The organism is Bacillus sp. 5mfcol3.1, from assembly GCF_900114335.1.
Taxonomy (GTDB): domain Bacteria; phylum Bacillota; class Bacilli; order Bacillales; family Bacillaceae_G; genus Bacillus_A; species Bacillus_A thuringiensis_S.
The window spans coordinates 29,951-87,621 of the sequence record NZ_FOST01000004.1; the positions used below are offsets into that span (position 1 = coordinate 29,951).

The following is a 57,671-nucleotide window of genomic DNA, read 5'->3' on the forward strand; positions in this document are numbered from 1 at the left end:
TCCTTCGGTTCTTTCGGATCCTCTGGTTTCACTTCTGGCTCCTTCGGTTCTTTCGGATCCTCCGGTTTCACTTCTGGTTCTTTCGGATCTTCCGGTATCTTAAAATCTTCTTTTGTTTTCGGTAAAATTGTAACTGTAGGCTCAAGTGGTGTATTTATTCTATCGTCCACTATCGCTCTATTTGTTATCCCTTTACTTGGTGCTGCTTTTACCTTCGCTTTAAAAATAATACTACGTTCTTTCGTATCTGTAATTTCTAGATACTTCGCTATTACTTTTCCAAACTCCATTTTTAACTCTACTGGATTTGGTTCAGCCCCTTCAAATCGAATACTATCTTGCACGTACTCTAAACCGGCTGGAATTTCATCTTCTATCTTTACCTCAGCTAATTTTCCGTTTTCTACCGTATTTTCAAAGCTAATTCGGTATTCGATTTCTTCTCCTAGCTTCGGTTCTTTATTACTTACTGTCTTCGTTGCTTTTACCTTACCATCTTTATATTCTGGCTTTATTGTCGCTGTCGGTTCCATAACTGGATGATTTGGATCATCTACGTGAATAATCGCTTTATTTGTTATTTCCTCTCCAACTTTTACTGATTCTTTTACCTTTACTTTAAAGATGATACTTCTTTCTTTCGTATCCGTAATTTCTGGATACTTTACTGTTACTTTTCCATTCTCAACTTTAAGTTCTGTTGGTACAGGCTTATCACCTACAGCCTTCAGACTATCTTTCACATACTCTAAACCAGACGGAATTTCATCTTCAATCTTTACATCAACTAACTTCCCGCCATCTACTATGCCGTTAAAAGTAATTCGATATTCGATTTCTTCCCCTAGCTTTGGTTCATGATTACTTACTTCTTTCCTTGCCTCTAGTTTCCCATCTTTATATTGCGGTGTAATTGGTACAAGTGACTCAACCGGTGGATTTGTCGGATTATTATCATCCACAACCGCCTTGTTTATAATTTCTTTTCCTACTTGTACCGTTTCTTGTACTTTCGCTTTAAAGATGATACTTCTTTTTTTCGTATCCGTAATTTCTGGATACTTTGCTGTTACTTTTCCATTCTCAACTTTAAGTTCTACTGGATTTGGTTCCGGCCCATCAGACTTTATACTATCCTGTACGTATTCTAAACCGGCTGGAATTTCATCTTCTACCTTTACCTCAGTTAGTTTTCCGTTCTCTACCGTATTTTCAAAGCTAATTCGATATTCTACTTCTTCTCCTAACTTCGGTTCATGATTACTTACTGTTTTTTCTGCTTGTAATGCACCATCTTTATGTTGAGGCTGTATAGCGACATTCGGTTTCTCTGGTGGGTTTATTGTATCTTCCACAACCGCCGTATTCACAATCGCTTCGCCAATTTTAGCTTTATCTTTCACTTTTACTTTAAAGACGATGCTTCTTTCTTTCATGTCCGTAATTTCTGGATATTCTGCGAGTACTGTGCTGTTTTTCACTTTCACATACAACGGTTTCGGATTCTCTCCCTCGGCTCTTTCACTACCTTCTACAAACTCTAAGCCAGTTGGTAATTCATCCTTAATCTTCACCTTCGCTACTTTTCCGTGCTCAACTACGTTACGGAACGTAATTCGATACTCTACTTCTTCTCCTAATTTTGGAGCTGGGTTATTTACTGTTTTCTCAGCTTTTAGTTTTCCGTCCTTATACTCCGGTGTAATAATCGCTTCTGGTTTTTGCGGAGGATTCTTCGGATTATCATCATCCACAATTGCCGTATTCACGATTTTCTTCCCGACTTTTACTGCTTCTGTTACTTTTACCTTAAAGATAATGCTACGCTCAGCTGTATCAGTAATATTTTCATACTTCGCTGTGATTTTTCCAGCTTCTTCTTTTAGCTCTACTGGATTTGGTTCATTACCTTCTGCTTTTAAACTATCCTTCACATACTCTAATCCATTTGGTAGTTGATCCTCAATTTTCACTTCTGCTAGTTTTCCGTTTTCTACCGTATTATTAAAACTAATTCGGTACTCTACTTCTTCTCCTAGCTTTGGATCTTTTTTACTTACCTTTTTATTAGCTTTAAATTTACCATCTTTATGCTGCGGTGTAATATCTACTTCCGGTCGCTCTGGTGGATTTTTTGTATCATCAATAATTGCTTTATTTACAATTGCCTTGTCCACTTCAACGGAATCTTTCACCTTCACTTTAAAGATAATACTTCTTTCTTTCATGTCAGTGATATTTTCATACTTCGCACTAACCTTACCAGCTTCTTCTTTCAACTCTACTGGGGCTGGCTTATCACCTTCTGCTTTTAGACTATTTTTCACATACTCTAAACCAGACGGAATTTCATCCTCAATTTTCACTTCTGCCAGCTGTCCATCTTTCACCGTATTATTAAATGAAATTCGGTATTCGATTTCCTCACCTAGCTTCGGTTTATGATTATTCACCTTTTTATGAGCAGCAATTTTACCGTCTTTATATTGCGGTGTAATTTTCGCTGTCGGTTCAGTTATAGGATGGTTCGGATCATCAACGTGGATAATCGCTTTATTTGTAATGTCCTTACCTATTGTAACCGAATCTTTCACCTTCACTTTAAAGACGATACTTCTTTCTTTCGTATCCATAATCTCTGAATACTTTGCCATTACCTTACCATTTTCTACTTTCAACTCCACTGGTTTTGGCTCTTCACCTTCAGCCTTTTCGCTTCCTTCTACAAACTCTAATCCAGCTGGAATTTTATCTTCTATCTTTACCTCTACTAGTTTTCCATCTTTCACCGTATTATTAAAAATAATTCGATATTCGATTTCCTCACCTAACTTCGGTTCACGATTACTTACTTCTTTTCTTGCCTCAATTTTTCCATCTTTATATTGTGGTGTAATCGGTACATAAGGCTCTTCTGGTAGATTCTTTGTATCATCTACAATTGCCTCATTTACGATTTCTTCTCCCACTTTTGCGCTTTCTTTTACCTTCGCTTTAAAGACAATACTTCTTTCCTCTGTATCTGTAATTTCTGGATACTTTGCCATTACTTTATTATTTTTCACCTGTAGCTCTACTGGTTTCGGTTTAGAACCTTCTGCTGTGATGCTGCCTTCTACATACTCTAAACCATTTGGTAAGGCATCCTTTATATTTACCTCTGCTAGTTTCCCGTTTTCTATCGTATTTTTAAAACTAATTCGATATTCTACTTCTTCTCCTAGTTTCGGTTTATGATTATTGGCTACTTTCTGCGCAGCAATTTTACCATCTTTATATTGCGGAGTAATTTCCACACGAGGCTCTTCTGGCTCATTTTTTGTATCTACTACGATTGCTTTATTAACAATCTCCTTGCCTATTTCTGCCTCTTCTTTTACTTTCACTTTAAAAATAATACTTCTTTCTTTTGTATCCGCAATTTCTAGATACTTTGCCATTACCTTGCCGTTTTCAAATTTTAATTCTACCGGACTAGGCTTAAATCCTTCTGCTTGTAAACTGTTCTCTACAAACTCTAATCCAGCTGGAATTTCATCTTCTACTTTAACCTCTACTAGTTTTCCGTTTTCTACCGTGTTTTTAAAACTAATTCGGTATTCTACTTCTTCTCCTAATTTCGGTTTTTTATTGTTTACAAATTTCTCTGCTTTAAGCTTACCGTCTTTATATTCTGGCGTAATTGTTACTTCTGAAGTTGTTGGATCTTTTGTATCATCAACAACTACTTTATTGACAATGCCTTCACCAACCTTAAATTCTTCTTTTACTTTCGCTTTAAAGACGATACTTCTTTCTTCTGTATCCGTAATTTCTGGATATTTTGCGATTACTTTTCCATCTTTCACTTTCAGTTCTACCGGATCTGGCTTAGAACCTTCTGCTCGTAAACTATCTTTCACATACTCTAATCCATTTGGTAAATCGTCTTCTATTTTTAACTCTGCTAGCTTTCCGTTTTCTACCGTATTTTTAAAGCTAATTCGGTATTCCACTTCTTCTCCTAACTTCGGCGTTTCATTATTTACCGTCTTCTTCGCTTCCACTTTTCCGTCTTTATGCTGTGGAGTAATTTCTGCCGTCGGTGTTTCTGGCTCATTTTTCGTATCATCAATAATTGCTTTATTGACGATTTTTTTACCGACTTTCACTTCTTCTTTTATTTTCACTTTAAAAGTGATACTTCTTTCTTCTGTATCCGTAATCTCTGGATACTTCGCCATTACCTTACCATTTTCCACTTTCAATTCTACTGGATCCGGCTTAGAACCTTCTGCTTTCACACTGTTTTCTACGTACTCTAAACCTTCGGGTAAAGTATCTTCTATTTTCACCTCTGCTAGTTTTCCGTCTTCTACCGTGTTTTTAAAACTAATTCGGTATTCTACTTCTTCTCCTAACTTCGGCGTTTCATTATTTACCGTCTTCTTCGCTTTCACTTTTCCGTCTTTATGTTGCGGAATAATTTCTGCTGTCGGTGTTTCTGGCGGATGTTTCGTATCGCTCACAATCGCTTCATTAACAATCCAATCGCTCACTTTACCTTTTACTTTCACTTTAAAGGTAATACTTCTCTCTTTTGTATCTGTAATCTCAGGATACTTCGCCATTACCTTACCGTTTTCAAATTTCAATTCCACTGGAGCTGGCTTAGCACCTACTGCTTTTACACTATCTTTCACATACTCTAATCCATTTGGTAAATCATCTTCTATCTTTACCTCTGTTAGCTTTCCATGTTCTACCGTATTTTTAAAGCTGATTCGGTATTCCACTTCTTCTCCTAACTTCGGCGTTTCATTATTTACCATCTTTTTCGCTTCAAGTTTTCCATCTTTATACTGAGGAATAATTTCCGCAGTCGGATTAACTGGCTTATTTTGCGAATCATCAATAGTTGCTTTATTAATGATTTTTTTACCGACTGTTACTTCTTCTTTTACTTTCACTTTAAAGGAAATGCTTCGCTCTTTTGTATCCGTAATCTCTGGATATTTTGCGATTACCTTACCATTTTCTACTTTTAACTCTACTGGATTTGGTTCAGCACCTTCAGCTCTCTCACTACCTTGAACAAATTCTAAGTTAGCTGGAATTTCATCTTCTATTGTAACTGCATCTAGTTTTCCGTTTTCCACCGTATTTTTGAAGCTAATTTGATATTCAACTTCTTCTCCTAGCTTCGGCTTTTTATTTGTTGCTTTTTTCTTTGCAGCAATTTTACCGGCCTTATGGTGTGGTGTAATCTTCTCCTCTAAATCCTTTGGTGGATTTGTTTTATCACTAACGGTTGCTTTATTAACAATTTCTTCACCAATTTTTGCAGTTTCTTTTACTTTTGTTTTAAAGACGATACTTCTTTCTTCCATATCCATAATTTCTGGATACTTTGCCATTACTTTGCCATTTTCAAACTTCAGCTCTACTGGCTCTGGTTTTGCACCTTCTGCTTTCAAGCTATCTTTCACGTATTCAAGATTACTTGGTAATTCGTCTTCAATTGTCAATACATCTAGACGTCCATCTTTTGTCTTATTTTTAAATGTAATACGATACTCTACCTCGTCACCTAGCTTCGGTGTTTTATTAGAAGCTATTTTTCTTGCTTCTATTTCTCCCGGAACTTCTTTCGGAAGCGTAACCGTAACATTTGCATCATCTGTAGTTTCATAATTTACCTCGGTACTATCTTTTCCCTTTACAGCAACGATATTTTTTATTGTTGTATCTGATTGTACAGAAGCTTTCACTTTTACTTTGAATGTAATAATGGCACTTTCACCAGGCTTTAAAACACCGCCGTCTTTAGCATTAGCACCTTCACCAACACGGAAATCAATTTGATTATTTACAAACTCCGCTTCATCATCGCTTGCATTATCTGTTTTATTTCCTTTATTACTTCCAGAAATATATTGTATAGATCCCGGAACATACTCTAAACGATCATCTAATTTATCAAAACCTTTTACATTAGATACAGGTGCTTGGTTATTTTTCGTATCATTCTTCACTTCAATTTGATACGTAAACTCTTCACCAGCTTTAATTTCCTTAACTTCTTTACCGGCACTATCTAATGCCTTTTTATCAACTTGTAAGTTTGGAGCATTATGTTCTGTAACGAATGTAGCGTTATTTAATACGTAAATATCACCACCGCCACCATTTGCTCTAAAACGCATTTTTGCTTCTTTTAAATCATTTTTTACTTGAGTAGGTCCTTCAAGATGATACGTATGAATGTCAGTACTGAATGAATTTGTCCAATCCGGGTTATATCCTGGATATTTTTTTGTAACAAACTCGTTAGTACCGTCTACTTGTACTTCTGTCATAGACGAATCATTCGCATCATTGTCTTTACCGTTAATATTTTTTATCTTTATATATCCAGCACCAAAATCATATTCTCCATAATCATATGCATATCCATCTTTCTCAGCTGGGTCACCTTGCGATGAAAAATAACTAAATTTCGCCTTAAAAGCACCTTCTTTTGGTGTGTTTATTTTATTAACACTAATATCTGTCCAGGCTGTACTTTTTTGAGAGACTAGCCCTTCCCAAATCTTCATGTCTTTTACTGTTTCTTTATAGTTTTCATAAACTAATATAAGATTCCAGTTACCCCAGTAATAGCCGCCACCTGTTACATCTTTAATTTGTGGCACATTTGCAACTGTCAACGTTTGTGAAATCCCTTGCTGTGCAATTACATTTGTTACATCTGCATACGCAACATATCCTGCGCCACTACCTGAGTAATTAGAAATATAAGGTAGGTAATCCGCTTTTCGTATGCTATCAGCAGTTACATCTGCATATTCTTTATTTCCCATTTTCATTTTGACTGGTTGCCTTACTTGATCCTCGGTAACCTTTCTATCAGCAATATTTCCTGGTAACCCCATTGCTGCTGTCCAGAATAAGTAAGCCTTTTTCACTTTACTTCCGGCAGGAATGTTAGGAAATGCACCTGTTGACGAATTAAAAGTACTATCATCGTTATCAACGTCCACAGTCATTTTATTCGTTTTATAACCCATACTTTGTCTGCCATAATGATCAGTCGTCAAACCAAGTGTTACATTACCAGTCTGTACTAAATTACCAGCAGTAATTGTAGAATACAGTGGATCTCCAAATCCTTGCTTATCCCCTGTTTGCATTTGAACCTTCGAAGCATTCTCTGATGCAGCTTGTACTTTTGCATCGCTCTGATTTTCCGCTTCTTTTTCTAGTTTCTTCTCATCTTTATCTACTGGCTGCTTCACTAGTTCCGTGTTCGCTGTAGGTTTATTTTTATCTCCTGCAGATACTTTTAATTTTCCATCCACTTCTTTTGATTTAGCATCAGCTGGTGATCCGATTTCTTTCTTACTACTGTCAGCCTCATCATCGGTATTAGCTTCAACCTTGTCTTCAGAAGGAATCCCTTCAACATCTACAGACATGTTTCCTATTTGTAGTTGATCCTTTTGCACACTAATTTTTTGCTTATACTCTTTATTAAAATGTTGTGCACGACGAGCTTTTATTAACACAGTCATTTTTTCATGTGATTTTAAATCTTTAATTTTAAGATTAGAAGAAAGAACCTTTCCTCCCTTATCTTTTTCCTCTACATAGAAATCCGCTACCTTATTTTCAGGTAACTTCTCTCCGTTTACTTTCACAGATTGCGAAGGGAACGTAATTTCATTTTCATTATTTTGTTTAAGCACCAATTCTTGAATTGGTGTAGCTCCCGTATTTTCAATCGTATATTGAAATACGTGCTCCCTCTCCGCTACTTCTCCCTTATATATTTCAGCATTTACTTGCTCTGCCTTAATTTTCACATCATTTCCTTGTAACTCATCCCAGCTTTTTTTATTTATCTCTGTAGCAAAAGCACTGGGTGAAGGCAATATGATGGATAGGAGAAGTGTGATCATCGTTACGACATTAAAACACTTCAATACTTGCTTCATATTTTCTACCTTTCTCCTTTCTATATACTTGCTATCCGTCTACTTAATTTCGTAGCCGTATACATAGCAATATATATCCACTCGCAACAATCCGACCTATGAAAATGTATCGTTGAAATCCCAATTTCAACAATATAAATCTCATAGAATATTACTATTTTAATTTATCAAAAATAGCATATATATCGGACACTTATACAAACCTTTACCATTTTTAATATAGTAAAAACGTTCTACTGCATAGGCTTATATAACAGTTAAAGGATACATAAAAATCTTAACATACTCCCTAACCTATTCATACATACAATAGAATTTTTACCATTTTTTAGTTATTTCAGTTTGTTGTTTATGATTAAAATTTTCAAAAAACAATAACCGTTACATGTAAAAATATGTTATATCATTAAAGAACGTATGTTCTTATTTTAAAGGAGGAATTTGTAATGATAAACGAACCCATTATCGTAAAAAAAGAAGCTTTCCAAGCAATCGGCGTTTCGGTTACGACAACTAATGAAATAGAGGCATCTCCTGAAGGAAAAATCCCCGGGCTTTGGAACAAATACTTTCAAGAACAAATGATGCATCACATCCCAAATCAACAAACGAAAGAAACATTCGCTTTCTACTCCAACTACGAATCAGATGAAACTGGTACATATACATTTACAATCGGTATGCCCGTTTCTTCATTAGAAGATGTTCCTGAAAATATGACAACTTTAACAATACCTGCCGCTACGTATGCGGTATTTACAACGAGAAAGGGACCAGTTGCTGAAGTCGTTTGCGAAGCTTGGGAATATATTTGGAAATGGTCGAAAGAAAATAAACGTGCCTTCACAACAGACTTTGAACTTTACGCCGAAAGAGCATTAGACCCAAATCATGCACAATTGGATATTTATATTGCGTTAGCCTAAAAAAAGATGCCCATTCGGCATCTTTTTTTGTCGTTAAATAGCTACTGGGCAAATCCATTATTATTGTCTACAATGAGAAAGTGCAGTATAGAAATATTAGAAACTGTATAAAGTGAAACTATACTCAGCGGAGGGCATCTCCCATTGAGTATTAGCCCTCACCAATCGGGCGTTTACTGGTTTTTTAGTTTAAATTTGTCACATAGAAAGGAAGCAATATGGAGGAACTACAACAAAATAAAACTGCTTTAGAAGGAAGCGGAAAACCGTTATTAAAAAATACGAATTTCCTTTTTCTTTGGGCAGCTACTCTTTTTTCAAGCTTTGCTTTAGCCTTTTTTACTTTTTCACAAACGTGGTACATAGCAAAAACATTAAACCTTGAAGCTTCACTCGGTGTTGTTTTCGTAGCTCTTAGTGTTCCAAGGCTTATTTTTATGATTATCGGCGGCGCTGTAGCTGATAAATTCCCGAAAAAAAACATTATGTTTTACTCCAATATTATTCGAGCGATTCTTGTCGCAACCATTCTCACATGGTTTATCGTTGGTGATGTAACACTATATACATTTGCTTTATTCGCTTTATTCTTTGGACTTGCTGATGCTTTCTTCTGGTCAGCAGATGGATCTATCTTACCTGAATTGGTAGAAAAAAGCCGGTTAACACAAGCGAATTCACTTACACAAATGACGAACCAAGCATCGGTCATCTTAGGACCTGTACTTGGCGGAATTCTGATCAAATTTACAAACTACGAGACAATATTTTCTATTACAATTTTATTACTGATTGTCGCAGCCATACTCGTTCAAAAAATACAATTTACGATGCCAGAACTAAAAGATACAGATAAAGGTATGTTCACTTCCATTAAAGAAGGAATCTTATATGTAAAGGAATCGCCATTCCTTTCAACTTTCCTTCTTTGTAGCGCCTTTTTAAATTTATTTTTAATTGGTCCGATGCAAGTCGGTTTCCCGCTTTTCGTTAAAAATGTTCTGCACGGTGACTCGCTCCATTTCAGTTACTTAGAAGCATCTGTAGGCGGCGGAATGGCAATAGGCGCTGTCATTGTCGGTTTAAAAAATATTAATCGTAGACGCGGACTATTTTGCATTATCATGATGCTACTGTCTGGTGTATTCTTCTTATCCATCAACTTTAGCACCGTACTTTGGCAAGCATTATTAGCCGGCATGTTTTATGGTATTACAATTGCAATGGCTATCGTTCCGCTTATGGCGATGATTCAATCGACAGTAAAAGAGGAAATGATGGGACGCGTAATGAGCTTACTTATGCTATCATCAATGGGCTTTATCCCGCTCTCTTATGCATTCACATCAATCGCACTTGCAATGGGAATTCCAATCGTAACCGTTATGAAAAGCGGTGCAATTGCTGTTATCGTCTTCGTACTATTTGTAGCGATTCGTGTTCCAGTTGTAAGAAAGTTCGACTAGCTACTTGGAGTCATGTATTATACGCATGGCTCCTTTTTAAATGGATCAAATAACGCTATCCCCTTACTTCTTCTCACAGCTGCTCCCCATTCTAATCCAACCTCTAAAAATAAATCTCGCACTGTACTATATAAAAGTGCCTTCACATTTTTACGGATTTCCCCATATTTATAAGCTCTCACAACACTCTTCACTCGCCAAATGAAATTTCCATACACTTCTTCATCAGCTAATATCTGCTCTAGTAAAACACCTTGCTCTAGTAACCCGCTCTTTTTATACGCAAGCTCGACCTTACTCCAAAATATATTAATTTTCTTCGGATTACTCGTCATCGGTACCAGTGCGTATATAAAAGGCTTCGGTATATCATGACGGCAATACGTCTCATCAAGCTCGTACGTTATTTTTCTTTTCTCTTTTATTTGTGGAATGTTTTTAGAAAGAGTTGTTTCCCTCTCGCTTTTTTGCTCCTTTCCGCTACAGCCAGCTGTATAATCCTCACTTTCACATGCGGACATTTTCATACGGTCATCCATGCGGTCAATTGCAGATATAAGAAAAATATATAAGTTCGCACTATACCCGCCGCGCTTATGTCTTTCTTTTGTTGCAACACGCTTTATAATTCCTAGTTCCTCTAACTTTGCAATTGAACGGCGTACTGTACGAATACTCTTTCCAACATTCTTCGCAATCGTCTCCATTAACGGACAGGCGACTCCTACTGTTTTTTGTTTCTCATTCACCGCATACTTTCCTAAAAAATGAATAATGGTAGCATCCGTTTTATTCAATTGAAATCGATAGCACTTCAAAACTTGTTTTTGATATGCATTAAACTCTTCTTTACTTCGAAATTCACTGTATGGTTTCATTAAATTATATAAGCTTCCCATTTATATCACCTCATTTATAAGTAAGAGGCAGGAAGAGAATCTGGCGTGGAATTTAATATTTTTTTAATGGAGATGAAAATATGATCGTAATTAGCGCTTGTTTAGGTGGTATAGCTTGTCGATATGACGGAAATGACAATCTCGTTTCAAAAATAGAGAAGCTACTACAAAAAGAAGATACAGTCCTCATTTGTCCTGAAGTATTAGGAGGACTGCCAACACCTCGTCCTTCTGCTGAAATTATTGGCGGGAATGGCGACGACGTTTTGGACGGAAAAGCGAAAGTGATGACAAAAGATGGTGAAGATGTCACAGAAGCTTTCGTAAATGGTGCTTATAAAGCATTAGAACAAATTAAAAATTTACATCCAGAATATATTATTTTAAAGGAACGTAGTCCATCTTGTGGCAGTTCTACGATTTACACTGGTGAATTTAATGGCAATAAGCAAACTGGTTACGGGGTAACTACTGCTTTATTTAAAAGACACGGATTTAAAGTCATTTCAGAAGAAGAATTTGAAAGCAAAAAAAGGAATTGACCCTGTTCGTCAATTCCTTTTCTATCTGTCTTATTTCACGCCTAATTTTTCTTTCACTTTCGCTGGAAGCTCGTCTTTCTTCACTTCTTCCCAAGCTGTTACACCTTTTTTATCTGAGTGGTATACGCGTAGGAATGCTTCTTTACGAAGATTTTTTTGAGCTATGAATTCTAATTCTTTCTCTTTACCGTCTTTATCAAAGCCAGTCAGCTTATATTCATAATCTTTAAATTTCTGCCCATCACTAGCTTTACTATCAAATTCTTTTCCATCTACTGTAATTTGAACATAATACTCATCTTTACCCATACGGTTTAAATCACAACCAACTAACAAACTTGCAAATACAACTAAAATACTAAATAGTGCAATGTATCTTTTCATTTCCTTCACCTCATATGTTTTTTCTTATATTCTTATCTTAAAGCCCGGAGCTTAAAGAAGAAATTCAAAAACATGACATGAACATTACACTTTTGTAAGATAATAATTATTTATTCACTTTAGAAATTGTCATTCCATCACCAATTGGAACGAGTACAGATTCTAAATGCGGATGGTTTGCTATCATTTCATTAAACTTCTTCATAACTTCTGTATAACGTTTTTGTTTTGCACTCTCATCAACTACACTACCGCCAATAACGTCTTTCACGCCAATTTCGCCACTTATCACGTAATTTCCTTATACCGTTTATTACGCCTTCTATTATCCCCTCAATTATAATCTCTATTACAAGATATCTCACTAAACTAATAATAGGTTTAATTACGTATCTCCCTATGAATTCAAGAATATCCTCCATCATATTTTCCTCCTTCTTTTAAAAGGAAGCTGCTACTCCTCCGCTTCCTTTTACGTCCAGTTACAATTGCTGCCATACTGCGGTATATACCAACAAGAATAATACGACAACAACATGCACAATAACGCTATTGAATTGGGAAGAAACTTCGGTAAATACTAATACTATAATCAACATGGCTAATAGAATTATTTTTCCACCTATATTCGGGGATGCTCCAAAAACTTTATAAAATCAAAGACAACTTTACTACAACTCTTCCCGTAACTAATTTATTATCGTGGTAAACCGTCTTCCACTACATCCGTAACAGTTCCATTCGGTTCAAAGATTACACGTAATGATCCTTCTCCACCATAACCAGTATAGTCATATACTGAATAAGATTTATATTTCTCAATCACATGTGGCTGTCCAATTGCAGCTTTTACTTGATTCGCAGGCATACCTTTTTTGATTTTCAAATAGTGATTGTAACTTACTGCTGCCGAATTGTTATTTACATCTTTATACCACGGTACACGATCGTTTTTTTCTTCATATTCCTTTACAGGCTCTTCAATACGTTTCGTAGATACCCGATTCTCCTTACCTTTATCTTTATCTGTATCCTTTATAGCAGTACGTTCAATATTCACAACGTAACCATATGTATTTAATTCAACCATAATTTCATATGTACCATCCGTATCTTTTTCAGTATAAAATACGCGTTTTTCATTGTTATTATAATATTTTATGTTCTCACCACCGTAGTCAATCGTATTAAGAATATCCGTATACGTCATACCTTCCTCAATTTTTTGAGATTCATCATGAGAAATATAACGCTTCTGTGATGATGAAGCGTCCTCATTTTTAATACTTTCACGTTTACTCGTAGTCATAGGTGTTTTCTTCTGATCTTTTAGTACGTCACCTTCCGCCTTCGCTGGTTGCTTTGCTCCTACTTTTGTTAATACGTCTGTATCGCTAGAACAAGCTCCCAAAATCGATACTGTAGTCAACGCCATCCCTACTATAAGTACTTTCTTAAATGACTTCACTCTAATCCCCCCGGTATTTTTTAATATTTAGTAATCAACGTATTTAAATTAATACGGAACTATTCAGTTCTATACAATTTGCTATAGCCTTCTCCCTCATGCACCTTTTTTATATAAAATGAAACTTTAATCAGCCCTCACCAATCATCTTCGTTACAAATATTAACATTAAATATAACTAATAAATAGTATATTTCTGCTATTCATTTACATTTCTGTTGCATAATCTTGTCTTAAACGAACAATATGAAAGTCGAATTCACAATAATTATCATATATTCTATATATAATAACATTCAAATTAATTTCTAAAGTAACTTTACATGCATTTTCTGTTTTAACGCCAAAAGAAAAGACCTTTCTAACGATTTTATTCTATCGCTAAAAAGGTCTTTTCTATTTTGGCTAAAAACTTAGCACTCTTCTGGCTTACCAGCATTCGTCGCTGTACGGAAAAATGATCCAAATCTGCATGATGCGATTGCGTTTAGATAATCAATCGTGAATTATGCGTTCAATTTAAAGCAGGTTAAAAAATAATAACTCCTTATTCAATTAACATATGCATTAGTTTAACAACCTAATGCTGCTGTACCAACTGATAGTTTAGTTTTCAATATGTGAAAAGGGATTTCTAAATGATGAATTGAATATATATTTATTGTTTACTCGTTTTTGAGAGGTTCCTTTATGGGAGATAAGCTTTACTATATTCCTGTACTTCGCACAGTTCTATAATAACTAATAGTGATGCTGTGACGTGATTTTCTATTAGTGAGATAAAGTATTTTTCAATTCATTTATTATAAATTGCAACTCTCGTCCTCCAGAATTATTTCTTTTGGGTGAAAGTTTTTTTATGATATAAGTTTCATTCTGTCCTAATTTAAAGGTTTCGAGAGGAGAAATGATATGAACCCTATTTTATTAGATGTTCCGTTACAAATAGAAACAGACAGACTCATTCTTCGAGCACCACTTCAAGCTGGTGAAGGGGATATAGTACAACAAGCTATTAAAGATTCCATTAATGAATTAAAGCAATGGTTGTCTTTATTTCAGTCCATTCCTACTGTTGAAGAAACGGAAATTCTTCTGAGAAATGCACATATAGATTTTTTGAAAAGAGAAAGCTTTCGCTATCTTATCTATCATAAAGAGACGAATGATTTTGTTGGAACAGCTAGCCTTCATCGAATTGATTGGAAGGTTTCTAAATGTGAAATTGGATACTGGATTAACACGCAATTTAGTGGCAGTGGATATATGACAGAAACAGTAAGTGCGTTAACAAACCTTGGATTTCAGTTATTCAAATTTAGAAGGATTGAAATACGATGTGAATGTAATAACACGAAAAGTCGTGCACTCCCTGAAAAACTAGGCTTTGAACTTGAAGGGATATTACGTAATGAAGATTTTTCAGCTGACGGCAAACAACTAACTGATACTTGCATCTATGCAAAAATAAAGTGAAATATTGATTAGCCTTGGTAATCGGGCTTTTACGGCAAAAGAAAAGACCTCCTTAACGATTTTATTCCATCGCTAAAAAGGTCTTTTTCTATTTCGGCTAAAAACTTAGCACTCTTCTGGCTTACCAGCATTCGTCGCTGTACGGAAAGATGATCCGCATCCGCATGATGCGATTGCGTTTGGATTGTCGATTGTGAATCCGCCGCCAAGCATAGATTGTTTATAATCAATTTTTACTCCTTTAACAATTGGAGCACTTTCTGTATCGATAACAAATTCAACACCGAAAAACTCAAGAACTGTGTCGTCTTCTTTTGGTTCTACTTCAAATCCTAAGCCGTAAGAAAGGCCAGTACATCCGCCGCCATGTACAGCAAGGCGCACGTACTTCTCTCCATCTTCAGCATCTTTTAACATATCTTTAATTTGAAAAGCTGCTTGTTCTGTTACTTCAATCATGAAATACACCATCCTTTCTGTTCTCATTCTATTATACATCTTTACGCTTCTATCTTGTACTCATACACTCCGCGGCAAATTACTTCCGCAGGTCCTTTCATTAACACGTTTCCTTCTTCTGTCCACGCAATCATTAAATCGCCGCCAGCTAAATGGACTGTAATTTCTTTACCACGTTCCATCTTGCCATTCAAAATAGCAGCTACAACGGCAGCACATGCCCCTGTTCCGCAAGCTTGCGTTACACCAGAACCACGTTCCCAAACGCGGAAATTCATTTCTTCATCGTTTAAAATCTCGATAAATTCAACATTCACTCGCTCTGGGAACATTTCATGTGTCTCAAGAACTGGACCAAGTGTTGTAAGAGGTGCCTTCTCTACATCCTCAACAAAAATAACCGCGTGCGGGTTCCCCATTGAAACAGCCGTAAATGCATAACGATGATTATTGTATAAGAAGTTTTCACGAATAAATGGTGTTTCACCTTCACCGAGCATCGGTATCTCTTCGCGTGTTAAGCGTGGTGCACCCATATCAATTTTCGCTAATATAACTTTTCCATCTTCTACCGTTACTTCTGCCGTTACAATGCCAGCTAACGTTTCAATTGTGAAAACTGTTTCCTCTACTAGTTTATGCTCATACGCATATTTCGCTACGCAGCGCAAACCATTACCACAGCTCTTTCCTTCTGATCCATCATTATTAAACATACGCATTTTCACCGGAGCTACATCAGACGGACAAATTAAAATCATTCCGTCTGCTCCAATACCAGTATTAATATTTGAAACCTTTTCCGCCACAAGAGCTAAATCTTCTTCAGGAATTTGCTCTTCAAACATATTTACATATATATAACTATTGCCAAGACCATGCATTTTTGTAAAAGAAAATTGGCTCATTTGTATTCACTCCAAAAATAATTTGTTATTTTAAGTATAGAATGCATGCTTTTAGAACACAATATGAATGTCCCCCGTTTCTCATATTTGACAACGTTTGGCGATGAGCCACTCTTACACACATTGTGTAAGAAAAAAGCCCTTCTAAAAAGGGCCTTTTTTTATTTATCTATAGTATTAAACTACCCTCCAAAATAACGTTTTATCTAAAATAAAATGAAAAAGGCGTTGCTCATTCGCAACACCTTAAAACATTGGATTTTCATCCAAATACTCATATACATTATTAACAAGCTCTTCTACTGTTGCACCTTGTACAACTTCACCATTTACAAGTGCAAACGGTCCTTCAAAACAAATACCACAATACCCTAGACAACCATACTCCATTACATCTAAATTTGGATCTTTTTCTAATTTTTCTAGAGCTGCTTGTGAACCACTTGCAAGGTTACCTACACAAAATTCAATTAATGGTTTAATCAAAATTCTCCCCCCTGTACTACAAAACAAATTACCTTCTGACTTCATCTATAAGAAGAAAACTAAGCTGTCTCTTGTTGTTTTCGTTATACATCCTAAACTATTTAGTTACTTCACTATTTCACTTCAAAGTAGATGATTTTATTTTATATAACATGCTACTTGCAATGAAATAGTAACTAAAAAGGCAAAACAGTTTACTTTACTTTTCTTCTTATTGTACAACAGAGTATTCATTCATGCATTGTTATTTGTTCACAAATTCGATATAATTTGATTGAGTAAAGTCAAAATATTTTATTAATATAAAATTTTATGATTAGGGGATATTTCAACAGAAAAGGGGTAATCCATCATGAAACACCTCGTAATACTAGGTGGCGGCTACGGTGGAATGAGAATTCTACAAAGGCTACTTCCAAGCAACCAACTTCCAGATGATGTACAAGTGACATTAATCGACAAAGTACCATATCATTGCTTCAAAACTGAATATTATGCATTAGTTGCGGGTACTATTTCAGAAACGCATATTCGTATACCGTTTCCTGAGCACCCACGCCTCAATATTCAATACGGCACAATAACAAATATTGACCTCGAAGAAAAAGCGGTTCATCTCGATGGCGGCGAAGCAATCCAATATGATGATTTAATTATCGGACTTGGCTGTGAAGATAAATATCATAACGTTCCTGGGGCGAAGGAATATACACATAGTCTACAATCAATTGAACAAACACGTAAAACATATGAACAATTAAATAGTCTAGAACCAAATGCAACAGTAGCTGTCGTTGGTGCTGGCTTAAGTGGTGTGGAAGTTGCAAGTGAACTTCGCGAAAGCCGTTCTGATTTAAAAATCTATTTATTTGATCGAAAAGATAGAATTTTATTCCCGTATCCAGAGAAATTAAGTAGATACGTAGAAGAATGGTTCGTAAAACATAAAGTTAATATTATAAGAAACTCTAACATTACAAAAGTGGAACCAAATATTGTGTATAATCACGATGAACCACTTGAATGTGATGCAATTGTCTGGACAGCTGGTATTCAAGCAAATGAAGTTGTTCGAAACCTTCCAGTTGAACAAGACGGTAGCGGACGGGTTGTCTTAACGAAATATCACAATATTCCAAACAACGAGCACGTTTACGTTGTAGGAGATTGCGCAGCACTTCCACATGCACCATCTGCCCAACTTGCTGAAGGTCAAGGAGAACAAATTGTCCAAATATTATTAAAACGTTGGAATAATGAACCACTCCCTGATGAACTACCTGTTATTAAATTAAAAGGTGTTCTAGGATCTCTTGGTAAGAAGCATGGATTCGGTTTACTCGCAAATCAACCGTTAATGGGACGTGTACCAAGATTATTAAAATCCGGCCTTCTTTGGATGTACAAATATCATAAAGGTTAATACTTTACAGGCTGTCTACTATGTAGGCAGCTTCTTTGCATCAGTTTTTAAAAATTATCAGACACATCTTTCTCAATATGTATAATGATTTATTTTTCATTTTTATATTAAAAACTATTGATAAACAGTGTATGCTATTTGTAAGTTGTTTTATTATTTCCTTGAAGACCGAATTCATTCGGTCTTATTTTTTATGTTATAAATACTTTTGTAGGAGGCATTACATTCCACTTATGAACTTATCGAAACTAAACAATCGAATAGAAGCGAAAAAGAAAGAGTTAATCTATCTCGTTGAACGATACGGATTCACTCATGATAAAGTGATTTCTTTCAGCCAAGAATTAGATCGTTTACTTAACTTATTAATAAAACTCAAGACGCAGAAAAAACGTTGTTCGTTATAACCATTTCCCCCTCTTTTTTGATACGATATAACTAGAATCAGAAAGGAGCGATTTATGTTTATATTAAAAGACGTTATATATAAAGATATACTACACATTCCTTATTTACAGATTCAAAAAGAAAAGATCACTTGCATTATCGGTGAAAGCGGAAGCGGAAAAAGCACATTGCTTCGCATGTTAAACGATTTACAATCTCCAACATCCGGCACAATTGAATATAACGGAAAGTTAATTTCTGATTATCCGCCTATTCAATTACGTCGTGACGTAGTTATGCTTGGGCAAACTCCACCTCTTTTTGATGGAACCGTTAAAGAAAATCTATTAATGGGACTTCGTCTTTCTGAAAAACCATTTCCAAATGATGATGCCCTGCGGAGCGCACTACAAACCGTTAGCTTAGACAAGCAATTAGAAGATAGCGCCTCCTCATTATCCGGCGGTGAAAAACAAAGACTTGCCTTTGCACGTATCGTACTTATGGATCCGCCTGTCTATTTATTAGATGAACCAACTTCAGCATTAGACAGTGATACAGAACGCCGCGTTATGAAACAATTTACTGAACTAGCACGAAAAAAGAAAAAAACAATTATCTTCATCACACACTCACAACAACTTCCAGAAGAAATTGCAGACGATATTATTGAAATTAGCAAAACAAAGGGTGCAACTAGAAAGGAAGTGCTCTCTGTTGAAGGGCGTTATTGAACTCCAAATTTGGCAACTTGCCGCTGCCTATATTTTCATTCTTATTTTAATTGGACTTGTAAAATTAAAAGGAATACCTCGCGAAAAACAAATCGCGCTCGCAACATTCCGTATGACCATTCAGCTCGTACTTGTTGCATATGTCCTTACATACGTATTTGAAAACAGTAATCCATTTTATACAATTGCTCTTATTACTTCTATTACTACCTTTGCAATTTTTAATATTTATAAACGAGTTAACATCCCGATGTCTAAAGAATTAAAACGAGTAGCCGCCCTTTCCATGGTCGCCGGATCAATTGGGCCACTTCTACTATTTATCTTCGTTATTATCGGTCATGACCCTTGGTATGCTCCGCAATATATCGTCCCTATTACAGGAATGTTAGTTGGGAATGCCATGACTGGTGTTTCTCTCGGCGCAAATACGTTCTTAAACAATATGAAGTCGCAAAGAGGTCAAATTGAAGGTGCACTTATGCTCGGAGCAACACCGAAAGAAGCAGCTGCTCCGCTCATTCGAGACGCTTTTGATTCTGCTATTTTACCGACAATCAATTCTATGGTCGGAATGGGGATTATAAGCTTACCAGGCATGATGACTGGTCAAATATTATCCGGTGTATCACCGTTCACAGCCATTCAATATCAAATCGCCATCATACTCGGTATTTCTGGAAGCACTGCCTTTGCTGTCATTATCTTTTTACAGCTTGGATATAAAACGTTCTTTAATAAGCGATGTCAGTTGAAAGAGGTTGACTATGATGCGAGGTAAATCGTAACTTTCGCTCAGTAAATGATGCATCGTTCTCGGTGAGTGAAATTATATTAACGATTTTTTCAATATATCTATCATAACTTGCAATATATCAACGATTTTTCAAATATATCTATCATAACTCAGAATATATCAACGATTTTGTACGAAATATCGATTTACCGACAAAAAGTGACATAATAAAAAGAGGAGGCTATTCGCCCCCTCTTTTTATTGTCTTACGCCTTCTTAACGAACTGTGATTTTAACTTCATAGCTCCGAAACCGTCGATTTTACAATCGATATCGTGATCGCCATCAACTAGACGGATACTTTTTACTTTCGTACCGATCTTCACAACTGAAGAAGTTCCTTTTACTTTTAAGTCTTTAATAACAGTAACTGCATCGCCATCTTGAAGAACGTTTCCGTTCGCATCTTTTACAACTTTTGCACCATCATTATTTTCAGCTTCTGCTTCTTGGCCCCACTCATGAGCACATTCTGGACATACGAAAAGAACGCCATCCTCATACGTATATTCTGAATTACATTTTGGACAATTTGGTAAAGTAGCCATAAATTCATTTCCTCCGTTCATTATTTATACGTAAAAATCAAAATTGATGTTTACATCTCGATAAATAAAATTTGTATAGCATTTCTTTATAGTGCCATAGTCTCACGTTATTGACAAGCCTACCTCAAATTCTCATTTTTTATTGTATTTTACAAAATTTCAATTCGTATGCCTTTTTTCTATTTGTTCTTCTACTAATTTTAAAAATCTTCGTTGTGCATTTTTATTTTTTACGAGCAATCGAACTCTTAACTTACTTTGTAAATATGAGCGAACTTTGTAGTTCGTAATAAATAACTTTCGATACTTCTCGTCTTCATATATGATTCGAAACCATTCATACTGCTGCAAGTAAAGTATGTTAACATCAATCTTTTTCGTGTGTAAACCCGTACTTAAACTAATAGATCCTATTAGAGCTTCTATTAATGCTGAAATTATTTCTCTCCCCCTAATAAATAAAAGAAGAACCTTCACAAGATTCTTCTTTTCAAAATGAACGAGTTCCCTCTAGAAACCCCAATTATTTTCTTCAATATAAATTTGATATTCTTCTACTTCTTCTTCACTTAACTTCTTATTATTTTCATATACCTCTTGCCACTCGAAATAATCTTCATCGAAATAAACAGCAAATTTAATTTTCACGTTTTTCTTCTCTGTATAATCATAACCAGTAAACTCTACTACATCATAATCTTTTTCTTTCTTCACAAACTTCCAGGTTGGATTATCAGTCATAATCTCTAAAGTAACCCCTTCACCAGTTGAACGAACAACGTTTTTAATATTCGGCTCAGTTGGTAAAAGAGAAAGTCCGAGCATAGCTCCGCCAAACACAATCCCGACTATAACTTGTAAACCAATCATACCAGCTACACTAGCGCCACCCTTAGATTGTAAGAAATACGCCTTCTCATGATCAGACGCATCTTCTCCCTTACGAAAAACACGAACAGCCTGCTTATAATATAAACGGTTTCCTTGCCATCCAGTAAATATCATCATTCCTAATTGAAGAGCTAAACTAAATGTTACATAAATCCCCTCTGGAATATCTATAAAAGGGGTTATAACTATACTAGGTATAGCCAATAACGCAAATATAATAAATAACTTATACATTTTGCGATAAGCTAACCAAAAGGTTGGGAAGAAAAAGGCTACCCAATTCCATGTATTCCCTTGCGCAGGGTTTTCTACTTTACTCCACTTAAAATCATAATAAGCTGTATTCTTTTGAACAACTTTATGTAATTCTTGTGGAGAAATCGTTTCTTGTAAAACAGTGTCCTTCACGTACATCATCCTTTTCTTATTTCTATATACATTTATTGTATATGGACAAAATGAAGGAATCTAACAAAAAGTACACATATTTCATAAAAATGAACGGAAATCGAATATATTCCGACAATTATCCGTTTCTTATTTCATTTTACTTTTAAATATATTAGAATACTTATGAATGATACGTTTAATACACTAAGTTAATCATTTTGTATATTGGATAATAAAAATGTTTCACATGAAACTATTTATATTTTGTATTACCTTGCCTCTACACAATGCGTATAAAGCCCTTTCTACTTACTACAAAATACGAAAGACGCCCTTTTCAAAAAGGCGCCTTTTTATGGTTGAAAATTCAATAATAAATAAAACGAATTATTTAATAAATGAATCCCAATTGGAACGAGTAAATTCTTCGTTTTCTTATATGTGTATGCTAAACATATACCCATACCAAAAATATATAAAATACTACCTACTGTAAGGGGATGGCCAAAAGTAAATATGAAAGCACTTATAACGGCACTAGTAAGTGCAGAAAAGCGCTGGGATAATTTCGTAAAAAACATCCCCCGAAATAAAAGTTCTTCCCAAATCGGTGCAAAAATGGTGAGCACAACTACATATAAAATGATTTCACTTTTAGTAGGCTTTATTACTATACTAGACTCGTCCACACCAATCCCATGTGGTAAAACTAAATTTAATATTGCAAGATATATAAGCATTACAATCGCTGTCATTACTATCGTTACATAGTGTTTAAAATTATTGAATTGTAATGATTTTATTAAATGTAAGCAGCAATTTCTTGCCGGTGCATATATTACGATAATCATACAAAACGTGAAAGGTGGAATAAGATGATCTACATACCATGGATATAAGGAAGAATCATATAAAAGGTTCAAAAAACCAATTCCATGCATGACCCCAAAAATAATTAATAGAATGCTAATTACTTGGCGCATACTCATTTGTTCATTCTTTTCTTCATATGTAGCTAATTCTATATTCATCCTATCCCCTCCAGTATAATTAAACCTTTTAAACCATTATATACCAAATCCAACATAAAAAAAGACAATACACCCCACTGTATTGTCCATTTTCGTCCCTACCATTTCTCTCTACACGTCTCAATTAAATGCAGTAAGTACCTCTTCGTCATATCTGCTCTTCTCCACCTTGAGAGCATTCGCTTTTCTTTTGGATTGTGCCGTATTCTCGCTACTTCTTTTAATAAGAGCTCCCATTCTTCCGCTGAACGTTCTGACAAGTATTGCAATCCTCTATCTTTTGAAACGATTGTTTTATAATCTAGTGTATATAAAATGCGTCCCATCGTAACGACAGCTGATTCTATCCACTCTTCTATAAAAAATAAATATGGCTTCTTCACCTTTTCACTCCAGTACTGTTCTACGTTGTATTTCATCGTATTTACTACATCATTCCATTGTATTTGCAGCGGAAGATCTTCTGCTTCTTTTCCTGTAACTGTAATGCCTTGATTTTTCAACGTCCACCATGTGACCGCATTAATGTCCCAATGACCAACATTAGCTTTACCATCTGCACAATACACGTACTCGTTCATTTCATCATTGTATTTCCCTAAGTCAGCAAGCGGAATATACATACCGTCCATTCTTTTACCTAGCGTATTATCACTAAGTTTCTTATGTAGTTCCACAAGCTGCTGTTTTTCAGCTTCATTCACGGAATCACTTATTACTGTAACAAAATCAACATCGCTCGTTTCTGCATAAAATGCACCAAGTGCGATGGAGCCGTAAATATATACCCCTACTATTTTTTCATCTAAAAAAATTTCTTTTAATTCTACTGTGTACCGCTCCATTAACTGTTGTACTTCCGTTGGTAACGCATGCTTCACTCCATTTTTCATATCTATCCCTCCAATAAAAAAAGCCTTTGCAAATTCGCAAAGACTTCTTGTTTTATAAATATTTCTCGATTTCTTCATAAACATCCTTCAAACGAGGATTTCCTTCTCCAACAATTTCTCCATTTACAAGAACGACCGGATAAAATAAATCTTCTTCCACTACGCGCTCTGCGAATGCTTTTTTATCTGCATCTTCTTGTTCTTCTTGGAAATCAATATACTCGAAATTAAATTTATTTTCTTGTCCTTCATATTTACGACCAATTGCCGCTTGTAACCATTCAAACGTTTCTGTTGAAGATGGCATTCCGACGCAGCTCGCACAAATTACTTTCGTCCCATACACTTGAACATTAACCATTTCTTCTCCCCCACTTCTTGTCCCAACAGTATATTCAGATGTCTTATTACATAAGCACATCATTTTACAAACTTATTCCATACCCCTATACTGAAAAAACACGATACAATATTTCGACAATAAAACAAGAAGAGAAAAAATAGATTTTCCCCTCTATCTTGATTATAATAAAACTGATGAAAGGAGTCGATAAAAATGGAAAACCCACATATGCAAGAACAAGTATTAGAAGTATTAGATAAATTACGTCCATTCTTACTTCGCGATGGCGGAGACGTTGAATTAGTAGACATTGAAGAAGGTATCGTAAAACTACGCCTTATGGGTGCATGCGGAAGCTGCCCAAGTTCTACAATCACACTAAAAGCTGGTATCGAGCGCGCGTTACTTGAAGAAGTACCAGGCGTTATCGAAGTAGAACAAGTATTTTAATCTAAAAGCGGAAGCGGCTCGCTCAGAATCGCCTTCTAAAAGGAGACCAAATTTGGTCTCCTTTTTTTATTCAAATCACATTTATCCGTTAACATCATAAAACAAAATTGGAAATCCCTCTCAAAAAATGCGATAATTAATACTATATAGTGAATCGTTCACACATATACAGTAAAAAAACATAGGGGGACGACAGATGCCAAAAATGGGGAACACTTTTGTAACAATTCAAGAACTAGAAAAGAAAAAAGAGTATTTATTAGGCCTTTCATCCGTTATACCAACATGGAATACAAGCTATCAATTTTTATTTAAAGAAATCCAGCAAGAATTATTGGGTAAAGTAAATGAAAAGCTCGAAAGGCATCAATTCGTTTTAAATATATGTACAGATCAGCAGGTAGGGGCATAATGTATTACATAAAATTGTGGTATATAAAAAAGAGACCTCACTCGGTCTCTTTTTTATATTTTTAAGATAGCCAATCTAATTTTCTAATCCCGAGCTTATCTACTGGTAAACGAAGTGAGCCATAAAAATGCTTCATAAATTGCTCTGAGCGGTTCACATCGTGTAAAATGGCTTCTAAGCGATCTCTATATATGCTTTTTTGTTCTTCGTTTCCAGTTTGGTAATATCGTTCGACCGTTTCAAAATAGTGAAGCGGGAACAGGAGCCTTGCAAATAATAAGCGCCAACCAAATGAGGACAGCGAGTAATTTCGTTCATAATCTGTAACAAATTGAACGATTGTTTGATCCCAGTCTTTCTTTTTTTCAATCATCATATAGCGAATCCATTCTGCTATATCTCGAGTTGGGTGATCATACACCCAATCAAAAGGGAGTTTGAGACGCTTCGTTTGATGCCATAATAAAGGTGTGAATCGTTCTTGGCAAATTGTCGCTGCATCCGTTAGTTGCGGCGTATCATCCATTTCTGTATCAACAACATATTGAATGGCATTTTCTGCAACTCCTAAGTAATACGGGAAGGATTCAATAAACAATTGATCGAATACGTCTGTAGGGTGGTTCATCACTTGCGATTGCCAAAACTTTTCTAACTGATCGAGTCTCTTTTCCCATAACGCTTTCCATTCACCAATGCGGCTTAATTGCTCGATTTCTTCTGGAAAGAATGCACCTCGTTTATGGAATATAGAAAGTTCATTTCCTAATGACATAGCATGTCGTTCTAACGTGCGCATACCTTTTAATAAGCAATAATTTTGTTCTTCTATCTCACTTACATAGTAGCCGTGTATAGTCGGAACGAAAGTCGCTACAGTTATATCCCCTTGCTGGTTCATATAATCACTGAGCTTTTTCATCTCTACAAGTACTTCTTCCTCCATTTCTCCAATTGGAACAAGTACATAAATTTTGTTGCGAATCCAAAAGCTTTTATAGGGGCCAAGGGGGATTAATTCTTTAACATGCATGTGATAATGCTCATAAATATGCTGAATCATCGCAGTCGCCACCTATGGTTTTTCTTTATATATATGAGCTTGTGCTCGCCTTTCATTCCTATGCACATGATAAAGCAACGAAACGTATACAAATACTAAAAAGAAAAAAAGGTGATAAACATGAAAGAATCAAATCAACTACAAGAAAGAGCATTACAACTATTACAAGAACGCGGTGTAACAATTGACGATATTGCTGAACTTGTTCATTTTCTTCAAAAAAAATACCATCCAAATTTAGAGATGTCAGAATGCCGTTACAATGTAGAACGTGTACTATCAAAACGTGAAGTACAAAACGCACTGATTACAGGTATCGAACTTGATGTCCTTGCTGAAAAAGGAATGCTAAGTGAACCGTTACAAGATATTGTAAAACGTGATGAAGGCTTATATGGAATTGATGAAGTTATCGCACTTTCTATCGTGAACGTGTACGGCTCTATCGGTTTCACAAACTTTGGATATATTGATAAATTAAAACCTGGTATTTTAGAATACTTAAATGATAAATCAACTGGAAAGGTGCACACGTTCCTTGATGATATCGTTGGCGGAATCGCTGCCGCTGCATCAAGCCGTTTAGCGCACCGAGCTGAGCACTCAGAATAATAATGTTTTCTAGGCCGTCAGTTTCATGCTGACGGTCTTTCGTATTCCATAAGCATAAATTCTCTTCCGCGGCTCAAAAAAATAAGCCCTTGCTTAAATCCGATATTTTTATATAACGTAATCGCTCTTGTATTAAATGTTGCTACACTTAATCGAAACATGTTTGCGTTAAACTCTTTCGTGGCAAACGCTATTCCAGCTTGGAAAAATTCTTTCCCCATTCCTTTCCCAGTTAACGCCGGCTTCATACCAAGTCCCATATCAATCGCTTCTTCTCCACCATATAAATTAGCATCTCTGCCACCCGGTACTTGTGCATTTTCTCCAAAACAAAAATAGCCGATGAACTCTCCTTGATCATCACAACAGCCATAATAAGTTCCATCTAATAGCTCTTCTATTACTTCTTTCTCGCCTGAAAAACTATATAAACTATATGGTTCCTCGTACATCCACGTATTTATCTCATTTGCTTCTTCCTCTGTTAACTTATGTATATCCACTTTCTCTTTCCCCCTATTATATTTCTATTAACAATATTCGATATTCATCTTATAATTCATCTTTCTCAATATGTTTTTTTTATTTATCGCTTCATTTTAATGGAAGATTTTTCTTATTATGTTACGATTAAACAGAATCATTACGAATAAGGTGGTGACAATGTGAATTACTTTTCTTACCTCTCCTTAGAAGAACGGCAAAATTTTTTCTATAAAGAACCTCTTAGTTTTTCAAAAAATATAGGGAAAGAACAACTAGCTTACGCACTAGGCGCTACACTATATACTCCTGGCACGAAAGAAACGATTGCGGAAGATATAATTAGAAAGAAACATGTGGATGCTACCTCAATTATTCTTTGTCTAGAGGACGCTATCAGCGATGAAGAAGTAAAACTTGCAGAGCAAAACATCGTCGTTCAAATACAGCAAATCGCCAACTTAGTCAGTGCCAACATACTAAATCAAGCAGACATCCCGCTTCTTTTTATTAGAGTTCGACAGCCAAGTCAAATGAAGACAATTGTTACTGAATTAGGTAGTGCTGTTCATTGTTTATGTGGTTTTGTCTTTCCAAAATTCACACCGATTAATGGAAAGGCTTATATCAATCAGCTTGCATATATAAACGAGGTATACTCATTATCGCTATATGGCATGCCGATTTTAGAATCACCAGAAATTATGTATAAAGAAACACGGATAGAATCATTATTACAAATAAAGGATTTACTAGATTCCTATCGTGATCACATCTTAAATGTACGTATTGGTGCTACTGACTTTTCAAGTATATTTAGTATTCGGCGTAATAAATACACACCTATCTATCATATTACTGTTGTTCGTGATTGTATTTCGGACATTATTAACGTTTTCTCAAGGGCAACAAATGAATATATTATTTCAGGATGTGTATGGGAATATTTTTCTAATGATTATGAAGAAGGGCTCATCCAAGAGGTATCACTCGACCATGCAAATGGATTAATCGGAAAGACAGTTATTCACCCATCTCATATTAAAGTTGTACAGGCAATGCACATTGTCACAATGGAAGATTATTTAGATGCGAGATCAATTTTACAAAATGCAGATACGTATAATGGAGTGCTAAAAAGCAGTTTTTCTAACAAAATGAATGAAGTAAAACCTCATTATGGCTGGGCTCGCAAAACCATTTTAAAATCTAATATTTACGGGGTGCTACATGAAAACAAACAATTCACCGATCTCCTTATTACAAACGCAAAGCAACACGTATAACGTTTTAAATAATATACAAGTCCATGTAGAAGTACGTGATAATCCATATAATTTAGCGCTAGACAAGCTTTTTCAAATGGCTGCGAGAATAAATAAGAAACGTAGTTTTTTATTTGTGAGTACAATCCTTGGAAAGCATCTTCCTATTAAACCTGCAGTCTCCCTATCAAGTGGAGTTGCTCTCGCTGCAAGATATATGGAAATACTACATAATATTTCTCATCCATTTCAAAAAGAAATTTTAAATCTCATTTCATTAGAAATTGATGAAATCCCAGAGGAAGTATTTCGTTATCAATATCCTCTGCAAGAAGAAGTTTTGTTCATCGGATTCGCTGAAACAGCGACAGCACTTGGTCATTCTATGTTTCAATGCTTTCAAAATGCAAAGTATGTGCATACAACTAGGGAATCGATACCCCACCTAGAATCTGTCATTACATTTGAGGAAGAACATTCTCATGCAACATCGCACCGTTGTTATGTAGATGAAAGCTTTTTTCAAAATAACAATCCAATTGTTCTCGTAGATGATGAGATGACAACAGGAAAAACAGCATTAAATATTATTAGATCTATTCAAAATAAATTCCCAAGAGGAGAATATATAATTGCTTCTTTATTAGACTGGCGTTCTCATACTAATAGAAAACAATTTAAACAATTAGAAGAAGAACTTCAAATTAAGATTCATGTTATTTCTTTATTAGAAGGCAGTATTCATACAACTGGCCAACCATTAAATATTGCAAAAACAGATATTCAAATTAAAGAAATAAAACCTGATTTCAAAAAGCATACCCTTACCTGCCCAAAATCACCCTATACATCAAATTATATAAAATATACTGGGCGATTTGGCATTTCAGCATATGAACAAAAGCACATTCATTCTTTCGCTCAAGAAGCAGGAAAAGCTTTAAAAAGAGAAAGAGTTGGAAAACGAACACTCTGTCTCGGAACGGGTGAATTTATGTATATCCCAATGAAAATTGCTGCTGAAATGGGTGAAAATATTTTATATCAATCTACAACAAGAAGCCCTATCCATCCTGTTTCAAATGATGTGAACTATGCCATTCATAATCATTTCTCATATCCAAGTCCTGAAGATTCTACTATTACAAATTACTTTTATAATATTTCACCTCATGATTACGATGAAGTATTTGTTTTTATTGAGCGTGATTTAGGAGAAGAAGCCCTGTTTCCTCTTCTACAGCAGTTACAAACAGTTATTCCTTTTATTCATATCGTCTCATTTTCAAATAGCATAGAAAAGGAAGGTTGATAATTATGGTAAAAGTAAATTCTCATATTAGTAGTTACAATCCAAATGATGCTATTTTTCTATTAAAAGATATTAGTGATTTAATGAAAGAAAGTTCCACGGAAACTAGAGAACAAGCAATTCAAGCTGGCACACATTATTCCGAAATGTTACCAATGGAATATAAACCATCTAAAGCATATATGGATTTATTCTTTTCTTCCCTGCAACAATACAAACACAAACTAGCCATCGCTGTTGGAGTTGTCGCCGAACAAATTATACAGACTAAAGGAACTAACCTTGTCCTCGTTTCATTAGCTCGTGCTGGTACACCTATTGGCATTCTTATTAAACGCTACATACGCTATCAATACAACCTTGATGTACCTCACTATTGTATTTCTATTGTTCGCGGACGCGGTATTGATGAAAATGCACTCCATTATATTTTGGAACATCACCCTAAAGAAACAATTCAATTCATTGATGGATGGACTGGGAAAGGTGCAATAAAAAAAGAATTAGAATATGCCGTACACACATTTAACGAACGAAATAATACACACATTTCTCATTGTATGGCTGTGCTTGCTGATCCCGGTTACTGTACTTCAATTTACGGTACACGTGAAGATTTTCTTATTCCTAGCGCTTGCTTAAATGCAACAGTCTCTGGACTAATTAGCCGCACTGTACTAAATGACACCTATATCCGTCCAAATGATTTTCATGGTGTTAAATATTATAAAGAGCTAGAACAAGAAGATTTATCAAATTTCTTCGTTGATGAGGTAACAGATTTATTCCCTTCTGTTCATTCTCATATAGATAATCAATTACGTTATATTACTTCAACTTACACTGATCCCTCTTGGCAAGGATTAAAAGATATACAGTCTATCCAAAATCACTTTAAAATTGACGATATTAACTTAATTAAGCCAGGAGTCGGTGAAACAACTCGCGTATTACTCCGGAGAATACCGTGGAAAATTTTAATACGCCAGCAAAACAATCCCGATTTAAAGCATATTTTACTTCTCGCTAAAGAAAAGAATGTCCCTATTGAAATCTATGAGAATATGGCTTATTCATGTTGCGGGCTCATTAAGCCTCTTAGGAAGGAAACAATATGATTTTCGCCAGTGATCTTGATCAAACGCTTATTTATTCCCGGAAATCGTTTCGTGCCCCTATAGAAGATGAATCAATTCAACTCATTGAAACTTTAGATGGAAAAGAAATTTCTTTCATATCACATAAAACCATTTCACTACTAAAAAAATTACAACTGCACTCACATTTCATCCCAGTTACAACAAGAACTATTGAGCAGTTTCAGCGTATTGCTTTATTCCAAAACGAAATCATTCCCGAATACGCCATTACAAGTAACGGCGGTAATATCCTTCATAACGGGAAACAAGATGGGACTTGGAACAGGACAGTAAAAGAAAGACTATCGGTTGAATGTATAGAGAGAAACGACATACTAAAGGAATTTGGACAAATAGCTCATAAAGATTGGGTTATATCACAAAAAACAGCTGATGATCTATTCCATTATTGCATTATTAAACGGGAGAACATTCCTTATGATGAATTATCATCCTTCACTTCCTGGTTAGACAAACACGGCTGGAATCATTCACTTCAAGGTAGAAAGCTATACTTTGTACCAAAACCAATTAATAAATGGGACGCCGTGCAATATATAAAAGAAATTTTGCAAATAGATACGATTATTACAGCTGGGGATTCTTTACTTGATTTATGTATGCTTGAAAAGGCGAACCATGCCTTCGCACCACTTCATGGTGAGTTAGGGGCAATGCATGATAACTTACAACCCCATATTTTAAAAACAGACGCAATCGGCATATATGCCGCAGAAGAAATCGTAAATAAATCACTTCAAATTATTCACAGTTCATTACCTACCTCATGATCATAATATGCACAATTGCATACGCACCGCGATTAAACAGATGGTACAATTTATTTGAATCGCTGTTGCTACACTTCTTGATTAAAGAAAAGGCGTTAACACGGAAATTAGCGTCTTATCAACCTCAAGCAATTGGCACATTTTGTCATCTTAAAAGACACTCGAACGAGTGTCTTTTTTCTATATCTAACAAGGACTTACTCATTTCAAAGTATAAATACATAAAATAATGTAAATCATTACACGCATGAATCACTCTCTAAAAGTTATAAAGTAGATTCAAAATAAAAAAAGCACTCTTAACTAGAGTGCTTTTTACTTTCAAACAAGGAGGCTACATATATGGATAGTACTCTCGTATTTAACTTTGGCATTGGTATTGTTATCATTTTATTCGTCTTCTTTGTACTTTGTATGAGCGGGGTATAAAAAGGCGATTTTCGAGCGTCTTTTTATACATACATATGTATTACTTGACTTCTATAAAGGTAGTAACCATAATGGTTACAGATATACAAATAGCTATTCACATATCCACAAATAGGAGGAAGAACAATGAAACATGTAATCGTTTATGCACACCCAAATACAGAAAGCTTCAACCATGCAATTTTAGAAACGGTAAAACGTGAATTAGAAGAAAAAGGTCATGAAGTACGCGTTCGCGATCTATACGAATTAAACTTCAATCCAGTATTAGGCGCTTCCGATTTCATCTCATTTTCTCAAGGAAATACACCCGAAGATATTAAAGAAGAACAAGAGCATATCTCTTGGGCTGATAGCATTACATTTATTTATCCAGTTTGGTGGGCGGGACTTCCTGCTATTTTAAAAGGATACGTTGACCGTGTGTTTAGCCATGGATTTGCTTATGCTTACGGTGAAAACGGCATTGAAAAGTTATTAAGCGGTAAAAAAGGATTGTTATTATCTACAATGGGTAATACGAAAGAGGCATACACAGCAGGCGGCATGTTTGATGCAATGAAGAAAACAGCGGATGTTGGTATTTTTGAATTTACAGGTATTGAAACAATTGAGCATACATTCTATACGAGTGTTCCTTCTGTGGATAATAATGTGCGTAAACAATATCTTGAAGAAGTTAAAGATGTTGTGAATCGTGCGTTTTAAATAAATTTATATCAGCGATTTTCTAAATATATCGACTTACCGACAAAAATCGACACTAGTCACAACTGATTATTAGCCCATATCAATCGGGCTGTCTGTAAATAGCAGGAATAAAAAAGCTGTTCCAAAGTTTGGAACAGCTTTTTTCATTACATCTTCTCAATCCACTCCGTCAAGTTATGCACAACTTGCGTCGGTTGAACTTCGTATTCTGTTAACTTCTCCACAGTTGTGACTCCAGTGTGGACAAGAAGCGTATGCATACCAGCATTTACTCCTGCTAAAATGTCTGTATCATAGTTATCCCCAACCATTAATGCTTCATCTTTTCCTATACCAAGAACTTTTAAAGCTTGTTCCATAATGATTGATTCTGGTTTTCCGATAAAGATTGGATCCACACCTGTCGATACTGCTACAACCGATGTTAATGAACCGTTACCTGGTAATAACCCGCGCTCAGTTGGGATGGCAATGTCCCCATTTGTGGAAATAAACGTTGCGCCGTTACGCACAGCAAGACACGCTTTTGCTAACTTTTCATATGTGATGTCACGATCTAAACCAACAACAACGAAATCAGGATTTTCATCCACAAGTTCAAATCCTTTTTCCACAAGTGCATCGTGTAAGCCTTCTTCACCAATCATATATACAGTTGCATCTTGTTTACGTTCATAAATGAAGTTCGCAGTCGCCATACTCGTTGTGAATACTTGCTCTGCTTTCGCTGGAATATCGAAACGAACAAGTTTTTCTGCCACTTGTTCTGGTTTACGCGTTGAGTTATTCGTAACGAATAAATAAGGAATGCCGCGCTCTCCTAAAGCTTTTACGAAGTCGCTCGCTTCTTCAATTTGTTCTTCTCCGCGATACATCGTACCGTCTAAGTCAATTAAGTAACCTTTATACATCATTATGTCTCTCCTTCTATGCTAACGTTCTCACCTATCATACCACTCTTATATTACCCGCTTTTTCCAAAGAAAAAAACGCTTTACCTTAAAGCGCCCCATAACGTTCATTTTTTCTCTTTTATTTGGTAAGAACAACTACAATCGCCCTCGCACATGTTTGCTAGCGTTTTCACATCTGCGTTCGTAAATAAACGCTTATACATCTCTTTTTCATCTTCACATACTTGCGGGAATCTCTCTGCAATTTCTTTTAACGGACAGTTTTGTTTTTCAATTACGAAAGAGTTCTCTCCATCTCTCTTTATTTGAACCATATAACCATTTTTCTCTTGCATAGCTGCTATCTCTTGCACTTTATATGCTAAATTCTTTTGATTACTTACTCTCTTTTGCAACTGTTCTTCCATTCGCTTCGTTCTCTCTTTTAAAACGTAACGAAGTATTTTTTCATCGCCCATTCGAGCTAAATCTTCTAGCATATCAATCGCAAATTGCTTATACTCTTTCGGGAATGTATCTTCTCCCTTTTCACTTAATCCATACAAATAAGTTGGTCTTCCGACATGTTGCCTTACCATCTTAGAATAAATGAGTCCGTCTTTCTCAAGATTACTTAAATGTCTTCTGATTGCCATTTCTGTAATCTCTAAAACGTCAGCTAGTTCAGCTACTGTGTGCTCTCCCTTTACTTTCAACAATTGTACAATCTCGTCTTTCGTAGTACGTGCTTCCCCCATACTTCACCCTTCTCCCTTTTCTTTCTCACATACAATATAAGATCCCCAAAAGGTATTCTCTGGGGATCTTATAAGCATAATTATTCTGGTACAAATGCAGATACAGGTCCTAATTCCTTTTCTAAATAACTGCGAATATTTGCTGGGTACTTTTCCACCACTGCAATATGTTTTTGAATCGTCTTATATAATTCATCATGATTCATTTGAATATAATCTTGCGTAAGCATTTTTCGAAGAAGGATAATTTCTTTCATCCCTTGGCCATCTTCTTCACTTATCACTCGCTCGTCCATTAAAATATCAATAATATCTTCATAGCTTCCTGGATCGCGCATAATAAATCCATCGATCATCGCATTTCCTACATCTAATACAGTATCAATAATAAGATGGGCTATGCGCTCTAATGCGTAAAATTCAAACTCGGTTTCATATATCTTTTTCTCTTGAAATGTACTTGTTGCTCGTTCTAAACATACTAGCATTTGTTCTATTTTCTTTCTGTCTACAAAATACATGAATGTCACCTACCTGGAAATTAAAGCATTTACATTTTAATTGTAACGCTTTCTTCTGAAAAAATCGACAATTTTTCGAATTCACCTTTTCTCCGTTATTTGTTATAGTTATATTTGTATGATTTTTGAAATTGGAGGAATGGAATCTTGGAACGTGAACTCGCACTAGAAATTGTCCGTGTAACAGAAGCAGCAGCCTTAGCATCCGCACAGTGGATGGGCCGCGGAAAGAAAAATGAAGCAGATGATGCAGCAACTACAGCAATGCGTGATATGTTCGATTCAGTAAACATGGCAGGTACAGTTGTAATTGGTGAGGGAGAACTTGATGAAGCACCGATGTTGTATATTGGTGAAGAACTAGGAACAGGTAACGGTCCGGAAGTAGACATCGCCGTTGATCCATTAGAAGGTACAAACATCGTTGCAAAAGGTCTTGCAAATGCAATGGCAGTTATTGCAATCGCAGACAAAGGGAACCTTCTTCATGCTCCTGATATGTACATGGAAAAAATCGCGGTTGGTCCAAAAGCAGCTGGTAAAATTAGCTTAGATGATCCAATTGAAAAAACAATTGAAATTGTAGCAGAAGCTAACAATAAAAAGATTCGTGACCTAACGGTTATCGTTCAAGAACGTGAACGTCATCAAGATATTATTGACCGTGTTCGTGCAAAAGGTGCACGCGTAAAATTATTTGGTGACGGTGATGTTGGTGCGTCAATCGCAACAGCACTACCTGGAACGGGTATCGACTTATTCGTAGGTATTGGCGGAGCTCCAGAAGGTGTTATTTCTGCAGCAGCATTAAAGTGCCTTGAAGGTGAAATGCAAGCTCGCTTAGTTCCAATGAACGAAGAAGAAGAAGCTCGTTGTCGTGAAATGGGATTAGAAGACCCTCGTCAACTTCTTATGTTAGATGACTTAGTATCTGGGGATGATGCAATCTTCTCAGCAACTGGTGTATCTGCTGGTGAGTTATTAGACGGTGTTAAATTCCTTGGCGGAGATTTAGCTGAAACATACTCTATCGTAATGCGTTACAAAACAAGAACAGTACGATTCATTAAAACACATCACCATTTAGATCATAAACCACACTTAAACTTAGATATTTAATAAAGGAGCCATGTGTATGGAAGAACGTTTCTTTCTGTACGACGACACTGTCGCTACAAAAACTCGTTTCGTTAGCTTTATGGGAGAAAATGAGCGTCACGATTTAGCGCTTTTATACTCCGATCGTCATTACGGTAAAACAATTGTACTTGATATGCAAAGTAATAAATTTGCAATTATCGGTGCTGACGATTTAAACGAACCAGGCTACTTAGAGCACGCATTTTCTATGACTGAAGAAATTGCAGAAGAATTACGCTCATTTTTATTTGAACTTATATAATTTATCGTATGCACCAGCTATTTTAGCTGGTGTTTTTCCGCCTTCATTATTTCGAATTTTCAGTATTATATGTTATAATGAAGAATAAATCTATTTGGATAGAAAGGACGTTATCTACGTATGCCAACATTTACTTTGTAATGGACCAGCAATTGGATAGCATTACTCTCAAAAAAGCACCACGCTTTTTCAAGGGAGTAGTCTGCCCATTCCCATTACAAAGGAACGTATTGCATCTGTAGTATGATGTTTACGGAGGTTCCTCTTTGGGGAACCTCCTTTTATTTTTGTCTTTTTCTCATGTCTTCATACTACAAGACATCCAAATAGCTGTATTACGTTTCTTTGCCACTACTATAAGAGGTGAAGGAAAATGCAGAAAGTACAACTTTCTTGGAGTTTATATGAAAATCAGCAACACACAATCGAAAAATATTGTAAAAATTGCGGACGTACTACCCTATTTACTGATACGAATATTCGTAGGCATAACGCCAATGGAAAAAACATATACCGCTTTGCCATTTATAAATGTTCGAAAGATCATACGTGGAATCAAAAACTGCGTATTTATAAATCATTTACTGATCACGTTGAAACGATTGATATGACTCAGCAAGATCAAACAGAAACAAGTACTACTATTTCTATTACGCAACATAAAGAAAGTGGCGTAGCTGAAATCACGATCGTATTAGATATCGTTTTCGGTTCCCACCGCATTGATAAAGCCTTATCCACATATATTTCCGACTGGAGCCGTACACGCATTGTGGATAAAATTAAAAATGGGGATATTCAATTAAATGGACAACAAATGAAACCAAATGCAATACTTTCTGAAGGCGATCATATCTCGATTTGTTTATAAGCGAGAATATGTAAAAAATCCTCTTACAATTGTAAGAGGATTTTTTTATTTCTTCACTTTTCGTAATACGAAGTGTGCACAACCGAAGTTACAGTACTCGTATAAATACTCCGTTAACGTACTAATTTTCGTATCATATGTCGCACGTTGGTTACTATCATCAAAGAATCCTCGCAGTCTAAGTTGCTCATATCCCCAGTCTCCAACGATATAATCATATTTATTTAAAATTTCTGCATAGCGCTCTTTAAATGCTTCTTCACTAAAACCGTCACGAAAGTTTTTAATTACTTCGTACTGAACATTATTAATGCTCACCGTAGCATGAATCTCTTGCTCTTGCTTTTGCTCCATCATTAACTTCCTCTCTAAGCATTCTTCTTTTTATCGTATCACAAAGCATAACAACCAACAATTTCAAATACAAAAAATTGCAAATTAGTACATGCTATGGAGAAGGAGGTGATACATCGTGAAAAAACAAATTTTACTTTCCCTTCTCACTCTTTCCTTATTTGCAGGCTGCCAATCAGCGAACAAAGCTGAAATGGAACGTGAAGAAGGAAGCCGTGTTCTTGTTTCCAATAAAAACGACATGTATCATACGGAAAATACAAATACAAGACTCACAAGAGTCGGTTATTCTTCTAAACAAAAGCATGAAGTATCTAACAAACAAGTAGGGGCCATTAATCGCGAGAAAGTCGCTGAAATGATTACAAGCATGACAGTCAAACTTCCTGACGTTACAAACGCTGCTACACTCGTTACCGATGATGAAGTATTTGTTGTATACCGTGCAAACACAACGGATCCAAAACTCGTAGCAGATCAAGTATATAAAACCGCTTTGTCCATCGTCCCTCGCTATTATAAAGCATATGTATCAACAGACCAAAAGTTGATTTCTCAAATTCAAGGGCTTCAATCTGGCGCATTAAATGATACAGAATATACGCAAAGCCTCGATATGCTAAAACGTGAAATGAGTAAAAATCCTCATTTGAACAATACGGGGGATCAGACTTTAAATAATATGATTAAAAAGTAAAACAGGTGGAGAGAACCTCCACCTGTTTTACTTTTTATTTTTTATTACGATCCGCATAAATCTCCATCGCATCACACATAAACTGCGCTAACCCCTCGCCAAACTTATCGATATTTTTCGTAAAGCGCTCATCAGCGACGTACATTTGACCGAGTCCCTTAAAAGCGTCTAATGAATAGTGACTAAAGTTTTGCAAGTAATCGTACCATACTTTGATAGCTGCCTGCGCCTCTTTAGAATCTGGTGCATCGTGTCTAAGCGTTGCTAAATTTCTATAAATAGCATTAAACTCCTCTTGGTTCTCTTTTGACATACCTTTTGCATATTCGTTCGCTTTATCTACAGCTGCATCTCCCCATTTTTCACGTGCTTCTTCTTCATATGGGTTATGGCTGAAATCGAATCCTTCAAATTTCTCTTTATTCGTCATTTCAATCTCTCCTTTTGTATGCTGAATTGTTTTATCAATCGTCGCAATCACCTTATCTAATCTGGCACGCTTTTCAAGAAGCATCTTCTTATGAAGCTGTAGTGCCTCTTCGCGATCAAATGATGGACTCATGATAATCTCTTTAATTTTCTTCAAAGGGAAGCCAAGCTCTTTAAAAAACAAAATTTGCTGCAATGTCTCTAAATTTTCATTGGAATACAGACGATATCCAGACTCTGTCGTCTCGTCTGGGGTTAACAACCCAATTTCATCGTAATGATGCAGTGTGCGCACACTAATTCCAACTAAATCAGCTACTTCTTTTACTCTCATTGTCATTTGTATCTCCCCCTTAGTACATACGATAAAGTATGACGCAACGTTAGAGTCAATAAGTAAATTCATTTTCTTTCTAAAAGTTTCATCTCTCCCCTATTTCATGCATAATAGATATGTACATATATTAGAAAGCGGTGAAAGTATGGTTTCAAATACTGTAATTTCCAGCATCATTTTTCAACTCATTGTCTCGATTCTGGTCCCAATTATCGTACTCGTTTATTTCCGTAAAAAACATAATATTAATTGGAAAGTAGTCGGCGTTGGTGTTCTTATCTTTATCGGATTCACCCAAATTCTTGAAACACCATTCCACCTATTTATGCGCGGTAATCCAACAATCGCTCCATTTTTAGAAAATCCGTTTGTCTTCGCAATTTATGGCGGATTGACTGCTGGTATTTTTGAAGAATTAGGACGCTTCGTTGCCTTCTTCTTCTTACTAAAAAAATATCTAGAATATAAAGATGGCTTCGCTTATGGAATTGGTCACGGCGGAATTGAATCTATTTTAATTGGCGGCTTTTCTGCATTACAAGCATTAATTTTTGCTAATTCTATTAACGATGGTAGCTTCTCTCGACTGATTGAACAAAAACCCGAGCTCAGTATTTTACAGGACATGTTAATTCAGCAACCTGCCTACTTATACTTCCTTGGTAGCTTAGAAAGAATTATGGCACTCGTGCTTCAAATCGCCTTTACAATGCTTGTTTTATACGCAGTAAAACAGAAGAAATACATCTTCCTAGTATACGCTATACTATTCCACGCATTTGTAGACTTTTTCGCGGCACTTTACCAAACAAAAACAATCAACATCTTCGTTGCCGAAGGAATTACACTTCTGTGTACAATTGGCGCTGTCGTTCTTATTCGCAAAATGAAAGAGAAATTAATGAGTGTACCGGAGTAAAAAATAAACCACCAAAATTGGTGGTTTATTTTTTATATGGATGATAACTTTTGCCCTCTTGCAGCTCCCTCTTTGTTTCTGCATCTATAACGATGTACTTATGAAACGCTTCTACTTCATTTTGAGTAAAAGAAGCGAAAAAATAGACTTGGCGATCAGGGTGAACAAAAAAATCTTGAAGCACCACTCTACTTCGACAACCGACAGCTGTTTTTTGCAGGAAAGAAAATTCCTCATCAGCCACTTCTTTAAATGAAATTTTTTTACGAACACTATATGCTGCATTTTTGTACTCTTTATAAATTTTCTTATCTAACTGTTTATAAAAAACATCCCCACTCACAAATGACTTATTTTGATTGCTTGGATAATTTAGTTTTCGGTTGGATTCTGCATATGTTGTGGACAATTGCGCAAGAAAACAAATAATGAATACGATACATATCATTTTTTTCATCATTGCACCTCAATTTTTTATTATCCACATTACTTTTCCACATATTTAAATCCATATGCTGTTTCCAATAAAAAGGAATTTTTTCCACATTTGTCGAAGTATATAGCGTCAACTTGAAAGATGGGGATGAATTATGAAGAAAATTATTTTAATACGACATTGTTCAGCAACTGGGCAAGAATGTGATGCTGAATTAACGACCGATGGAAAAGACCAAGCAAATACCCTTGCTACATTCCTCTTAGAAAATACTCTACAAATCGATCATATTATTTCAAGCCCATTTGTCCGAGCTATCGATTCCATTCGGCCCTATGCACTCCAAGCTAACTTATCTATCCAAGAAAATGAACGATTAACTGAACGCATATTGAGCAACGTTCCAATGGATGATTGGATGCAAAAACTAGAATCCACTTTTACGAATATAGATATTGCCTTTTCAGGCGGAGAGTCAACAAAACAAGCAACAGACCGTGCCATATCGCTTATTCAAGACGTTTTACAATTAAACCATACGACAACACTACTTGTTACACATGGCAATTTACTTACGCTCATTTTAAAGCATTTTGATCATACGATTGGCTTTAATGAATGGAGAACTTTAACGAATCCTGATATTTACGAAATTACAATCGACGAACAATGTATCATAACACGCTTATGGGAAGCATCGTCCAAGTAATATCCCTTTCCAAAACATTCAGTTGACGCCACGAGAAGAGACTGTTCTAACAATAGAAAGGGGTATCATTTCATATGTACGAAGACGTACTTGCTTTACTACATAAAACAAATGTTTCTTATGAAAAATTCGAACACGAACCAGTACTCGATTATGAGACGGATCGGATCGTACGCGAGAGACTTGGCTTACAAGGCACTCCAAGTAAAAGCTTATTTTTAAAATCAACATCTGGAAATTTTTATGTGTTTTTTACGTTAGAAGGAAATCGGCTTAACCGCGGAGAGATGAAAGAAATAATGGGAGAACGCTTATCGCTCTGTTCTCCTGATGAACTAAGAATGGAAACTGGCTGTACTCCAGGATGTGTAGCTCCTTTTGGTTATTCACAAGAAGTAACAATTATTGTGGACAGTTCCGTTTATACGTACGATAAAATTTTAATTACACCTGGTGTACCTGAATTTACAATTGAATTATCCACAGAAGAATTAAAAAAGATTTTATTAACATGTACAAATACCGTTTTAGAGTACAAACAAAAAGAGAGCTGATCGTTAGCTCTCTTTTTTCATTATTTAGCTTCTGCTGTTTTTTCTTTTGCAGAACGTACTTGCTCGTCCGCATGGTAAGAAGAACGCACAAGTGGGCCAGCTTCACAGTGGCTAAATCCTTTGCTAAGTGCAATTTCTTTAAGCTCTGCAAATTCTGCTGGTGGATAATATTTAATAACTGGTAAATGCTTCTTAGATGGTTGTAGATATTGTCCAAGAGTTAAAATATCCACATTGTTTGCACGTAAGTCATCCATTGCTTCAATTAAATCTTCTCTTGTTTCACCTAAGCCGACCATAATGCTCGATTTAGTTGGAATATCAGGCTGCATTTCTTTTGCTCGACGTAAAAACTCTAATGAACGGTCATACTTTGCTCTAGCGCGAACTCGGTTAGATAATCGACGTACTGTTTCAATGTTATGGTTTAAAATATCTGGTTTTGCATCCATTAACATTTTTAAGTTTTCTTCTACCCCAGCCATATCAGATGGTAATACTTCGATAGACGTGAATGGGTTTTTACGACGTACTGCTCGTACTGTTTCAGCAAAAACAGCTGCTCCGCCGTCCTTTAAATCATCACGTGCAACCGCTGTTATAACAACGTGCTTTAAGCCCATTTGTACTACTGAATCTGCTACGCGTTCTGGTTCTTGTAAATCAAGCTCAGTTGGTAAGCCTGTTTTAACCGCACAAAAACGACAAGCACGTGTACAAACCGCACCTAAAATCATAAATGTTGCTGTTTTTCTTACAGCCCAGCATTCATGAATATTCGGACATTTTGCCTCTTCACAAACGGTATGAAGATTCTTAGAACGCATCATTTTCTTTAAGCCTGTATAGTTTTCATTCGTGTTTAACTTAATTTTCAACCATTCGGGCTTGCGCTTATATTCTGTTTGTTTTGTCATGGTTATCAACTCCGCACAATATGAAATAGTTTACCGTGTTCGCTTCTTTCAATGTAACATATCTATTCTAACGTATGAAAGCGATTTGCTCAAATGAAGATTCTAAGATTTTTTCCAATCGTTCCCTATAATGAAATACTCCGTATATCCCACACTAAAAAGAGTGATGTTGTGAAAGGAGTCTATTTCATGCTTCGAAAAATTTCTCTTTTGCTTTCTATTTGTTTTCTTCTCCACCAAAACATCGCTTACGGTGAAGATAATCAGCAAAGCATATACGAAAAGCGCATGGCACTATATAAAGAAACCGAGCAGTCTTCAGGCATTCCATGGTATTACTTAGCTGCAATGGATCAATATGAAAGAAATATACGGAGCGTAAGAAAAGATATTCCAAAAAAACCAGATGCCATCATTTCCCTTTATTTCAAACCAGAAATATGGGCTGGACCTGTTAATAGTAACGATACTCTCCCCCATACAATTTCTCTATTTGGCGGAATAGGTTTAGATGGTGACAAAGATGGATTTGCAAATGCAAATAGCGACCGTGATCTTCTGCATACCGCAGCGACTATTTTAAGGAAACAAGGAACGTCAGAAGACCGTATTAAAATTATGCTTTGGGAATATTATAGACGTGCAAAAACAGTTGATTTAATTAGCGAGTACGCCCAAATTTATAAACATTATGGACGTATTAATTTAGAAGGAAATGCTTTTCCTCTTCCGATTCGTAGTGACCATAGCTACCGTAGTACTTTCGGCGCTGGAAGAAGTTTTGGCGGAAGACGAATTCATGAAGGAACCGATATTTTCGCCGGATATGGCGTGCCAGTAAGATCGACTTGCTATGGCATTATTGAAACAAAAGGCTGGAACCGCCTTGGTGGATGGCGCATTGGTATTCGTGACCTTCATAACAATTACCATTATTACGCTCATTTAGGCGGGTTCTCAAAAGAAATACAGCTTGGACAAATTGTTGAGCCAGGAAAAGTAATTGGATTTGTTGGTAGCACTGGTTATGGACCTCCTGGTACAGCCGGAAAATTCCCACCCCACTTACATTTTGGCATATATAAAGACAATGGCTATACAGAATGGGCCTTCGATCCATACATGCATTTAAGCCTTTGGGAACGCAAAGAACGAGCAAATACAAAAAGATAACCGTAGCTGCATTGCTACGGTTATTTTTTATCCAGTAAAAGCCCGGCTCAACCGAGTATCACTTTATATGCAACTAACTATCTGTTTTCTTTTTATCAGGTACAGCAACACTTCCGCTTCCATAATACGTAGGCACTTCCCCTTGAACGATACGCGTCGCAATCGGAACATTTTGTTTCACAGTTATCTCTTTCGTATGAAATGGAATAATTACTTGCAATGTTACTTCCATTTCCATAACAATTTGAATCGCTGTAGTATTAATTCCATGCGGCTCAATTTTTTGTTTAATATCTGTATTCACATGCCCAATTGGCGTGAAATGAATCGGAATATCTGGTCCTATATTACCAAGGAGTGCATTATCAGTTACACGTCCAAAAGGAACTGCCATAGTCGCCCCGTTTTTTTCAGAAATACCTAGCTCCTTCAACTTTCCTTGTTCTACTTGTTGCAAATATTTTTCTATGTACGTGGTCGTTGACGTTACGATTTCATTTACTTGCTTCGTATTTAAATTAATTGTGGATACTTTTCCGTTTTTATCATTCTGTACTTTCATTAATGAATCGACATCGAATCCTTCATTAATTCTATCCTTTACCGCCTTCGTCATAATTGCTGTCGCCATTTTATGTGTCTCTACTTCCCCATATTTAATTAAGGTCGGCTGAATACTATTATTCACAATCCACAACCCTTGCGTAAGTAATATAACAAAAAGAATAAACGACATAAGCAGTATATACCGAAAGGCAATAGGTCCCCTTCGAAACCGCGAGTTTTTCGAGCGAAATATACTCATAAAAAAACCTCCTTCTTATATCATTTCTATGCAAGAAGGAGGGACGATATATGCTTATCTCATTTTTAATAATGCTTCTTTTCCAATCGTTCCTACTGGAATGCCTAACGCTTCAGCTCCAGTCGTTACCGATTCTAGTGGCGCTTCAAGAAGTTGTTCAATCGTTCTTACACCAACCGCACGGCCAGCAATAATTCCTCGATCACCTAATTTCTCATTTAAAAGACCTACATCTAATGCACCACACATAATATATCCTTTATCGCTCATTACAGCTAGCAAATTCGTCTTTGGAAGTTTCACGCTAACCGCAATAAACGTATAATTATCAATTATAATTGGCTCCACATTAACCATAGTTCACACTCCTCTCTTTCTTATCTGTATGACAAGAGAAAAATGAGTGTTACAAGTTAACTAGCCTATAGTTTAACGGAAGTTGTATGAGTTATTAACATATCCGTTAACACATCTCTAAGTAGTTCTGGCATATAATATTGTTTGCTAGAAAGTGTGGATAGCTCTGGGTATAAGTATCCAAACGTAAACATATCGATTGTTCCTACCGTATATATACGGTCTAACTCCAGCGATTCGCCGTTAATCAATACATCTTCTAATAAAATTTTATTGCCAGGAATCGTATCTGGAATGACTTCTACACCAGCATAAATCATTTTCCCCATCACTTTCCCCCGAAATCCGAATCCTTTCACCTCAAGATTCTCCATGTTCGGTTTACGTGCTTTCAAAATAACTTCTCTTAATATCTTTCCTGGAACTTTCAAAGCACACGGATTAATTGGATGTGGACAAATTCTGTGAATATCTCCGCGCGTTACAACACCCTCTTCTAGCCCTTCAAGAAGTACACCGGCGTTCACCATGCCAATCTCTGCATCGCACCATGTTTTCAGCGCACTTGCTAACATATGAGAAAACGGCGTCTCCTGAAACCAATCAACCGGTAATGACTCTTTTAAATGAACGACAGGCTCTGCCATTATATGCTTACTTTCTTCCTGCAGTATTTCAATTGTGGATAACGGCTCGCTATAAGCACCTAACCGTTCCGTCTTAATCGCTCTACCGTCTTTTTTCAACAGCTTCTTCGTCTCTTTATCCACAGTAAGCTGAACGTGGCCAACGTAACGTCCCCACTTTTCACAACAGCAAAGTAAAGTATTGTTCAGTAGAACACCACGCTCAAATAAATGATGCGTATGTGCACCTAAAATAACATCTATATCATAATGCTCTGCCATATACTCATCCATACTTTTTCCAAGGTGAGATAGGACAACGGTAATATGCGCCTCATCTTTCACTTCTTCTAAAATAGACTCTAAATGGATAAGCGGATCTTCAATATGCCAATCGAGCATATGATAAAACTCTGGATAAGCTACCGTTAATCCGATAAAAGCAATGATAATCCCATCTGTCGTCGTATGTAATTTATAAGGCTTCGCCCACGCTGGACGTACCCCTTCTTTTTTAAATAAATTCGCAACGAGCACCTCAAATCCAGCATCATCATATAGACGATTCAAATGCTCCTTCGCTAACGTAATGCCTTCATTATTTCCGATCGTTACATAATCATATAACGCCTCATTTAAAAGCTTCGTATTCCCAAGGCCATTTGTCGCTTCCGAAATACTATGAAAACGATCCACATGATCACCAATATCAACCGTCAAAACAGTCTCTCCCGCTTCCTGTCTTCGCTTTTTCTCCCCTAGAACAAACCGAGAAATTTGCGGCCAATTTTCAAAATGACTATGTATATCGTTTGTATGATAAAGGTGGATGATTGTTTCTTTATTTGTATTCAGAGAAAAAACCTCCTCTCAGTTCCTTACTGCCATTTACGCTATGCGCACACAATAATCCTGTAAATACTTTTCGTCTTTTCTTGCTATTTTACATTGTACTCGCATTGTGAGAAAAAGCAAAAGATTGTCCTTTTCATATGAGAAACTTTTGCTAATGCAGGAAAGAATTCCAGATAGTGGAGGGAGGGGTGGATTTGTCAAAAAGTTTAATAGAGAATTCAGTGGGTGGTTGTTCAAGTGGATTTGTCAGTATCTTTGTCTTAAACCTAGTCGTTCTCTGTTCTTATAAAATGTTTGGGGTATGTGAGGATTTTCTTTTGTCTTATCTTGTCGACAAATCGATATTCCTTGTCGAAACGTTGATATATTGAAATAATCGTTGATATATTCCCGTTTATGATCGATATATTTGAAAAATCGTTGATATATTTAGCTGAACACCCACCCGGGTATCCTCTCCCAAGTCAAGACAAGCCAAGATAAATCCGCAAAACAAAAAAGCGCCCTGCACAGCAGGGCGCTTCTACTTTATCTATTAACCAATAGAACCTTCCATCTCAAACTTGATTAGGCGGTTCATTTCAACTGCGTATTCCATTGGAAGTTCGCGAGTGAATGGCTCGATGAAGCCCATTACGATCATTTCTGTAGCTTCTTGCTCAGAAATACCACGGCTCATTAGGTAGAATAATTGTTCTTCTGATACTTTCGATACTTTCGCTTCGTGCTCAAGTGAAACGTAATCGTTTTTGATTTCGTTGTAAGGAATTGTATCAGATGTAGATTGGTTATCCATGATTAACGTGTCACACTCGATGTTAGAGCGAGAGTTTTTCGCTTTTGGTCCGAAGTGTACGATACCACGGTAAGTTACTTTACCACCATGCTTCGCAATCGATTTAGAAACGATTGTTGAAGACGTGTTTGGTGCTAAGTGAATCATTTTCGCACCAGCATCTTGGTGTTGGCCTTTACCAGCAATCGCGATTGATAATGTTAAACCGCGAGCGCCTTCGCCTTTTAAGATAACTGCTGGGTATTTCATCGTTAATTTAGAACCGATGTTACCATCAATCCATTCCATCGTTGCGTTTTCTTCACAAACCGCACGTTTTGTAACTAGGTTGTATACGTTGTTCGCCCAGTTTTGGATTGTTGTATAACGGCAATACGCATCTTTTTTAATGATGATTTCTACTACCGCACTGTGAAGTGAGTTAGTAGTGTAAACAGGTGCTGTACAACCTTCTACGTAGTGTACGTGTGCGCCTTCGTCTACGATGATAAGCGTACGCTCGAATTGTCCCATATTTTCAGAGTTAATACGGAAATACGCTTGAAGTGGTGTATCAACTTTAATACCTTTTGGAACGTAGATGAATGATCCACCAGACCAAACTGCAGAGTTTAATGCAGAGAATTTGTTGTCTGTTGGTGGGATTACTTTTCCGAAATGCTCACGGAAAATATCTTCGTTCTCTTTTAATGCGCTATCTGTATCTTTGAAGACGATTCCTAGAGCTTCTAGGTCTTCTTTCATGTTGTGGTATACAACTTCAGATTCGTACTGTGCAGATACACCAGCTAAATATTTTTGCTCAGCTTCTGGAATACCTAATTTATCAAATGTTGCTTTAATTTCATCAGGTACTTCATCCCAAGACTTCTCAGATTTCTCAGATGGTTTTACGTAGTACGTAATTTCATCGAAATCTAAGTCGTTTAAGTCGCCGCCCCATTGTGGCATTGGCATTTCATAGAACTTATCCAGTGATTTTAAACGGAAGTCTAACATCCACTGTGGTTCTTCTTTCATACGTGAAATCTCTTCAACGATCTCTTTTGTTAAACCGCGTCCAGCACGGAAAATCGAAACGTCTTTGTCTTTGAAACCATATTTGTAATCGCCGATATCTGGCAGTTGCTTCGCCATGTTGGTGTGTCCCTCCTTAGATAACCTCATTTTTAGGAACCTTTAACATTACTTATCTTCGTTTAAGCCCTTTTCTAACGCTTTCCACGCTAATGTTGCACATTTAATACGTGCAGGGAACTTGCATACGCCTTGTAATGCTTCAATATCTCCTAAATCGATGCTGTCATCGTACTCTTTTCCTAGCATCATGTCAGAGAAAATTTTCGAAAGCTGAAGTGCTTCTTCAATTTTCTTACCTTTTACTGCTTGTGTCATCATTGAAGCTGAAGACATTGAGATTGAACATCCTTCGCCTTCAAACTTCGCCTCTTGCACAATACCTTCTTCTACTTTCATCGTAAGTTGAATACGATCGCCGCAAGTTGGATTGTTCAAGTTAACGGTAACACTATCTTCTAACACGCCATGGTTACGAGGATTTTTGTAATGATCCATAATAACTTGACGATATAACGTATCTAAATTATTAAATGACATTTGTGAAATACTCCTTTGTCTTGATTAGCGATTCAACAAATGTATCAATTTCTTCTTTTGTATTATATAAATAGAAGCTCGCACGTGCTGTTGAAGAAGCTTTTAGCCACTTCATAAGCGGTTGTGCACAGTGATGTCCTGCGCGAACTGCAATGCCTTCTACATCTAATACAGTCGCTACATCGTGAGGATGTACGTCTTCAATATTAAATGTAACAAGACCAGCGCGATGCTTTGGACCATAAATTGTAACGCCATCTACTTCTGATAGTCTTTCTAAAGCGTATTGCGCTAATTCATGCTCATGCTTTTCAATATTATCAAGACCGATTTCTTCTAGGAAATCAATTGCCGCACCAAGTCCGATTGCATTACCGATAATCGGTGTACCCGCTTCAAACTTCCACGGAAGCTCTTTCCAAGTAGATTCTTGTAAATCTACGAAATCAATCATTTCACCACCAAATTCAATTGGCTCCATATTGTTTAGCAATTCTTTCTTACCATATAATACGCCGATACCTGTAGGTCCGCACATCTTATGAGCAGATAATGCGTAGAAATCACAGTTTAAATCTTGTACATCCACTTTCATGTGAGGTGTACTTTGTGCACCATCAACGACCATAATTGCTCCGTTTTCGTGTGCGATTGCTCCGATTTCTTTTACAGGGTTAATCGTTCCAAGTACGTTTGATACTTGCATAATAGAAACGATTTTTGTATTCGGTGTAACAGTTTGACGAACATCTTCTAAAGAAATTGTACCGTCTGGTTGAAGCGGAAGGTATTTCAAAGTTGCGCCAGTTTTCTTCGCAACTTGTTGCCACGGAATGATGTTACTATGGTGTTCCATGTAAGAAATAACGATTTCATCGCCTTCTTTTACATTTTCAAGGCCATAGCTAGCCGCTACTGTATTTAATGCAGTTGTCGTTCCGCGCGTGAAAATAATCTCTTCCATTGATTTCGCGTTAATAAACTTGCGAACTTTCTCACGTGCACCTTCATACGCGTCGGTAGCTTTCGTACCGAGCGTATGAACACCGCGATGCACGTTAGAATTATATTCTTTATAGTAACGTTCTAACGTTTCAATGACTTGAATTGGTTTTTGAGAAGTTGCTGCACTATCGAAATAAACAAGTTGTTTGCCGTTCACTTTTTGATCAAGAATTGGAAACTGTTTGCGTATTTCATGAATATTCATTAGCGAACTTTCCTTTCAATTACCTCAACAAGCTGTGCTTTTACTCCTTCAATTGGAAGCTCATTTACTACAGGTGCTAAGAATCCATGGATGACTAAACGTTCTGCTTCGCGTTTTGGAATACCACGGCTCATCAAGTAGTATAATTGGTACGGATCTACGCGGCCTACTGAAGCTGCGTGACCTGCCATAACATCATCTTCATCAATTAAAAGAATTGGATTCGCATCACCGCGAGCTTTTTCGTCTAGCATAAGAACGCGAGAAGATTGTTGTGCATTTGATTTAGATGCACCGTGTTCAATCTTACCAATTCCATTAAAGATAGATGTTGCACTATCTTTTTGTACACCGTGTTTTAAAATCCAACCTTCAGAGTGTTTACCGAAGTGAACAACTTTAGTTGTAAAGTTTTGTGTTTGGTTACCACGGCCAATTGTTACTGTTTTCGTATCAGCATATGAACCGTCGCCCATTAAGTTCGTAACGTTCTCTGAAATTGTGTTTCCATCATTCATAAGGCCTAGAGCCCAATCAATGCGGCCGTCGCGTCCAACAACACCGCGGCGGTTAACGTAAGTTGTTACGTCTTTTGCTAATAGATCAACCGCACCGAATTTCACTTGTGCGCCTTGTTCCACAATTACTTCTGCTACGATATTTGCAATACCTTTAGCATTTTCATTTGCAACATAGTTTTCTACATAAGTTGCAGTACTGTTCGCATCAGCTACGAATAATACGTGGTTATATACGTTAGCTTCTTCGCCGTCTACTAAGAATACAGCTTGAAGTGGAGTTTCAAGAACAACGTTTTTCGGAACATATACGAATGCACCGCCGTTGATTAATGCAGCATGAAGTGCAGTTAGACGATGCTCGTCTACTTTCACTCCGTCTTTCATTAAATACTTTTGTAGTAATTCAGCATGCTCTGTTGCAGCTGTTACGATATCTGTGAAAATAACACCTTTGTCTTTTGCTTCGTCTGCTAAAGAAACGAACGCAGTTGTACCAGTACGTTGCACTAATACGCTGTTATTTTCATCGATTAAGTTTTTCACTGCTTCTGGAAGCTCTGTTAAAGAACTTACAGGCTCTTGCTTAGCAGCGTCGCCTTTTCCGATAAAGTCCCATTTTTCAATTTTCGTTTTATCAGGCGTTGGCATTGGAAGTTCTGTTGCTTGTGCAAGAGCTTGTAAGCGGAACTCAGTCAACCAAGCAGCTTCGTTTACTTCGCTTGCGCGTTGACGGATTGTTTCTTGATCGAAAGGTAATGTACCGATTGTCATGTTTATGCTCCTCTCTTACGCTTCTTGCTCTGTTGTTTCGTCTTCAATACCTAATTCTTTTTTAATCCAGTCGTAACCTTCAGCTTCTAGACGTTGTGCAAGCTCAGGGCCACCAGATTTAACGATACGACCGTTCATCATAACGTGAACGAAGTCTGGAGTGATGTAGTTTAATAAGCGTTGGTAATGCGTAATCATTAGGCAACCGAACTCTTCGCCGCGCATTTGGTTAATACCTTTAGATACAACTTTTAATGCATCGATATCAAGACCTGAGTCGATTTCATCTAAGATTGCGATTTTTGGCTCAATCATCATTAATTGAAGAATTTCGTTACGCTTTTTCTCTCCACCAGAGAAACCTTCGTTTAAGTAACGTTGTGCCATTTCTGGATCCATTTCTAGGAATTCCATGTTTTTATCTAATGTACGGATAAATTTCATAAGAGAAATTTCATCGCCTTCTTCACGACGTGCGTTAATTGCAGAACGTAAGAAGTCAGCGTTTGTTACTCCGCTAATTTCACTTGGATATTGCATTGCTAGGAATAGACCCGCTTGTGCGCGCTCGTCTACTTCCATTTCTAATACATCTTCACCGTCAATGATGATGCTACCTTCTGTTACTTCATACTTTGGGTGACCCATAATTGCAGAAGATAAAGTTGATTTACCTGTTCCGTTAGGTCCCATAATTGCGTGGATTTCTCCACCTTTTACTTCAAGGTTTACACCCTTTAAAATTTCTTTGCCGTCAATTGATACGTGTAAGTCTTTAACCGTTAATGTAGAACCAGCCATCTCAATACCTCCATTAATCCTATATATACATTTTAAAAATTCCTAAAACGTTCATATTCTCATTTTATTCTCATTCTAATTTTATATCAAATAAAATGATATCGCAAACGACGAAAAAAAGTAACCGTTTTTTCACAAATGTATATAAGTATTTCCTTTACATCTTTCTATGATACACCTTTCTTCTTATTTATATAAAGAAAAAAGGACTGGTAATTTCCCAGTCCTTTCCTTATATTTATTCACTTACCGGAAGTACAGCACCTTTATATTCTTTATTAATAAAATCTTGAATTTCTTTTGAATGTAACACTTCTACTAGCTCTTTAATTTCTTTTTTCTTCTCATCACCTTTACGAACTGCAATGATGTTTGCATACGGAGAGTCTGCTCCTTCAATCGCAATTGCATCCTTCGTTGGATTTAATTTTGCATCAATTGCGTAGTTCGAATTAATGAATAAAGCATCTCCCTCATTATTTTCATACAACTTCGGTGAAAGTCCAGGTTCAACATCTGTTTTAAATTTTAAGTTTTTCGGATTTTCGACTACATCTTTTACTGTCGCCTTAACCACATCTACACCATCTTTAAGCTTAATCACGCCGCCTTTTTGTAACAATGCTAACATACGGCCTCGCTCCGCTACGTTATTACTCATAATCACTGTCCCGCCATCTGGTAAGTCTTTTAAGCTTTTATATTTCTTAGAATAAATACCCATTGGCTCTAAATGAATTTTTCCTGCGTTTACAATTTTATATCCCTTTTCTTGGATCTCCTTATCTAAATACGGAATATGCTGGAAGTAGTTCGCATCAATCTCTTTATCCGCTAACGCTTTATTTGGCAGTACATAATCCTGGAACTTTTTAATCTCTAACTTAATGCCTTTTTTCTCTAAGATTGGCTGTGCTTTCTCTAAAATAACAGCATGCGGCACGTTAGAAGCTCCAACAACAAGCTTATTCTCTTCTTTTCCTCCGCAAGCAGCTAATGTAAATACAGACAGCGCTGTAACAACTGACAATAGAATCTTTTTCATATGATGTCCCCTTCTCCCCTATAGTTATGTAGTTATAAAAAAGGCTGGCATACACCAGCCTTTTCAGCAATTATTCTTTTACAGGAACAACCGCTCCTTTATATTCTTTATTAATAAAGTCTTCGATTTCTTTAGAATGCAATACTTCTACAAGCTCTTTAATCTCTTTTTTATCTTTATCACCTTTACGAACAGCTACTATGTTTGCGTACGGTGAATCATCACCTTCAATTGCAATTGCATCTTTTTCTGGGTTTAATTTCGCATCAATTGCATAGTTAGAGTTAATTAAAACAGCATCGCCTTCCTTATTGTTATACACTTGTGGTAGTAAACCCGGCTCGATATCTGTTTTAAATTTTAAGTTTTTCGGATTATCTGCAATATCTTTTGGAGTTGCATTAACTGGCTCTACTCCGTCTTTAATTTTTAAAATGCCTTCTTTTTGTAAAATTGCTAAACCACGTCCATGGTCAGTAACGGAATTACTCATAATGATTGTCGCCCCGTCTGGAAGTTCTTTTAGGCTCTTATACTTTTGAGAGTATACACCAATTGGTTCTAAATGAATTTTCCCCGCTATTTCAAAATCATATTTTTTATCTTTAATTTCTTTTTCTAAATACGGAATGTGCTGGAAGTAGTTTGCATCTAAATCTTTATCCGCTAACGATTTATTTGGTAATACGTAGTCTTGGAATTTTTTAATTTCTAACTCGATTCCTTTTTTCTCAAGTAACGGTTTTGCCTTTTCTAAAATTTCAGCGTGCGGTACGTTAGAAGCACCAACAACGAGTTTCTTTTCATCTTTATCTTTCCCGCCACAAGCAGCTAAACCAAAAATTGAAGTTGAAATAAGTGCCGTAAGTAATAATTTTTTCATTTGAAACATCCTCCCGTTTTTATTATCGTTTATCTATTCGAGTCGTTAAACTATCACCAATCCACTGAATTAAAAATACAACTAGTAATACACAAATTGTCGCAACGATTGTTACATCGTTATTTCCCCTTTGGAATCCTTCTAAGTAAGCAAGTGTTCCAAGGCCACCAGCACCAACAACTCCCGCCATTGCTGTATAGCCTACTAAAGCAATTGTTGTAACCGTAATACCAGATACTAATGCTGGTAACGATTCTGGAATCAATACTTTTAAAATAATTGTGCTTGTTTTTGCTCCCATTGCTTTTGAAGCTTCAATTACACCTTTATCAATTTCGCGAAGTGCGATTTCAACCATTCTCGCGTAGAATGGTGCCGCCCCAATAATTAAAGCTGGCAGCGCTGCACTTGCTCCAAGAATTGTTCCAAGAAGAATCTTTGTGAATGGGATTAATAAAATAATTAAAATGATGAACGGTATAGAACGGAATATATTTACGAATGCTCCAATCACCGTATTAATTGATTTGTTTTCCCATAAATTATCTTTCGCTGTCATGAAAAGTAACAATCCTAAAATTAGTCCTAAAACAAATGTCGCAAGAGCTGCGATTGCCGTCATATATAACGTTTCACCAGTTGCTTCTAACATTTGATTCCAATCAACATTTGCAAGTAACTTATCCATGTGCAATCACCTCCAGCTCTACTTGATCTTGATGAATTCCTTCTATTGCTTGCTGGATCGCTGTTTCCTCACCATTTAAATGAACAACTAAACTACCGTAAGAACCGTTATTCGTTTGTGCGATATTTCCTTGCAAAATGCTAACTTCTATATCACTGCGTTGCATCAATCGTTGAAGCACTGGTCTTTCTACAGCCTCACCGATAAACTGCAAACGAATCACTTTTCCATCTGGATATTTTTCAATTAAACTTTCAATCGTTTCATTTGTATCTTCAGAATCTGTTAACTGCTGTACAAATCGTTTCGTAATATCTTGCTTCGGATTACGGAATACATCAAGTACTGGACCCGTTTCTACAATCTTTCCTCTCTCCATTACCGCCACTCGATTACAAATCTTTCGAATTACGTGCATCTCATGTGTAATGAGTACAATTGTTAAACCAAGGCGCTTATTAATGTCTAATAGTAAATCCAAAATTTGATCTGTCGTTTCTGGATCAAGAGCTGACGTTGCTTCATCACATAAAAGTACTTGTGGGTTGTTAGCTAATGCTCTTGCAATCCCAACGCGTTGTTTTTGTCCCCCGCTCAGCTGAGATGGGTACGCGTCTCCTCTTCCTTCTAATCCAACAAGATGAATTAATTCATCAACACGTTTTCTTCTCTTCGTTTTATCAACACCTGCAATTTCAAGTGGAAACTCTATATTTTCACGTACAGTTCGTGACCAAAGTAAGTTGAAGTGCTGAAAAATCATTCCGATTTCTTGCCTTGCCTTACGAAGTTCACTTCCTGTAATTGCTGATATGACACGATTCGCAATTGTAATTTGGCCAGAAGTCGGTTTCTCTAACTGATTAAACAATCTGATTAAAGAACTTTTCCCAGCGCCGCTATATCCGATAACACCAAATATTTCGCCTTTTTCTATTTTTAAATTGGCGTTATCTACAGCAGTGACATCACCGCTTTTCGCCTTATATATTTTCCTTACATTCTCTAATAGAATCATGATGTTCACCCCTTTTTTGTTTAGGTCGACTCCGCAATTTTTTATTTTTAATGCGTGTAGTCCACTGTTATCATTACTTTTATTATTTGAATGTCCTCCACATTCAAACAATAAAAAAACCTTTCTGCTTTAGAGAAGCAGAAAGGTTTATATGCGTATATAACAACATTATCCCTCTCTCTCATCTCTCAAAGCATTCGCTTTGCAGGAATTGGCACCATTTCAACATAAGTTGACGGTTGCCGGGCTTCACAGGGCACAGTCCCTCCACCTCTCTTGATAAGAGAAATCAGATTCAATTTTCGTCTGATTTGAAATTTATGAAATTGTCTATATTTTATGACTTGAATTGTATCAATATACGCTCACCATGTCAACAGAAATTTTCGCAAAAAATGAAACTTCAGAATTTTAAGCACCTACTGACATCGGTTTACATATATGAAACATCGATTCCACTAATAACATCGTTCGGTACGTTCCTGAATATTGTACACGTCCATCATTCATTAACATTTGCAATCGTACATTTCCATTCACCAATTGTTCTATATCCTTTTCGTCTAAGCAAATGATTTGTTCCGTTCCTCTTTCCTCATGTACCAGCTCTATATAATCTCTTGAAATTTGTAACGAACAACTTTCATCTCTAAAGCGGAAATTAACAGTTTTTTCTTCTTGTCTTAAAAGTGGTTCTAAATGATATTGACCATTAGCGTAATTTACAAATGATTGAAGCAAAGAATATAATCTCACCCTAAATCACATCCTTCATATCACTTTCTATTACATACCATTCCCTCTCACTAAAGAGCAATCCTGTTATTTTCGCTCGACAAATACTGTATCCACCCTGCATCTCGACATATTTCCCAAGAAATATGTCGAGGCGGCAAAAATTTTGCCGCCTACTTTAATTCCGTATATAAATATTCAACCGAATGAAATGCGTATATCTTCTTCATCAGTGTCCCATTTTCAAAAACAAGTAAACAAGGTACACTTTCAATCCCATACTCTTTCGCTAAATGCGGAGCATAATTTAAATCTAACATCCCAATTTTGAGGCCTTCAATTGTCATCTCAACGACTGTTAACATCTTTTTTGCTAATTGGCATGTTCCACACATTGGAGTATATACATATAACACTGTTTTTTCTTCATTCTCTATTAGGGCTGTAGCTTCGGCTCCTGTCCAATCGATCACTTCTATCATTCCTTACCGTAAATATTCTGTATAAACGTCAATGTCGGCTCCCCATAATACATTTGCTAAGTGTGTAGATGGCGCAGTTGCCACTTCTCGGTACGAGCGATCAATATAGATATGCTCGGCTTGCGGAAATTCTTTTCGAAATTGTTTCCTTAACTTTTCTCCAGCATCATCAGCATCCACTAGCACATACACTTCCTTATCAAAAAACTGATCAACGAGCTCATCCATTTTCGACAAACCAATTGTACCATTTGTACAAACAATTTCCACTGGTTCACGAATAATAGATTCAATCTTTCTTCTATCTGATGTACCTTCTACAATAATGACTTTTTCCACATAAATCATATGTCATCACCCGATCACCATATACTATACAACCTTGAACTTAGTATATA

General features: G+C 36.3%; 62 protein-coding genes, 2 pseudogenes and 1 riboswitch. Of the genes and pseudogenes, 24 read left to right on the top strand and 40 right to left on the bottom strand.

Annotation, left to right across the window (positions count from 1 at the left end):
* Nucleotides 1–7,976 (bottom strand): isopeptide-forming domain-containing fimbrial protein (locus tag BM089_RS21295; RefSeq protein WP_090978033.1); only part of this gene is annotated, 7,976 nt, incomplete at its 3' end.
* A 446-nt stretch (nt 7,977–8,422) separates the two neighbouring features.
* Here BM089_RS21295 and BM089_RS21300 point away from each other — a divergent pair.
* Complete coding sequence (locus tag BM089_RS21300; RefSeq protein ID WP_000606667.1) at nt 8,423–8,902, top strand: GyrI-like domain-containing protein; 480 nt, start codon at nt 8,423–8,425, stop codon at nt 8,900–8,902.
* A 218-nt stretch (nt 8,903–9,120) separates the two neighbouring features.
* Nucleotides 9,121–10,368 (top strand): MFS transporter, encoded by a 1,248-nt coding sequence (locus BM089_RS21305; RefSeq protein ID WP_000391931.1) that lies wholly within the window; start codon nt 9,121–9,123, stop codon nt 10,366–10,368.
* Nucleotides 10,369–10,385: 17 nt separating this feature from the next.
* Here BM089_RS21305 and BM089_RS21310 read toward each other — a convergent pair whose 3' ends face one another.
* Nucleotides 10,386–11,267 carry a helix-turn-helix domain-containing protein gene (locus tag BM089_RS21310; RefSeq protein ID WP_000535237.1) on the bottom strand — a complete coding sequence of 294 codons (882 nt, stop codon included), beginning with the start codon at nt 11,265–11,267 and terminating at the stop codon, nt 10,386–10,388.
* A gap of 80 nt (nt 11,268–11,347) precedes the next feature.
* Between BM089_RS21310 and BM089_RS21315 the strand changes: the two genes are divergently transcribed.
* Nucleotides 11,348–11,809, top strand: coding sequence for a 2-thiouracil desulfurase family protein (locus BM089_RS21315; RefSeq protein WP_000635511.1), 462 nt, complete (start codon nt 11,348–11,350; stop codon nt 11,807–11,809).
* A gap of 30 nt (nt 11,810–11,839) precedes the next feature.
* Here BM089_RS21315 and BM089_RS21320 read toward each other — a convergent pair whose 3' ends face one another.
* From BM089_RS21320 to BM089_RS21335, 5 genes and pseudogenes are all read right to left on the bottom strand, one after another.
* Nucleotides 11,840–12,193, bottom strand: coding sequence for a YxeA family protein (locus tag BM089_RS21320; protein ID WP_000833143.1), 354 nt, complete (start codon nt 12,191–12,193; stop codon nt 11,840–11,842).
* A gap of 106 nt (nt 12,194–12,299) precedes the next feature.
* On the bottom strand, nt 12,300–12,485 hold the full coding sequence (locus BM089_RS21325) for an O-methyltransferase (RefSeq protein ID WP_139213309.1): 186 nt from the start codon (nt 12,483–12,485) through the stop codon (nt 12,300–12,302).
* A gap of 113 nt (nt 12,486–12,598) precedes the next feature.
* Nucleotides 12,599–12,792, bottom strand: a pseudogene (locus BM089_RS31585) (hypothetical protein).
* A 98-nt stretch (nt 12,793–12,890) separates the two neighbouring features.
* The gene (locus BM089_RS21330) at nt 12,891–13,661 is read right to left on the bottom strand and encodes a hypothetical protein (RefSeq protein ID WP_016513190.1); all 771 of its coding nucleotides are present in this window, start codon (nt 13,659–13,661) and stop codon (nt 12,891–12,893) included.
* A gap of 413 nt (nt 13,662–14,074) precedes the next feature.
* A pseudogene (locus tag BM089_RS21335) lies at nt 14,075–14,167 on the bottom strand (iron-sulfur cluster assembly accessory protein); the annotation flags it as partial.
* A 406-nt stretch (nt 14,168–14,573) separates the two neighbouring features.
* Between BM089_RS21335 and BM089_RS21340 the strand changes: the two are divergent.
* Entirely contained in the window at nt 14,574–15,137 is a 564-nt protein-coding gene (locus BM089_RS21340; RefSeq protein ID WP_001068190.1) for a GNAT family N-acetyltransferase, read from the top strand.
* Between the two features lie 105 nt (nt 15,138–15,242).
* Here BM089_RS21340 and BM089_RS21345 read toward each other — a convergent pair whose 3' ends face one another.
* The 3 genes from BM089_RS21345 to BM089_RS21355 all read right to left on the bottom strand — a co-directional run bounded on the left by BM089_RS21345 (nt 15,243) and on the right by BM089_RS21355 (nt 16,990).
* Complete coding sequence (locus BM089_RS21345) at nt 15,243–15,596, bottom strand: HesB/IscA family protein (RefSeq protein WP_000573830.1); 354 nt, start codon at nt 15,594–15,596, stop codon at nt 15,243–15,245.
* 41 nt (nt 15,597–15,637) lie between these two features.
* Nucleotides 15,638–16,504, bottom strand: a complete 867-nt coding sequence (gene dapF, locus BM089_RS21350) for a diaminopimelate epimerase (protein WP_000077394.1) — start codon at nt 16,502–16,504, stop codon at nt 15,638–15,640.
* Between the two features lie 246 nt (nt 16,505–16,750).
* A complete protein-coding gene (locus tag BM089_RS21355) occupies nt 16,751–16,990 on the bottom strand; it encodes a YuzB family protein (protein ID WP_000595026.1) in 240 nt (79 codons plus the stop codon).
* A 352-nt stretch (nt 16,991–17,342) separates the two neighbouring features.
* Between BM089_RS21355 and BM089_RS21360 the strand changes: the two genes are divergently transcribed.
* The 4 genes from BM089_RS21360 to fetB all read left to right on the top strand — a co-directional run bounded on the left by BM089_RS21360 (nt 17,343) and on the right by fetB (nt 20,315).
* Nucleotides 17,343–18,413 carry an NAD(P)/FAD-dependent oxidoreductase gene (locus tag BM089_RS21360; protein WP_000682065.1) on the top strand — a complete coding sequence of 357 codons (1,071 nt, stop codon included), beginning with the start codon at nt 17,343–17,345 and terminating at the stop codon, nt 18,411–18,413.
* 233 nt (nt 18,414–18,646) lie between these two features.
* Entirely contained in the window at nt 18,647–18,820 is a 174-nt protein-coding gene (locus tag BM089_RS30735) for an aspartyl-phosphate phosphatase Spo0E family protein (protein WP_001054090.1), read from the top strand.
* A gap of 54 nt (nt 18,821–18,874) precedes the next feature.
* Nucleotides 18,875–19,534 (top strand): ABC transporter ATP-binding protein, encoded by a 660-nt coding sequence (locus BM089_RS21370; RefSeq protein WP_090978035.1) that lies wholly within the window; start codon nt 18,875–18,877, stop codon nt 19,532–19,534.
* Nucleotides 19,518–20,315: an ABC transporter permease gene (gene fetB / locus BM089_RS21375; RefSeq protein ID WP_000679260.1), complete on the top strand. Its 798-nt coding sequence runs from the start codon at nt 19,518–19,520 to the stop codon at nt 20,313–20,315. Before BM089_RS21370 ends, fetB begins: the two co-directional genes overlap by 17 nt.
* Nucleotides 20,316–20,536: 221 nt before the next feature.
* On the opposite strand, the gene phnA is transcribed toward fetB, so the two are convergent.
* From phnA to BM089_RS21405, 6 genes are all read right to left on the bottom strand, one after another.
* Nucleotides 20,537–20,878 carry an alkylphosphonate utilization operon protein PhnA gene (gene phnA / locus BM089_RS21380; protein WP_000212737.1) on the bottom strand — a complete coding sequence of 114 codons (342 nt, stop codon included), beginning with the start codon at nt 20,876–20,878 and terminating at the stop codon, nt 20,537–20,539.
* Nucleotides 20,879–21,037: 159 nt separating this feature from the next.
* Complete coding sequence (locus BM089_RS21385; RefSeq protein ID WP_139213319.1) at nt 21,038–21,319, bottom strand: hypothetical protein; 282 nt, start codon at nt 21,317–21,319, stop codon at nt 21,038–21,040.
* A 69-nt stretch (nt 21,320–21,388) separates the two neighbouring features.
* On the bottom strand, nt 21,389–22,186 hold the full coding sequence (locus BM089_RS21390; RefSeq protein WP_139213310.1) for a DUF2628 domain-containing protein: 798 nt from the start codon (nt 22,184–22,186) through the stop codon (nt 21,389–21,391).
* A 326-nt stretch (nt 22,187–22,512) separates the two neighbouring features.
* The gene (locus tag BM089_RS21395; protein WP_090978042.1) at nt 22,513–23,190 is read right to left on the bottom strand and encodes a CPBP family intramembrane glutamic endopeptidase; all 678 of its coding nucleotides are present in this window, start codon (nt 23,188–23,190) and stop codon (nt 22,513–22,515) included.
* Between the two features lie 98 nt (nt 23,191–23,288).
* Entirely contained in the window at nt 23,289–24,083 is a 795-nt protein-coding gene (locus BM089_RS21400; RefSeq protein WP_139213311.1) for a nucleotidyltransferase domain-containing protein, read from the bottom strand.
* 52 nt (nt 24,084–24,135) lie between these two features.
* The gene (locus tag BM089_RS21405; RefSeq protein ID WP_000248588.1) at nt 24,136–24,444 is read right to left on the bottom strand and encodes a YuzD family protein; all 309 of its coding nucleotides are present in this window, start codon (nt 24,442–24,444) and stop codon (nt 24,136–24,138) included.
* Between the two features lie 195 nt (nt 24,445–24,639).
* Between BM089_RS21405 and BM089_RS21410 the strand changes: the two genes are divergently transcribed.
* Nucleotides 24,640–24,876 carry a NifU family protein gene (locus BM089_RS21410; protein ID WP_000431159.1) on the top strand — a complete coding sequence of 79 codons (237 nt, stop codon included), beginning with the start codon at nt 24,640–24,642 and terminating at the stop codon, nt 24,874–24,876.
* 196 nt (nt 24,877–25,072) lie between these two features.
* Nucleotides 25,073–25,288, top strand: a complete 216-nt coding sequence (locus tag BM089_RS21415; protein ID WP_001125507.1) for a hypothetical protein — start codon at nt 25,073–25,075, stop codon at nt 25,286–25,288.
* A gap of 61 nt (nt 25,289–25,349) precedes the next feature.
* Here the strand turns inward: BM089_RS21415 and yutH are convergent, their stop codons facing one another.
* The gene (gene yutH, locus BM089_RS21420) at nt 25,350–26,351 is read right to left on the bottom strand and encodes a spore coat putative kinase YutH (protein WP_000614216.1); all 1,002 of its coding nucleotides are present in this window, start codon (nt 26,349–26,351) and stop codon (nt 25,350–25,352) included.
* A 120-nt stretch (nt 26,352–26,471) separates the two neighbouring features.
* Between yutH and BM089_RS21425 the strand changes: the two genes are divergently transcribed.
* Nucleotides 26,472–26,963, top strand: coding sequence for a phosphatidylglycerophosphatase A family protein (locus BM089_RS21425; RefSeq protein WP_000665103.1), 492 nt, complete (start codon nt 26,472–26,474; stop codon nt 26,961–26,963).
* A 23-nt stretch (nt 26,964–26,986) separates the two neighbouring features.
* Here BM089_RS21425 and BM089_RS21430 read toward each other — a convergent pair whose 3' ends face one another.
* Entirely contained in the window at nt 26,987–27,466 is a 480-nt protein-coding gene (locus tag BM089_RS21430) for a GNAT family N-acetyltransferase (protein ID WP_090978046.1), read from the bottom strand.
* Between the two features lie 162 nt (nt 27,467–27,628).
* On the opposite strand from BM089_RS21430, the gene BM089_RS21435 reads away from it, so the two are divergent.
* The 5 genes from BM089_RS21435 to BM089_RS21455 all read left to right on the top strand — a co-directional run bounded on the left by BM089_RS21435 (nt 27,629) and on the right by BM089_RS21455 (nt 33,090).
* Nucleotides 27,629–28,732 (top strand): HpcH/HpaI aldolase/citrate lyase family protein, encoded by a 1,104-nt coding sequence (locus BM089_RS21435; protein WP_063548939.1) that lies wholly within the window; start codon nt 27,629–27,631, stop codon nt 28,730–28,732.
* The gene (locus tag BM089_RS21440) at nt 28,677–30,023 is read left to right on the top strand and encodes a phosphoribosyltransferase family protein (protein ID WP_090978048.1); all 1,347 of its coding nucleotides are present in this window, start codon (nt 28,677–28,679) and stop codon (nt 30,021–30,023) included. The genes BM089_RS21435 and BM089_RS21440 overlap by 56 nt, the downstream gene beginning before the upstream one ends.
* 5 nt (nt 30,024–30,028) lie before the next feature.
* Nucleotides 30,029–31,141: a cysteine protease StiP family protein gene (locus tag BM089_RS21445; protein ID WP_090978050.1), complete on the top strand. Its 1,113-nt coding sequence runs from the start codon at nt 30,029–30,031 to the stop codon at nt 31,139–31,141.
* A complete protein-coding gene (locus BM089_RS30740; RefSeq protein ID WP_000575379.1) occupies nt 31,138–31,953 on the top strand; it encodes an HAD family hydrolase in 816 nt (271 codons plus the stop codon). The genes BM089_RS21445 and BM089_RS30740 overlap by 4 nt, the downstream gene beginning before the upstream one ends.
* A 555-nt stretch (nt 31,954–32,508) precedes the next feature.
* The gene (locus BM089_RS21455; protein WP_090978053.1) at nt 32,509–33,090 is read left to right on the top strand and encodes an NAD(P)H-dependent oxidoreductase; all 582 of its coding nucleotides are present in this window, start codon (nt 32,509–32,511) and stop codon (nt 33,088–33,090) included.
* 149 nt (nt 33,091–33,239) lie between these two features.
* Here BM089_RS21455 and BM089_RS21460 read toward each other — a convergent pair whose 3' ends face one another.
* The 3 genes from BM089_RS21460 to BM089_RS21470 all read right to left on the bottom strand — a co-directional run bounded on the left by BM089_RS21460 (nt 33,240) and on the right by BM089_RS21470 (nt 35,265).
* Nucleotides 33,240–34,004, bottom strand: a complete 765-nt coding sequence (locus tag BM089_RS21460; protein ID WP_000276470.1) for a TIGR01457 family HAD-type hydrolase — start codon at nt 34,002–34,004, stop codon at nt 33,240–33,242.
* A 107-nt stretch (nt 34,005–34,111) separates the two neighbouring features.
* Nucleotides 34,112–34,744 (bottom strand): helix-turn-helix transcriptional regulator, encoded by a 633-nt coding sequence (locus tag BM089_RS21465; protein ID WP_000503347.1) that lies wholly within the window; start codon nt 34,742–34,744, stop codon nt 34,112–34,114.
* Between the two features lie 80 nt (nt 34,745–34,824).
* Complete coding sequence (locus BM089_RS21470; protein WP_000274010.1) at nt 34,825–35,265, bottom strand: DUF86 domain-containing protein; 441 nt, start codon at nt 35,263–35,265, stop codon at nt 34,825–34,827.
* 147 nt (nt 35,266–35,412) lie between these two features.
* On the opposite strand from BM089_RS21470, the gene glpX reads away from it, so the two are divergent.
* The 3 genes from glpX to BM089_RS21490 all read left to right on the top strand — a co-directional run bounded on the left by glpX (nt 35,413) and on the right by BM089_RS21490 (nt 37,538).
* Nucleotides 35,413–36,384, top strand: a complete 972-nt coding sequence (gene glpX / locus BM089_RS21475; protein ID WP_000439090.1) for a class II fructose-bisphosphatase — start codon at nt 35,413–35,415, stop codon at nt 36,382–36,384.
* Nucleotides 36,385–36,400: 16 nt separating this feature from the next.
* A complete protein-coding gene (locus BM089_RS21480; protein WP_000392611.1) occupies nt 36,401–36,667 on the top strand; it encodes a DUF3055 domain-containing protein in 267 nt (88 codons plus the stop codon).
* Nucleotides 36,668–37,040: 373 nt separating this feature from the next.
* Nucleotides 37,041–37,538 (top strand): hypothetical protein, encoded by a 498-nt coding sequence (locus BM089_RS21490; RefSeq protein ID WP_001174588.1) that lies wholly within the window; start codon nt 37,041–37,043, stop codon nt 37,536–37,538.
* A gap of 45 nt (nt 37,539–37,583) precedes the next feature.
* Here the strand turns inward: BM089_RS21490 and BM089_RS21495 are convergent, their stop codons facing one another.
* Nucleotides 37,584–37,892 carry a YutD family protein gene (locus BM089_RS21495; protein ID WP_000435946.1) on the bottom strand — a complete coding sequence of 103 codons (309 nt, stop codon included), beginning with the start codon at nt 37,890–37,892 and terminating at the stop codon, nt 37,584–37,586.
* Nucleotides 37,893–38,010: 118 nt separating this feature from the next.
* Between BM089_RS21495 and BM089_RS21500 the strand changes: the two genes are divergently transcribed.
* A complete protein-coding gene (locus BM089_RS21500) occupies nt 38,011–38,589 on the top strand; it encodes a YhcN/YlaJ family sporulation lipoprotein (RefSeq protein ID WP_000744131.1) in 579 nt (192 codons plus the stop codon).
* 34 nt (nt 38,590–38,623) lie between these two features.
* Here BM089_RS21500 and BM089_RS21505 read toward each other — a convergent pair whose 3' ends face one another.
* Nucleotides 38,624–39,358 carry a MerR family transcriptional regulator gene (locus BM089_RS21505; protein WP_000178777.1) on the bottom strand — a complete coding sequence of 245 codons (735 nt, stop codon included), beginning with the start codon at nt 39,356–39,358 and terminating at the stop codon, nt 38,624–38,626.
* 100 nt (nt 39,359–39,458) lie between these two features.
* Between BM089_RS21505 and BM089_RS21510 the strand changes: the two genes are divergently transcribed.
* On the top strand, nt 39,459–40,274 hold the full coding sequence (locus BM089_RS21510) for a YhfC family intramembrane metalloprotease (protein ID WP_139213312.1): 816 nt from the start codon (nt 39,459–39,461) through the stop codon (nt 40,272–40,274).
* A gap of 25 nt (nt 40,275–40,299) precedes the next feature.
* Here the strand turns inward: BM089_RS21510 and BM089_RS21515 are convergent, their stop codons facing one another.
* Complete coding sequence (locus tag BM089_RS21515; RefSeq protein WP_000738182.1) at nt 40,300–40,731, bottom strand: hypothetical protein; 432 nt, start codon at nt 40,729–40,731, stop codon at nt 40,300–40,302.
* Between the two features lie 133 nt (nt 40,732–40,864).
* Here BM089_RS21515 and BM089_RS21520 point away from each other — a divergent pair, with 133 nt between their 5' ends.
* Together BM089_RS21520 and BM089_RS21525 are read left to right on the top strand one after the other, a co-directional pair.
* On the top strand, nt 40,865–41,419 hold the full coding sequence (locus BM089_RS21520; protein ID WP_090978057.1) for a histidine phosphatase family protein: 555 nt from the start codon (nt 40,865–40,867) through the stop codon (nt 41,417–41,419).
* 74 nt (nt 41,420–41,493) lie between these two features.
* Nucleotides 41,494–41,973 carry a YbaK/EbsC family protein gene (locus BM089_RS21525; protein WP_090978059.1) on the top strand — a complete coding sequence of 160 codons (480 nt, stop codon included), beginning with the start codon at nt 41,494–41,496 and terminating at the stop codon, nt 41,971–41,973.
* A 20-nt stretch (nt 41,974–41,993) separates the two neighbouring features.
* Here the strand turns inward: BM089_RS21525 and lipA are convergent, their stop codons facing one another.
* Nucleotides 41,994–42,890, bottom strand: coding sequence for a lipoyl synthase (gene lipA, locus BM089_RS21530; RefSeq protein ID WP_000166367.1), 897 nt, complete (start codon nt 42,888–42,890; stop codon nt 41,994–41,996).
* 189 nt (nt 42,891–43,079) lie between these two features.
* Between lipA and BM089_RS21535 the strand changes: the two genes are divergently transcribed.
* On the top strand, nt 43,080–44,063 hold the full coding sequence (locus tag BM089_RS21535) for a M23 family metallopeptidase (RefSeq protein WP_000944681.1): 984 nt from the start codon (nt 43,080–43,082) through the stop codon (nt 44,061–44,063).
* A gap of 73 nt (nt 44,064–44,136) precedes the next feature.
* Here the strand turns inward: BM089_RS21535 and yunB are convergent, their stop codons facing one another.
* The 15 genes from yunB to BM089_RS21610 all read right to left on the bottom strand — a co-directional run bounded on the left by yunB (nt 44,137) and on the right by BM089_RS21610 (nt 57,621).
* The gene (gene yunB, locus BM089_RS21540) at nt 44,137–44,868 is read right to left on the bottom strand and encodes a sporulation protein YunB (protein WP_000021807.1); all 732 of its coding nucleotides are present in this window, start codon (nt 44,866–44,868) and stop codon (nt 44,137–44,139) included.
* A 54-nt stretch (nt 44,869–44,922) separates the two neighbouring features.
* The gene (locus BM089_RS21545) at nt 44,923–45,225 is read right to left on the bottom strand and encodes a YunC family protein (protein WP_000248467.1); all 303 of its coding nucleotides are present in this window, start codon (nt 45,223–45,225) and stop codon (nt 44,923–44,925) included.
* 65 nt (nt 45,226–45,290) lie between these two features.
* Nucleotides 45,291–46,706, bottom strand: a complete 1,416-nt coding sequence (locus BM089_RS21550; RefSeq protein WP_276591288.1) for a bifunctional metallophosphatase/5'-nucleotidase — start codon at nt 46,704–46,706, stop codon at nt 45,291–45,293.
* A 535-nt stretch (nt 46,707–47,241) separates the two neighbouring features.
* Nucleotides 47,242–48,639 carry a Fe-S cluster assembly protein SufB gene (gene sufB / locus BM089_RS21555; RefSeq protein WP_001118824.1) on the bottom strand — a complete coding sequence of 466 codons (1,398 nt, stop codon included), beginning with the start codon at nt 48,637–48,639 and terminating at the stop codon, nt 47,242–47,244.
* Nucleotides 48,640–48,687: 48 nt separating this feature from the next.
* Nucleotides 48,688–49,119, bottom strand: coding sequence for a Fe-S cluster assembly sulfur transfer protein SufU (sufU, locus tag BM089_RS21560; protein WP_000009523.1), 432 nt, complete (start codon nt 49,117–49,119; stop codon nt 48,688–48,690).
* Complete coding sequence (gene sufS / locus BM089_RS21565) at nt 49,109–50,329, bottom strand: cysteine desulfurase SufS (RefSeq protein WP_001020767.1); 1,221 nt, start codon at nt 50,327–50,329, stop codon at nt 49,109–49,111. The genes sufU and sufS overlap by 11 nt, the downstream gene beginning before the upstream one ends.
* Nucleotides 50,329–51,621 (bottom strand): Fe-S cluster assembly protein SufD, encoded by a 1,293-nt coding sequence (gene sufD / locus BM089_RS21570; RefSeq protein ID WP_000152173.1) that lies wholly within the window; start codon nt 51,619–51,621, stop codon nt 50,329–50,331. The genes sufS and sufD overlap by 1 nt, the downstream gene beginning before the upstream one ends.
* Before the next feature lie 15 nt (nt 51,622–51,636).
* Complete coding sequence (sufC, locus tag BM089_RS21575) at nt 51,637–52,422, bottom strand: Fe-S cluster assembly ATPase SufC (protein WP_000929163.1); 786 nt, start codon at nt 52,420–52,422, stop codon at nt 51,637–51,639.
* A gap of 238 nt (nt 52,423–52,660) precedes the next feature.
* Complete coding sequence (metQ, locus tag BM089_RS21580; RefSeq protein ID WP_000722399.1) at nt 52,661–53,467, bottom strand: methionine ABC transporter substrate-binding lipoprotein MetQ; 807 nt, start codon at nt 53,465–53,467, stop codon at nt 52,661–52,663.
* A gap of 70 nt (nt 53,468–53,537) precedes the next feature.
* Nucleotides 53,538–54,350, bottom strand: a complete 813-nt coding sequence (gene metQ, locus BM089_RS21585) for a methionine ABC transporter substrate-binding lipoprotein MetQ (RefSeq protein WP_000735080.1) — start codon at nt 54,348–54,350, stop codon at nt 53,538–53,540.
* 22 nt (nt 54,351–54,372) lie between these two features.
* Nucleotides 54,373–55,038: a methionine ABC transporter permease gene (locus BM089_RS21590; protein ID WP_000359401.1), complete on the bottom strand. Its 666-nt coding sequence runs from the start codon at nt 55,036–55,038 to the stop codon at nt 54,373–54,375.
* On the bottom strand, nt 55,031–56,056 hold the full coding sequence (locus tag BM089_RS21595; protein ID WP_000601791.1) for a methionine ABC transporter ATP-binding protein: 1,026 nt from the start codon (nt 56,054–56,056) through the stop codon (nt 55,031–55,033). The genes BM089_RS21590 and BM089_RS21595 overlap by 8 nt, the downstream gene beginning before the upstream one ends.
* 178 nt (nt 56,057–56,234) lie before the next feature.
* A riboswitch (SAM riboswitch) is annotated at nt 56,235–56,342 on the bottom strand.
* A 125-nt stretch (nt 56,343–56,467) separates the two neighbouring features.
* Nucleotides 56,468–56,812, bottom strand: coding sequence for a hypothetical protein (locus BM089_RS21600; protein WP_001242140.1), 345 nt, complete (start codon nt 56,810–56,812; stop codon nt 56,468–56,470).
* Between the two features lie 152 nt (nt 56,813–56,964).
* Nucleotides 56,965–57,273, bottom strand: coding sequence for a thioredoxin family protein (locus BM089_RS21605; RefSeq protein ID WP_002025020.1), 309 nt, complete (start codon nt 57,271–57,273; stop codon nt 56,965–56,967).
* A gap of 3 nt (nt 57,274–57,276) precedes the next feature.
* Nucleotides 57,277–57,621, bottom strand: a complete 345-nt coding sequence (locus BM089_RS21610) for a toprim domain-containing protein (protein WP_000640870.1) — start codon at nt 57,619–57,621, stop codon at nt 57,277–57,279.
* Nucleotides 57,622–57,671: the final 50 nt, after the last annotated feature.

What these genes read in the sequence shown, in the direction of transcription:
- BM089_RS21300 (WP_000606667.1), top strand. Translation starts at nt 8,423, where the DNA reads ATGATAAACGAACCCATTATCGTAAAAAAAGAAGCTTTCCAAGCAATC.
- BM089_RS21305 (WP_000391931.1), top strand. Translation starts at nt 9,121, where the DNA reads ATGGAGGAACTACAACAAAATAAAACTGCTTTAGAAGGAAGCGGAAAA.
- BM089_RS21310 (WP_000535237.1), bottom strand. Translation starts at nt 11,267, where the DNA reads ATGGGAAGCTTATATAATTTAATGAAACCATACAGTGAATTTCGAAGT.
- BM089_RS21315 (WP_000635511.1), top strand. Translation starts at nt 11,348, where the DNA reads ATGATCGTAATTAGCGCTTGTTTAGGTGGTATAGCTTGTCGATATGAC.
- BM089_RS21320 (WP_000833143.1), bottom strand. Translation starts at nt 12,193, where the DNA reads ATGAAAAGATACATTGCACTATTTAGTATTTTAGTTGTATTTGCAAGT.
- BM089_RS21340 (WP_001068190.1), top strand. Translation starts at nt 14,574, where the DNA reads ATGAACCCTATTTTATTAGATGTTCCGTTACAAATAGAAACAGACAGA.
- BM089_RS21345 (WP_000573830.1), bottom strand. Translation starts at nt 15,596, where the DNA reads ATGATTGAAGTAACAGAACAAGCAGCTTTTCAAATTAAAGATATGTTA.
- dapF (WP_000077394.1), bottom strand. Translation starts at nt 16,504, where the DNA reads ATGAGCCAATTTTCTTTTACAAAAATGCATGGTCTTGGCAATAGTTAT.
- BM089_RS21360 (WP_000682065.1), top strand. Translation starts at nt 17,343, where the DNA reads ATGAAACACCTCGTAATACTAGGTGGCGGCTACGGTGGAATGAGAATT.
- BM089_RS30735 (WP_001054090.1), top strand. Translation starts at nt 18,647, where the DNA reads ATGAACTTATCGAAACTAAACAATCGAATAGAAGCGAAAAAGAAAGAG.
- BM089_RS21370 (WP_090978035.1), top strand. Translation starts at nt 18,875, where the DNA reads ATGTTTATATTAAAAGACGTTATATATAAAGATATACTACACATTCCT.
- phnA (WP_000212737.1), bottom strand. Translation starts at nt 20,878, where the DNA reads ATGGCTACTTTACCAAATTGTCCAAAATGTAATTCAGAATATACGTAT.
- BM089_RS21390 (WP_139213310.1), bottom strand. Translation starts at nt 22,186, where the DNA reads ATGATGTACGTGAAGGACACTGTTTTACAAGAAACGATTTCTCCACAA.
- BM089_RS21395 (WP_090978042.1), bottom strand. Translation starts at nt 23,190, where the DNA reads ATGAATATAGAATTAGCTACATATGAAGAAAAGAATGAACAAATGAGT.
- BM089_RS21400 (WP_139213311.1), bottom strand. Translation starts at nt 24,083, where the DNA reads ATGAAAAATGGAGTGAAGCATGCGTTACCAACGGAAGTACAACAGTTA.
- BM089_RS21405 (WP_000248588.1), bottom strand. Translation starts at nt 24,444, where the DNA reads ATGGTTAATGTTCAAGTGTATGGGACGAAAGTAATTTGTGCGAGCTGC.
- BM089_RS21410 (WP_000431159.1), top strand. Translation starts at nt 24,640, where the DNA reads ATGGAAAACCCACATATGCAAGAACAAGTATTAGAAGTATTAGATAAA.
- BM089_RS21415 (WP_001125507.1), top strand. Translation starts at nt 25,073, where the DNA reads ATGCCAAAAATGGGGAACACTTTTGTAACAATTCAAGAACTAGAAAAG.
- yutH (WP_000614216.1), bottom strand. Translation starts at nt 26,351, where the DNA reads ATGATTCAGCATATTTATGAGCATTATCACATGCATGTTAAAGAATTA.
- BM089_RS21425 (WP_000665103.1), top strand. Translation starts at nt 26,472, where the DNA reads ATGAAAGAATCAAATCAACTACAAGAAAGAGCATTACAACTATTACAA.
- BM089_RS21440 (WP_090978048.1), top strand. Translation starts at nt 28,677, where the DNA reads ATGAAAACAAACAATTCACCGATCTCCTTATTACAAACGCAAAGCAAC.
- BM089_RS21445 (WP_090978050.1), top strand. Translation starts at nt 30,029, where the DNA reads ATGGTAAAAGTAAATTCTCATATTAGTAGTTACAATCCAAATGATGCT.
- BM089_RS30740 (WP_000575379.1), top strand. Translation starts at nt 31,138, where the DNA reads ATGATTTTCGCCAGTGATCTTGATCAAACGCTTATTTATTCCCGGAAA.
- BM089_RS21455 (WP_090978053.1), top strand. Translation starts at nt 32,509, where the DNA reads ATGAAACATGTAATCGTTTATGCACACCCAAATACAGAAAGCTTCAAC.
- BM089_RS21460 (WP_000276470.1), bottom strand. Translation starts at nt 34,004, where the DNA reads ATGTATAAAGGTTACTTAATTGACTTAGACGGTACGATGTATCGCGGA.
- BM089_RS21465 (WP_000503347.1), bottom strand. Translation starts at nt 34,744, where the DNA reads ATGGGGGAAGCACGTACTACGAAAGACGAGATTGTACAATTGTTGAAA.
- BM089_RS21470 (WP_000274010.1), bottom strand. Translation starts at nt 35,265, where the DNA reads ATGTATTTTGTAGACAGAAAGAAAATAGAACAAATGCTAGTATGTTTA.
- BM089_RS21480 (WP_000392611.1), top strand. Translation starts at nt 36,401, where the DNA reads ATGGAAGAACGTTTCTTTCTGTACGACGACACTGTCGCTACAAAAACT.
- BM089_RS21490 (WP_001174588.1), top strand. Translation starts at nt 37,041, where the DNA reads ATGCAGAAAGTACAACTTTCTTGGAGTTTATATGAAAATCAGCAACAC.
- BM089_RS21495 (WP_000435946.1), bottom strand. Translation starts at nt 37,892, where the DNA reads ATGGAGCAAAAGCAAGAGCAAGAGATTCATGCTACGGTGAGCATTAAT.
- BM089_RS21505 (WP_000178777.1), bottom strand. Translation starts at nt 39,358, where the DNA reads ATGACAATGAGAGTAAAAGAAGTAGCTGATTTAGTTGGAATTAGTGTG.
- BM089_RS21510 (WP_139213312.1), top strand. Translation starts at nt 39,459, where the DNA reads ATGCATAATAGATATGTACATATATTAGAAAGCGGTGAAAGTATGGTT.
- BM089_RS21515 (WP_000738182.1), bottom strand. Translation starts at nt 40,731, where the DNA reads ATGAAAAAAATGATATGTATCGTATTCATTATTTGTTTTCTTGCGCAA.
- BM089_RS21520 (WP_090978057.1), top strand. Translation starts at nt 40,865, where the DNA reads ATGAAGAAAATTATTTTAATACGACATTGTTCAGCAACTGGGCAAGAA.
- BM089_RS21525 (WP_090978059.1), top strand. Translation starts at nt 41,494, where the DNA reads ATGTACGAAGACGTACTTGCTTTACTACATAAAACAAATGTTTCTTAT.
- lipA (WP_000166367.1), bottom strand. Translation starts at nt 42,890, where the DNA reads ATGACAAAACAAACAGAATATAAGCGCAAGCCCGAATGGTTGAAAATT.
- BM089_RS21535 (WP_000944681.1), top strand. Translation starts at nt 43,080, where the DNA reads ATGCTTCGAAAAATTTCTCTTTTGCTTTCTATTTGTTTTCTTCTCCAC.
- yunB (WP_000021807.1), bottom strand. Translation starts at nt 44,868, where the DNA reads ATGAGTATATTTCGCTCGAAAAACTCGCGGTTTCGAAGGGGACCTATT.
- BM089_RS21545 (WP_000248467.1), bottom strand. Translation starts at nt 45,225, where the DNA reads ATGGTTAATGTGGAGCCAATTATAATTGATAATTATACGTTTATTGCG.
- sufB (WP_001118824.1), bottom strand. Translation starts at nt 48,639, where the DNA reads ATGGCGAAGCAACTGCCAGATATCGGCGATTACAAATATGGTTTCAAA.
- sufU (WP_000009523.1), bottom strand. Translation starts at nt 49,119, where the DNA reads ATGTCATTTAATAATTTAGATACGTTATATCGTCAAGTTATTATGGAT.
- sufS (WP_001020767.1), bottom strand. Translation starts at nt 50,329, where the DNA reads ATGAATATTCATGAAATACGCAAACAGTTTCCAATTCTTGATCAAAAA.
- sufD (WP_000152173.1), bottom strand. Translation starts at nt 51,621, where the DNA reads ATGACAATCGGTACATTACCTTTCGATCAAGAAACAATCCGTCAACGC.
- sufC (WP_000929163.1), bottom strand. Translation starts at nt 52,422, where the DNA reads ATGGCTGGTTCTACATTAACGGTTAAAGACTTACACGTATCAATTGAC.
- metQ (WP_000722399.1), bottom strand. Translation starts at nt 53,467, where the DNA reads ATGAAAAAGATTCTATTGTCAGTTGTTACAGCGCTGTCTGTATTTACA.
- metQ (WP_000735080.1), bottom strand. Translation starts at nt 54,350, where the DNA reads ATGAAAAAATTATTACTTACGGCACTTATTTCAACTTCAATTTTTGGT.
- BM089_RS21590 (WP_000359401.1), bottom strand. Translation starts at nt 55,038, where the DNA reads ATGGATAAGTTACTTGCAAATGTTGATTGGAATCAAATGTTAGAAGCA.
- BM089_RS21595 (WP_000601791.1), bottom strand. Translation starts at nt 56,056, where the DNA reads ATGATTCTATTAGAGAATGTAAGGAAAATATATAAGGCGAAAAGCGGT.
- BM089_RS21605 (WP_002025020.1), bottom strand. Translation starts at nt 57,273, where the DNA reads ATGATAGAAGTGATCGATTGGACAGGAGCCGAAGCTACAGCCCTAATA.
- BM089_RS21610 (WP_000640870.1), bottom strand. Translation starts at nt 57,621, where the DNA reads ATGATTTATGTGGAAAAAGTCATTATTGTAGAAGGTACATCAGATAGA.